34 protein-coding genes and 2 pseudogenes (1 of these 36 cut by a window edge) are annotated in these 57,671 nt (G+C 50.7%); 29 read left to right on the top strand and 7 right to left on the bottom strand.

The annotated features are described in order from the left end of the window. Positions 1-6 precede the first annotated feature (6 nt). Positions 7-210 (top strand): annotated as a pseudogene (locus tag ABC336_RS10050) (plasmid mobilization protein); the annotation flags it as partial. A gap of 139 nt (positions 211-349) precedes the next feature. Here ABC336_RS10050 and ABC336_RS10045 read toward each other — a convergent pair. Beyond that, positions 350-562, bottom strand: coding sequence for a helix-turn-helix domain-containing protein (locus ABC336_RS10045; RefSeq protein ID WP_108992676.1), 213 nt, complete (start codon positions 560-562; stop codon positions 350-352). A gap of 254 nt (positions 563-816) precedes the next feature. Here ABC336_RS10045 and ABC336_RS10040 point away from each other — a divergent pair, with 254 nt between their 5' ends. The 6 genes and pseudogenes from ABC336_RS10040 (at position 817) to ABC336_RS10015 (ending at position 4,422) form a co-directional block, all read left to right on the top strand. Next, positions 817-1,146 carry a hypothetical protein gene (locus ABC336_RS10040; RefSeq protein WP_413238539.1) on the top strand — a complete coding sequence of 110 codons (330 nt, stop codon included), beginning with the start codon at positions 817-819 and terminating at the stop codon, positions 1,144-1,146. 122 nt (positions 1,147-1,268) lie between these two features. After that, positions 1,269-1,457: a Spo0E family sporulation regulatory protein-aspartic acid phosphatase gene (locus tag ABC336_RS10035; protein WP_413238538.1), complete on the top strand. Its 189-nt coding sequence runs from the start codon at positions 1,269-1,271 to the stop codon at positions 1,455-1,457. A 119-nt stretch (positions 1,458-1,576) separates the two neighbouring features. Further along, positions 1,577-2,004, top strand: a pseudogene (locus ABC336_RS10030) (DUF6075 family protein). Further along, complete coding sequence (locus tag ABC336_RS10025) at positions 1,925-2,839, top strand: recombinase family protein (protein ID WP_413238537.1); 915 nt, start codon at positions 1,925-1,927, stop codon at positions 2,837-2,839. Before ABC336_RS10030 ends, ABC336_RS10025 begins: the two are co-directional and overlap by 80 nt. A 207-nt stretch (positions 2,840-3,046) precedes the next feature. After that, complete coding sequence (locus ABC336_RS10020) at positions 3,047-4,153, top strand: polymorphic toxin-type HINT domain-containing protein (protein ID WP_413238536.1); 1,107 nt, start codon at positions 3,047-3,049, stop codon at positions 4,151-4,153. Positions 4,154-4,173: 20 nt separating this feature from the next. After that, positions 4,174-4,422: a DUF1871 family protein gene (locus ABC336_RS10015; RefSeq protein WP_413238535.1), complete on the top strand. Its 249-nt coding sequence runs from the start codon at positions 4,174-4,176 to the stop codon at positions 4,420-4,422. Between the two features lie 74 nt (positions 4,423-4,496). On the opposite strand, the gene ABC336_RS10010 is transcribed toward ABC336_RS10015, so the two are convergent. Beyond that, the gene (locus tag ABC336_RS10010; protein ID WP_413238534.1) at positions 4,497-4,832 is read right to left on the bottom strand and encodes a DUF4277 domain-containing protein; all 336 of its coding nucleotides are present in this window, start codon (positions 4,830-4,832) and stop codon (positions 4,497-4,499) included. 166 nt (positions 4,833-4,998) lie between these two features. Here ABC336_RS10010 and ABC336_RS10005 point away from each other — a divergent pair, with 166 nt between their 5' ends. Further along, entirely contained in the window at positions 4,999-5,490 is a 492-nt protein-coding gene (locus ABC336_RS10005) for a polymorphic toxin-type HINT domain-containing protein (protein WP_413238533.1), read from the top strand. A 338-nt stretch (positions 5,491-5,828) separates the two neighbouring features. Here ABC336_RS10005 and ABC336_RS10000 read toward each other — a convergent pair whose 3' ends face one another. From ABC336_RS10000 to ABC336_RS09990, 3 genes are all read right to left on the bottom strand, one after another. Then, complete coding sequence (locus ABC336_RS10000; protein ID WP_413238532.1) at positions 5,829-7,235, bottom strand: MFS transporter; 1,407 nt, start codon at positions 7,233-7,235, stop codon at positions 5,829-5,831. A gap of 183 nt (positions 7,236-7,418) precedes the next feature. Continuing rightward, positions 7,419-8,192: a siderophore-interacting protein gene (locus ABC336_RS09995; RefSeq protein WP_413238531.1), complete on the bottom strand. Its 774-nt coding sequence runs from the start codon at positions 8,190-8,192 to the stop codon at positions 7,419-7,421. Positions 8,193-8,284: 92 nt separating this feature from the next. After that, complete coding sequence (locus tag ABC336_RS09990; RefSeq protein ID WP_413242479.1) at positions 8,285-8,797, bottom strand: TetR/AcrR family transcriptional regulator; 513 nt, start codon at positions 8,795-8,797, stop codon at positions 8,285-8,287. Positions 8,798-9,182: 385 nt separating this feature from the next. Between ABC336_RS09990 and ABC336_RS09985 the strand changes: the two genes are divergently transcribed. The 6 genes from ABC336_RS09985 (at position 9,183) to ABC336_RS09960 (ending at position 22,374) form a co-directional block, all read left to right on the top strand. After that, positions 9,183-14,222, top strand: coding sequence for a cadherin-like beta sandwich domain-containing protein (locus ABC336_RS09985; protein ID WP_413238530.1), 5,040 nt, complete (start codon positions 9,183-9,185; stop codon positions 14,220-14,222). A 68-nt stretch (positions 14,223-14,290) separates the two neighbouring features. After that, a complete protein-coding gene (locus ABC336_RS09980; protein WP_413238529.1) occupies positions 14,291-15,460 on the top strand; it encodes a response regulator in 1,170 nt (389 codons plus the stop codon). A 13-nt stretch (positions 15,461-15,473) separates the two neighbouring features. Next, positions 15,474-18,626, top strand: a complete 3,153-nt coding sequence (locus tag ABC336_RS09975; protein ID WP_413238528.1) for an ATP-binding protein — start codon at positions 15,474-15,476, stop codon at positions 18,624-18,626. A 315-nt stretch (positions 18,627-18,941) separates the two neighbouring features. Further along, the gene (locus ABC336_RS09970) at positions 18,942-20,501 is read left to right on the top strand and encodes an extracellular solute-binding protein (RefSeq protein ID WP_413238527.1); all 1,560 of its coding nucleotides are present in this window, start codon (positions 18,942-18,944) and stop codon (positions 20,499-20,501) included. A gap of 89 nt (positions 20,502-20,590) precedes the next feature. Next, positions 20,591-21,523, top strand: a complete 933-nt coding sequence (locus tag ABC336_RS09965; protein WP_413238526.1) for an ABC transporter permease — start codon at positions 20,591-20,593, stop codon at positions 21,521-21,523. Continuing rightward, positions 21,517-22,374, top strand: coding sequence for a carbohydrate ABC transporter permease (locus ABC336_RS09960; RefSeq protein WP_413238525.1), 858 nt, complete (start codon positions 21,517-21,519; stop codon positions 22,372-22,374). Before ABC336_RS09965 ends, ABC336_RS09960 begins: the two co-directional genes overlap by 7 nt. 33 nt (positions 22,375-22,407) lie before the next feature. Here the strand turns inward: ABC336_RS09960 and ABC336_RS09955 are convergent, their stop codons facing one another. Continuing rightward, positions 22,408-24,669: a helix-turn-helix transcriptional regulator gene (locus tag ABC336_RS09955; protein WP_413238524.1), complete on the bottom strand. Its 2,262-nt coding sequence runs from the start codon at positions 24,667-24,669 to the stop codon at positions 22,408-22,410. Between the two features lie 243 nt (positions 24,670-24,912). On the opposite strand from ABC336_RS09955, the gene ABC336_RS09950 reads away from it, so the two are divergent. Continuing rightward, complete coding sequence (locus ABC336_RS09950; protein ID WP_413238523.1) at positions 24,913-28,842, top strand: CBM96 family carbohydrate-binding protein; 3,930 nt, start codon at positions 24,913-24,915, stop codon at positions 28,840-28,842. 38 nt (positions 28,843-28,880) lie between these two features. Here the strand turns inward: ABC336_RS09950 and ABC336_RS09945 are convergent, their stop codons facing one another. After that, positions 28,881-29,162, bottom strand: a complete 282-nt coding sequence (locus tag ABC336_RS09945) for a hypothetical protein (RefSeq protein ID WP_413238522.1) — start codon at positions 29,160-29,162, stop codon at positions 28,881-28,883. Positions 29,163-29,415: 253 nt separating this feature from the next. Here ABC336_RS09945 and ABC336_RS09940 point away from each other — a divergent pair, with 253 nt between their 5' ends. The 14 genes from ABC336_RS09940 to ABC336_RS09875 all read left to right on the top strand — a co-directional run. Continuing rightward, the gene (locus ABC336_RS09940) at positions 29,416-31,695 is read left to right on the top strand and encodes a helix-turn-helix domain-containing protein (protein WP_413238521.1); all 2,280 of its coding nucleotides are present in this window, start codon (positions 29,416-29,418) and stop codon (positions 31,693-31,695) included. A 209-nt stretch (positions 31,696-31,904) separates the two neighbouring features. Further along, the gene (locus tag ABC336_RS09935; protein ID WP_413238520.1) at positions 31,905-32,882 is read left to right on the top strand and encodes an ABC transporter permease; all 978 of its coding nucleotides are present in this window, start codon (positions 31,905-31,907) and stop codon (positions 32,880-32,882) included. An 18-nt stretch (positions 32,883-32,900) separates the two neighbouring features. Next, positions 32,901-33,782 (top strand): carbohydrate ABC transporter permease, encoded by an 882-nt coding sequence (locus ABC336_RS09930; protein ID WP_413238519.1) that lies wholly within the window; start codon positions 32,901-32,903, stop codon positions 33,780-33,782. Positions 33,783-33,841: 59 nt separating this feature from the next. Continuing rightward, positions 33,842-35,470 (top strand): ABC transporter substrate-binding protein, encoded by a 1,629-nt coding sequence (locus tag ABC336_RS09925; protein ID WP_413238518.1) that lies wholly within the window; start codon positions 33,842-33,844, stop codon positions 35,468-35,470. A 112-nt stretch (positions 35,471-35,582) separates the two neighbouring features. Next, on the top strand, positions 35,583-42,974 hold the full coding sequence (locus ABC336_RS09920; protein ID WP_413238517.1) for a putative Ig domain-containing protein: 7,392 nt from the start codon (positions 35,583-35,585) through the stop codon (positions 42,972-42,974). Positions 42,975-42,988: 14 nt separating this feature from the next. Continuing rightward, the gene (locus tag ABC336_RS09915; RefSeq protein WP_413238516.1) at positions 42,989-45,346 is read left to right on the top strand and encodes a LamG domain-containing protein; all 2,358 of its coding nucleotides are present in this window, start codon (positions 42,989-42,991) and stop codon (positions 45,344-45,346) included. A 70-nt stretch (positions 45,347-45,416) separates the two neighbouring features. Next, positions 45,417-46,970, top strand: a complete 1,554-nt coding sequence (locus ABC336_RS09910; protein WP_413238515.1) for a glycoside hydrolase family 43 protein — start codon at positions 45,417-45,419, stop codon at positions 46,968-46,970. Between the two features lie 31 nt (positions 46,971-47,001). Further along, positions 47,002-47,916 (top strand): family 43 glycosylhydrolase, encoded by a 915-nt coding sequence (locus ABC336_RS09905; RefSeq protein WP_413238514.1) that lies wholly within the window; start codon positions 47,002-47,004, stop codon positions 47,914-47,916. Between the two features lie 18 nt (positions 47,917-47,934). Continuing rightward, positions 47,935-49,374 (top strand): glycosyl hydrolase family 28 protein, encoded by a 1,440-nt coding sequence (locus tag ABC336_RS09900; protein WP_413238513.1) that lies wholly within the window; start codon positions 47,935-47,937, stop codon positions 49,372-49,374. Positions 49,375-49,675: 301 nt separating this feature from the next. Continuing rightward, positions 49,676-51,238 (top strand): response regulator, encoded by a 1,563-nt coding sequence (locus ABC336_RS09895; protein ID WP_413238512.1) that lies wholly within the window; start codon positions 49,676-49,678, stop codon positions 51,236-51,238. A 16-nt stretch (positions 51,239-51,254) separates the two neighbouring features. Beyond that, positions 51,255-53,015 (top strand): sensor histidine kinase, encoded by a 1,761-nt coding sequence (locus ABC336_RS09890; protein ID WP_413238511.1) that lies wholly within the window; start codon positions 51,255-51,257, stop codon positions 53,013-53,015. 103 nt (positions 53,016-53,118) lie between these two features. Further along, on the top strand, positions 53,119-54,801 hold the full coding sequence (locus tag ABC336_RS09885) for an ABC transporter substrate-binding protein (protein ID WP_413238510.1): 1,683 nt from the start codon (positions 53,119-53,121) through the stop codon (positions 54,799-54,801). 295 nt (positions 54,802-55,096) lie between these two features. After that, complete coding sequence (locus tag ABC336_RS09880; protein ID WP_413238509.1) at positions 55,097-56,776, top strand: ABC transporter substrate-binding protein; 1,680 nt, start codon at positions 55,097-55,099, stop codon at positions 56,774-56,776. A gap of 302 nt (positions 56,777-57,078) precedes the next feature. After that, a protein-coding gene (locus ABC336_RS09875) for an ABC transporter permease (protein WP_413238508.1) crosses the window boundary here: on the top strand, positions 57,079-57,671 show its 5' portion. It continues 367 nt past the right edge of the window; 593 of the gene's 960 nt are visible here — the first part of the coding sequence; it begins with the start codon at positions 57,079-57,081; its stop codon lies beyond the right edge, outside the window.

Here is a 57,671-nt window from a genome sequence, read left to right as displayed (position 1 = left end):
GTTTCTATGAGTCTACGAAATATTAAAATCATGGTTCGCTTAAATGAGAAGGAGCGAAATCACTTGGATCGGCAGATGAAACAGTCCGGCCTTTCTCAGGAAGCTTTATTCCGATCCTTAATTATCGGCTTTAATCCAAAACCACTGCCTCCCCTCGACTATCACGCGCTGATCCATGAGCGTCATGCCATCGGAAATAACCTGAACCAGTTGGCGGTGAAGGCTCATGCAACCGGAAACGGTAGGAGCGAGACATCCCGGTCTTGCCAGTTCCTTAATTTTGTCAAAGGATTTACAGGTGCTGTGCTGTCGAGCATTGGAGCTATTCAAAGAAGCTGGATGGTGACGTTCAAGAGCGTTTTTTGGCGCGGGGAGGATAAGGCGTTTTTTGATCCGTGCGACCAAGCAAATAATCGATGCTCGTCTGATGAAAATCTGCCAATGCAATTAAGAGCGCTGTTGGAATATCCAACTTCCCTCGTTCGTAATCGCTGTAGGTTCGCTGCTTGATATTCAGATGCTCACACAGTTTCTCTTGTGATAAATCCTTGTCTTCACGCATGTTCCGTATTCGTTCATAGATCACAGGCACTCACCTCAAGATGAGTATAGTTCAGTGGATAATCCACTCTTTACTTTCAGTGTGTTATACACTAGAATTTCTTGTATGCGCCCTTTTTATACAGGAAAATCCTTTTAGAGTAAGAGCGAGTTGGGGTGAAACGCCTGCCTTTCGTGAAGCTGAGGACATCTGCCGCGTTACTCGCTAGGTTTTGAAGTTTCTTCAAAACGGTTTTTCGGAAAAGGACAAAGGAGATGGTTGCAACGCATTCTACGAAAATGGCAGTCCTGACTGTCCTTTATCAGAGGCGGGAAAGGTTAGGGCTGAGCTATGAAGATACGCTTGCCTTGGCGGACGAAATTGCGCGATACATCTCGAATTTTCGGCGAATCGAAGCGGAGGTCATTCTGGAAGCCAATACAACACTATGGAACAAGGGCGGACGCAGAGCGCTTAGCCAATTATCGGTGCAGCAATTGCTGGACATAATGGAGGCCGCTCAGCATGCGAGCGTAGACGAGCCTTTTGTGGATGAGCTATACAAGGAGCTGCGACGCAAGCTAGCGCAAGAACAGGGCAAATAGCAGGTAAGCCTGTAAATAACCAAGTGCGGCTCCTTGTTCGCTCTACCAGCTATGAATTTGACAAAGAGGCAACGTAACGAGGCGGCATGACCTGTAATCCGAAGGAGGACACTCATAGCATCATGAAAGGAGCAAACGAACTTCTAAAACATATTGAACGCGTCCGCAGAGAACTGAATGAGAAAGCACTGCACTTTGGCCTTCAAAGTCATGCGGTGCTTGAAAAATCAAGAGAATTGGATCAGCTCCTGAATGCTTATCAATCCGCCGAATCGGGAGAGAATATGGATTCAAGCCAGAGATCGCTATAAATAGTTGCGTGATTGCTACAGAGGTGCCCGATTCGGGTTCAAAAATGAAACGGTTAGTAGAAGGCTCCAATCAGGATGCCCTTCGACTAACCGTTTTATTTTGAGAGGAGAGCGATAACATGAAGCCGCCCGTTTTTCACGATTCCGAGCACGAAGCCTTCTACTACCGAATGTTAGCAGAGCGTCGTTGTACCGACAGCTACCATTGCGCATTGTTTTACACACTGGGCTTGTCGAAGGATACCCGCGCCCATATTCAGGAATTGTTCGACTTTTCCGATGGCGGCATCAAGCCGGAAGGGCTGTCTGCTTGGCAAACCGGAGGTTCCATCCGCATTTGTCGATTGGCGTTCAATATTTAACACCGTATGAACTGTTTGATTGCGAAGCCGCTCCTTACTTTATTGAAGCGATACGGCTACGCTATCCGGAATATAATCGTCAACTGGCCTCAAGCATCAAGCCTCATGCAGCGGGCGTTAAACGGCGATTACACGGGAGCCTTTGCCCCCTACGGCTACCGCAAGGACGAGCAGAACAAGCATAAGCTGATTCCCGATGAAAAGACCGCCGCGATTGTGCAACGCATTTTCCGATTAGCGGTGGAAGGTCACAGTCCCTTTAAAATTGGCAGACTGCTGCGGACAGATCGTGTTCTCACTCCTCGCGCTTACTTGGCGGAGCAGCATCAGCGATACCTGAAGGTCGTCAATGCCCGGCATCCGTACGATTGGGGCGCAACGACCGTCAAGGCCATTCTCCAGAACAAGGCGCATATGGGGCATATGGTGAGCCATAAGACAACCAAGCCCTCCTTCAAGAAAAAGCGGGTCGTCGCCGTGCCCGAGGACGAATGGATTGAGGTTCGGCATACGCATGAGCCGCTGATTGACGAGGAAACCTTTGCTTTGGCACAGAAGGTCATTCGGGTGAGGAAGCGTCCAACCAAAGAGGGCGAGCATCAGATCTTCGCCGGATTGCTGAAATGCTCGACCTGCGGCCAAGGCTTGTCCTTCGCTCACCGAGGCAGCAGCAAGACCAGCGGCGGTAAAGGCGGTCGCGGCAGCTTCGCTTGCAATCAGTCGCTGACGCGCGGCAAAGCGTATTGCAGCTTCCATTACATCAGCTATGTGGATATCTACGAGATTGTATTGGCCGACATCCGGCGACACGCGCAGACCGCCAAGGAGATGGAAAGCGCCTTTGCGGAGAAGCTTGCCACGTTGAGCCAGACCCAGCAGAAAAAGCAATGGCGAGCTGCCATGAAGGAGCGCGTCAGGTTGAACAGCCGGGAAAGTGAGTTGCAAACCATTCAGCGGAAGCTTTATGAGGACAATGCTTTAGGGAGGATCACAGACGAGCAGTATGCGGCGTTATCGTGAGATTTTACAGCAGAGCAAGATCAACTGAAGGAGCTGCTCAAGCTGCTGAAGGATCAGCTTAACCAGGCTGAGAGCAAGCGAGAAAACACGACTCGATTTTTAGAACGGGTACGTGAGTACACGGAATTGATATTTATTACCGATTCGTCGGTCTAATTTCGTAAACAGCAGAGGTTCTTACCTCGTTAAAAATAGATTAATCCTTTGATGTTTATTAATCCAACTGGTCATCTGGGGTGGCGACAAATTGATAATCTTGGTGTAGGGGTAAGCAAGGCTGTAGGTTCGGCGATCATGGATATTATAAAATCTCCTGTAGCGATGTATGAGTTAGGCAAGGCATTAATAAACGGGAGCCTTTCGTTAGTAGAGCTAGGCAAAGCCATTGGCGCTGCGGCTGCTGAGCCTATTGCCTACTTAATCAAGCATTCAAAGCTGGTGTGGACCGGTAAACCAACCGATGCGCAGGTAGAGGAGTATGGAAAGCAATTAGGTAATGTGCTTCTAATGGCTACGGGAAGCAGTACTGCCATCAAAATGATAACCAAAGTTGCGCCGAAACTGGGCAATTCATTATCCAAAGTGAAAAAATCCGGTTGCAATTGCTTTACAGCGGGCACGAAGATTCTCACAGACGAAGGGGAGAAACCTATCGAGGAAATTGAGATAGGGGATAAAGTCTTAGCCAAAGATGATGAGACAGGCGAGATGGCTTATAAGGAAGTCGAATGGCTCTTCCAACGTGATGTTGAGGAAACGTATAATATTACTGTCGGCGGCGAAGTCATTACGACAACTGATGAACATCCATTTTGGATTGTAGGCAAGGGTTGGGTGGAATCCAAGAACCTTGTGGTGGGCGATGTTTTGACAACCTCTGATGGTAAGGAATTAGCCATTGAGAAGATTGAGGTTAAGAAGGAACATACCACTGTTTACAATTTTATGGTTAAGGACTTCCATACCTACTTTGTTTCCAATCTCGGAATTTGGACACATAATGCTTGCAGTATTGGGACCGACTTTGGCAAACAAGGAATACTTGCAAATAACCCTGGAATAAAGGTTAATTGGGGTAATAAGACAAAACATGGATTTGATCGTATGTTGGAACGAGGTGTTACCACTGATATGGTTAATGATTGGGTTAGAACTGGCAAAGCACTGTCCCAAGATGGTGGCAAGAAGTTTCTCTTTGTAACAAAGGACGGTGCTGCTGTCGTTGCAAAGGATGGAACTTTGGTAACTGTAATGCACAAACACGATTTTGACGAAAAGATGCAATCTTTAGTCAATACCTTGTATCGGAAATAATTATTTTGAGAGGAGATTATATGAATAGCTTGTCTGAAAAAGTTGCGAAAATAATTAATGATTGGGACCCAATTAATTTATTGCCGTTATTTCCTCCGGATGAATATAGTAAAGAAATTGATTCGATTACCCAGTTTCTTGAAGCACCAAAGAACGTGAACCAATTAGCAGAATTTATTTATAGTCTCTTTCTTGAGAGCTTCGGAAAAACAGTATTTGATATGGACAAATCGGAATGTATTGAGATTGCCAATCAAATACTAGAATAGTTAACAGACCTTGGGGGCGTCAATCCTCAAGGTCTTTCTTTTACCCCCCCACCCAGTACCGAATCAATCGGGCGTTATACGGAGAATACCTTCCAGCTCTGGGCTTCAAACAGGCGATCAAGCGTACGCCCGAGCGCATCGTCGTTAAAGGCGGCCGCGTCACAACCTGCGCCAAATAACTGCTCCACATCCTGGGTCGCATAGAACTCCGAGATGCGATAGAGCGGCATCCGGGAACAGAGGATGTTGATGACCATGGCTTTGATGTGCGTGCCGGGCGAAAGTTTACAGTAAGCCGGACCCCACGCGAGCGAGTCATTGATGAGGTCTTCCAATCCGATTTCATCACAAAGCGCGGCGATTAATTGAGTCGGTCCCGCCGAGATCGATACCATATTCTCAAATTGCATGTAAATTCCCCGTTCTTCGACGTGTTTCTTACTATTTTCGAGGTGAACGGATAGATATCCTTCGTTATTAATTCCGATTTACCACTTTATTCATGCGGAATGTCGGCTACACCTAATGCTAAGACGATTTTGACTCTGCGAAAGTTGAGATTATAAGCCTCAAAAAATGACTAGGGAGTTCACATCTGCAATTGCTAATGGAACCCATCGATTTGCAAGAGGATGCAACTGTTTTGCTGCGGGAACCAAAGTGTTGACAGACGAAGGGGAGAAAAATATTGAAGACATTGAAGTCGGAGATAGGGTTCTTTCCAAGGATGAGGAGACTGGTGAGATTGCCTACAAGGAAGTCACGCATTTGTATCGAAATGATAAGGAAATCATCTACGAACTTACCGTAGGCGACCAAGTCATTGAGACAACCGACAATCATCCATTCTGGGTTGAAGGTAAGGGTTGGGTACTAGCGGCGGACTTGCAGGTGGGGGACAAGTTACAGCAGAGTAACGGGAATACCTTGACGATTGACAATATCAAGATTGCTAGGCATGAAGAGCCGGTTAAGGTATACAACTTTACGGTTGCTGATTTCCATACCTACTACGTTACTGATTTGGGGATTTGTGTTCATAAGCGTCAAAGCGAATACACTTTTTAGTGAGCCTACGCGTATGAGAACATACAGGTAATGAACGAAATGAGGAGGAACCTGTATGTCTTCAAGAGAACAACGTGCGCATGCCGTCAGCATTGATCAACTGAAATATTGGAAACGAAAGCACAAAGACTCGCGTGCCACAAACATCGCTTCGCCCACCACGCCCGGCCTGCTCCCTGTCTCCTTAACCGAAGCGCTCCCTCCCCCGAGCGTGGCGGGCTTTCCCTCTACGTGGGTGTGTTCAGTACCGCCAAGCAGCCCTTAAAAAAGCTGTCCGAATTAATGTTGACAATCCACAGAAACCACAGGATTGTCGTGAGCAACGGCTGGTAACACCGCTATCTGAGCGTTTTAGCTTCCGACACTCCTGTTTCGCTTTTCTTTCGAGTGCCGAGCAGCACGGTCAGCAAACCAAGTCCGAGTATGCCGGCACACACGAGAAGAGCCGGCACAATCTCTCTGCCATAATCAGCCGGTGTTGCTGTTGCGGGATCAATGCTGAAGAAGATCCCGACAATCGCAATACCGAACACACCGCCGAGCTCGCGGGTTGCATTACTCACACCACTTGCCTCGCCGGCCGATTGGTCCGGTACAGAAGTGAGGGCACCATGGGCGAGCGGAGTAAAGCTGAGCCCCATTCCCTTACCGGCTATCATGAATAGCGGTGCCTGATACAGGAACGGGAAACTGGTTCCCTGTTTAAGAATGAGCAAGCCGAATCCAACTAAAGCGATGGCTTGCATGAGCAAACCAACGGACAGGACGTTCCGTGTGCCGAATCGGGTAATAGCGATTCCGGCAAGCGGTGCTGCGATCATGGTGCAAGCGGTCCATGCCATGGTACGAATACCAGCTTCCAACGCGGAGTAACCTTGCCCCTGCTGGAGAAACAACGATAGCAAGAAAATGGCTCCGAATATCCCCGCAAGCATCCAAAAGCCACCGAGTACATACGCCGTGTACGATCTGCTGCGGAATAATTCGAATCGGATGTAGGGGATCGGCCGCTTACGTTCCCATAAGAAGAACAGGAGAAGCATTACCATCCCTGTGGTCAATGGCAGAATCGTGTCCAGAGACACCCAACCGGCCTGGTTGCTTTCTTCCAGACCGTACACAATGCCCAACAAACCGGCGGAAAGCAGCGCAACCCCAGGAAGGTTGAGCGGTTTTCGCTCGCCCTTCGATTCCGGCAACCAATATAGCCCGAGCACGAAAGCAACCAAGCCTATGGGGACATTGACCCAGAAAATAAATGTCCACGGCATCCCTTCAACGATGAAGCCCCCGATCAACGGTCCAACCGATAGCCCGAGGCCAGATATCCCGGACCATATGCCAAGAGCTGCCGCCCGCTTATCATCGGGGAATGCAACATTGACCAGCGTCAAGCTGAGAGGGACGATCGCAGCACCGCCAATCCCCTGAATGGCTCGTGACAGAATGAGCTGAACAGGACTGCTGCTCAGCGCGCACAGCGCCGAACCGACTGTAAATATGAGCAAACCAGTGAGGAACACTTTCTTCCTCCCGTATCGATCTCCTATCATACTGAACGGAATCAACAGGACGGCAAAAGTAAACATATACGCATTCATGAACCACTGCAGATCTGCAAGAGTGGCTTGCAAGGATTGCTGAATTGTAGGGAGAGCAACACTAAGGACAAGATTGTCAAGCATCGCCATGAACAGTGCAGAGCAAGTAATGACTAGCAATCGAATACGAACAGTAGTAAACATGAAACGTCACTCCTTTTATTAAAATACAAGAGTATATGATTCTCCTTATCTACTTGGCTTGTATTTCTCCGGAATGAAACGCGCTGCGCCGTGTGCTTACGAAGCCAGTTTTGCTTAGCAAAACTCTCAGGCGAAGCCGTTTCACCTTGAATTGAAGCCTTCAATACCTATTGCCTATGTTTTTTAATGCAGTCCGCGTTTGCCAGGGGTCCAGAACGGCTTAACCTTCACAGCATTTCGAGGCCAGCCTCTCTCGCGAATGAGATGCAGCATGATCAAACCACAGGTCTGTGCCTCGCCAGCAACATAAGCTGCGCCCGGAAGAGCGGGAAGATCAAGCTTCTCTATGGCCGTAAGCAGCTTGCGGGAGGAAACCGGGGAGTCGCCGTTCCGATATACGCGTTGCAAATGTTCAGCTCCCGGTATCGGCATTTCGTCACGCTCCGAAGCGAACTCCAATGCGCCGTATACTATTTCCGATGGCGCTAGCGATCGGATCATCGCACCAGTCGCTACCGAACCCGTCTCCTCGGCTGCGAACACATAATAGGGTGCAGGCTGTATAACGAAATCGCCCATTGGCCCCCAGAACGTAACGTGATCTCCTGGGCTGACATGACGCGCCCAGTTCAAGCCGATTCCATCGCCGTCGTAGAGATGAATTCTCAGCTCAAAAGAACAAGCTGGAACGGTATAATCCCAAATCGTGTAGGTTCGAAGTGTCTCCGAGGGACGTAGAATCCCATACAGAGATAATGGATCTCGAATTTGAATTCGAACGTGTTGACCTGGCTGATAAGACAGCTGATCCAGTTCCTCGGAGCGGATGCGGATCCGCCTCATATTGCCCTCGATCCTTTCAGCTTCAGTCACGATTCCTTCCGACTTATATTTGGCAAAAAACAGATCTAGTGGATTCCTTGATAAGCGACGATCAGATGAGGATTTTTTGCTCAATGTACCCACTCCTTAGAAATTTATTTATAGATAAATAAATAGATAGTCTTATGATAGGCAAAGCATGAATTCATTACTTTGCCAATCGGTGACTATTTCTTATTGTGATCGGACCAGGGAAGCAGCTTCGGGAGATTCAAGGTCTCCGACACTGCGATCGTTAAGCCCTGGCCGACGAACTGGCTCGCTTCAAAGTCGGCGTTTGGGATTCCCGCCTGCTCTAATTTACTCTTGACGTCCTCATAAATCTGGTCGAAAAAGCCGCGTGCCATTTCACGAATCGATGGCTCGGGAATGGTATAGGCCATCATCGTCAGCAGGATCTCATTGCGATCGGATTCAAGCAGCTTTTCGAACGTATTTCCCATCTCGATTTTAAGTATCTCAGGAGGGGCATCCACCCTAGAGAATGCGTGCCGGATGCGTTGCGCTGCTTGGTCCAGAATGGCGAGATACAATGCCTCTTTGGATTTGAAGAAATGGAAGATGTAAGGCTGCGTAACACCAACCGCGCGTGCTACATGAGCAGTGGTTGTTTTGTAGTACCCGAACTCCGAAAATAACTGTGCTGCGGCACTAAGTAATTGTTGTTTGCGGTTTTGAATAGCGGAATCATCCCTCGGAATCAGAATCAGCCCCTCACTTATTAATCAATAAATAAAATATATTGGAATCAGTATCGATTGTCAAGGCCCATTATCCGGCTGACAAGACTTCAATCGAGCCGCCGTGCGGTTAGTTCTGGGCAATGCATTCGTTACGCTTAAGACGAGGAGAAGCACACGCTGCAGCCGCTGCCCGTTACTGCGGACGAATGTGCCACCTGGAAAGTTGCCACCCGTCGAGAAGATGTATTGCATTGATAAATCTGCCAAGTGTGCGATGGATAAATCATGATGTCTTTAATGAGCACCTTGATTCAGCCATTTTTCAGTGGCCTGCGCTAGAATAGCGGAGAAAGCGGATCAGACCATAAATAGGGGGATGAACATGAGAATCGCAAGCGTTATGGGGCATCAGGTTGTCAAGAATGCGACTGCTTTGCTGTTATCACTAGTCTTGCTCCTGTGTATTTCGTCTCGGATGCAGGCAGAGGATAACGAATTGAGCTATGATCGGACCTTGGGCGATCAACTGCTCGCGGAGGAGCGGATGTCCAAGCCGACGGGGGTGGCTGTGGACAGCGCCGGGAATGTGTATGTTGCGGATACTTATCGTCATAGGATCGTTAAGTTCAGCAAGGAGGGGAGCTTCGAAGCCTGGGGCGGACCGGACAGCGGCAATGCTGATGGTCAGTTCTTCCGGCCGACAGGTGTCGCTGTGAGCCCGGATGGCCGGATCTACGCTGTGGACAGCGGGAACCACCGCATCCAGGTATTCGACCATGCTGGCGTACACCAGTTCAACATCGGAGGCTATGGCACCGAGGGTGGGAAATTGATTGATCCCCAAGGCATCGCCATCGACGCCACGGGCGCGTTGTTTGTGACGGAAGAAGGCAATCGGCGGGTGCAGAAGCTGCAGGCCGATGGCACGCCTGTCTGGCGAACTTCGGCAGATAGCCATTTGTTTAGCCACCCGATGGGGATCGCGGTCAGCCTTGAGGGCAACATCTATGTCTCGGATATCGTGAATAATTATATCAGCGTATTGGACAGCGACGGAAGTGTTCTGGATGCTGAAGGCTGGGGAGGCGCCGGAAGCGGGGACGGTCAGTTCAACATGCCTTACGGGCTGGCGTTCGATCACCACAACCAGCTCTATGTAGCAGATCGATCCAACAGCCGGTTGAAGCGCTTCTCCGCTTCAGGTACGTTCCTGCATGCATGGGATTCCACTGATGTGGGAGAGGGCGGCGAGGACTACTTCCGGCCGCAAGGACTGGCGGTAAGCAACGAAGGCGAGCTCTACGTGCTGGAGGACTACTATGGCGCACTTCATGTTTTCAAGCCGGTTCCGAGCGCAGCCAATCTGCAAGCTCTGCAAGTGGATGCAGGCAGCCTCAGTCCCGACTTCTCACCGGCGGTATTGTTGTATCACTTGAACGTCACCCATGACATCGATAGCATCAAGCTTACGCCTACACCGCTCGAGCAGGGTGCCACGATATCCGTTGGCGGACAAGCGGTTGAAAGCGGGCAGCCCTCGGAGCCGATCGGCTTGCCTGTGGGCGCCACCGTGGTGCAAGTGATGGTTACCTCAGAAGACGGACAGCATACCAGGACCTATACGATACAAGTTCATCGGCCGTCCTCCGACAACGCGAGGTTGCAAGCGGTAACGGCAGACAAAGGCCTATGGAATATGGAATTCCATCCGGATATTATCGCATATACCCTCACTGTCCCGCATGAAGAGACAGCGATCTCGCTGACGCCGGTCACAGACAATCCCTATGCCGTCATCCGGGTCGACGGGGATATACATGCCAGCGGAACACCGCTGGGGCCGGTCCCGCTGGAGGTCGGGGGCGACAATTATATCCATATAAATGTGACAGCGCAGAATCCAATCTATCAACGTCAGTACCGGTTTCAGATCCGGAGGCTGGGAACGCCGGACAATCAATTGTCAGCCTTGACAGTCTCCGCCGGGAGTCTCTCCCCTGCTTTCGATCCGGCGACGACAAGCTACACCGTAACGGTGCCTTATGAGACGGAGACCTTCTATGCCGCGGCCACGGCAGCAGAGCCTCATGCGAGGGTTGATGTTTTCTATGAAAATGCAGCCATGGACGATGTGATGATCGATGAGCTGAATCCGATGCCGCTCGCCATAGGGGATGACAATATCCTGTTCATAGGCGTGCATGCGCAGAACGGTATGTATCGGTTGCACAGCGTACGGGTCATCCGAGAGCCTTCCAGCCGGGCCGAGCTCACCTCGCTTCTTGTGGACGCGGGCTCGCTGAGCCCAGGCGTATTTGATCCTGCTACGACACAGTACAGCGTTGAAGTTGGGAATGACGTGGATAGCATTCGGATCACACCGGTGTTCGGCGAAGGAGTATCGGTGCAGGTCGCAGGGGAAGCGGCCGTAAGCGGGCAGGCGTCCGCTCCGTTACCGTTATCGGTGGGAGACAATGAATTCGAGGCGGTCGTGACCGCGATGGACGGCGAGACCACCCGGACTTATCGCATCACTGTCCACCGGGCACCTTCAAGCGATTCCAGTCTTATGGGACTTGAGCTGGATGCAGGCGAACTTACCCCTGCATTCCATGACACGGCTTTGACCTACACCGCACTGGTGGACCACGGGACGGAGCGTATCCGGATCACGCCCCGCCTCTCGGATGTCCATGCCGGGGTAACGGTAAGAGGGGAAGCGGCAGCAGATGGGATGGCTTCGGCACCGGTTGAGCTGGCCAGGGGCAGGAATCTAGTAGAACTTGTCGTGACCGCTCAGGATGACTCGATAACGACGTACACGATCATGGTGGTGCGGATGCCGCCGGGCATTAGCGACCAGGAGCAGGCGGGAACACCGTCCAATCCTTATGCGGTTGGCAACGAGACAGATCTTGATCTCATGCGATATGCGCTGGGCGGCTACTACCGTCTTACAGCCGATCTGGACATGTCAGGCATCGATTGGAGCCCGGTGGGCAGCAGGTCCCGTCCGTTCACGGGAGGACTGGACGGCAATGGGCACACCATCTCCGGCTTGACCGTGGAGCAGCCGGAAGCAGAGGCCGCCGGGTTATTCGCAGCAATCGATGGTACTGAACATGCCGTGCGTATTTACGACCTGACATTAAGCGATGTGCAGGTAACCGGCAAGGACCACACAGGCGCCATCGCTGGATGGATGAGCCATGCGGATCTGGAGCGTGTGCGAGTCGAGCAAGCTGTCATTCACGGAGGCAGCCTCGTGGGCGGATTTGCCGGGTACGCGAGTAACAGTACGGTACAAACCTCTTATGCTGCCGATGCCGGTATATCCGGGGAGAGCAAGGTCGGGGGCATGTTCGGAGAAATAGAGGGTGTGATGATCGATCAGAGCTTTACGTCCGGGAACGTGACGGCGACAGGTTTTTTTGCTGGCGGACTGTCAGGCACCACGCTGTCGCCCAATACGATCACGAACGTCTACTCCACAACCCGGGTAGACGGGATGGGCTGGTTAGGCGGTCTGATCGGATTCGCTGCGAACGACAGCGGCATCGAGCGGGTCGAAGTGGCAAACAGCTATGCGATCGGCGCTGTGACGAGCTCGGAGATGTTCGATACAGGAGGCTTGGCGGCGCAGACGATGTTCGTTGCAGCCGAGCATGCCTACTGGGTGGAAGAGCTGACAGGCCAGGAAGCGAGCGCGATCGGTGAGGCGAGGACGGTATCCGGGTTGAAGCGGCTTGATGAAGAAGGGAGATGGGACTTCGAGCAGGTGTGGATGTACACCCTTGCCGAGGCGCATCCGCAGCTGCGGATATTCTTATCCGGCAATCGGAAGCTAAGCGACCTTCGGATCAACAACGGCGACCAGCTGCTGGACCTGGCCTTTGACCCGGAGTTGCTGAATTATGAGCTTGCGGTGCCTCACCAGGTGGACAAGCTTTCATTGACGCCCATCATGGCAGATGAGAAAGCTCAAGTGACCGTGGCGGGCAACGTCCTGCCATCTGGAGCTTCGGTAACCGTAGGACTTGAGATCGGCGTCAATACGATCGAGCTGAAGGTTACGGCGGAGAACGGCTCGGAGTTCGTGTACGCAGTAATTGTCACCCGTGAGGGGAGGGCCGGAACCTCGGTATGGTTCCCGCTTCCGGGGACCCCTCCCTCGGATAAGGCTGATTTGGAGATTACCGTAAATGGAGAACCGCTTGAGCAACTGGCAAGCCATGTCCGGAAGCAAGAAGAGGGCAAGTCCGTGGTCCAATTCCAGTTGGACGGAGAGCGTCTGCGTGCCTTCATCCAAGAAACGGTTGGAGACATGCGGTTAGCTGTACGGGTCACGGATGAGGCGGACAAGACGGTCGGCGTATTTACCGGCAAGGAGATCGAGCAGCTAGAGCAAAGAGAGGCGATAGTGAAGATTATCACGGACAACGCCTCCTATACGTTGCCGGTCCGAGAGCTTCAGATCGCCGAGCTGGCGCGAAAGTGGGGAGACGCTGTAGAGCTGGAGGACATCCGGATTACGATCGAGCTTGAGACTGGCACGGAAGAAGACTGGCGAATCGGAGAGAATGGGTCAGAGGGGTATCGCATCCTAGTACCGCCGATCAGCTTCCGTATCCTGGCTTCGCATGAAGGCCGAGTGGTAGAAGTGAACCGATTCCAGCATCCGGTAGAACGCAGCATCCGTTTGCCGGAAGGCATCGATGCGCATGCTGTGACCACAGGCGTCCGGGTTGAACCTGACGGGACGATGCGGCATGTTCCGACGAAGGTGACCTTCATGGACGGGGGCTGGCATGCGCGGATCCGCAGTCTGGCTAACAGCCCCTATACCGTCATCTACAATGTGCGGGCATTCGCTGATATGACAGGGCATTGGGCTGAAGCGGAGGTTGGAGAGCTCGCATCGCGCATCGTTATCAACGGCACGGGCGCGGATGAGTATACGCCTGAGCGTGCTGTAACCCGTGCTGAGTTTGCCGCTGTCCTGCAGCGGGCGATGGGGCTGGCAGACACAGCGGCAAGTACGCCGTTTACGGATGTAAATGAGGAAGACTGGTTCTCCGGTGCGGCAGCGCGTATGCATGAGTACGGGATCATAACCGGTTATGAGGATGGCAGCTTCCAGCCGGAGCGGATGATCAGTCGCGAGGAAGCCATGGTCATGATAGCCAGAGTCATGCAGGTCATCGACCGGGAGCGGATGGACGTGGCGGGAGATGAAGCCGGTGTAAGGGCCTATGCCGATCATGCCAGGATCAGTCCCTATGCCCGGCAGGCCATCGCCTGGAATGTAGAACGGGGCATCATCCAGGGAGAGGGCGGTCTGCTCCGGCCGGATGCTCCAGTCACCCGGGCGCAGACAGCGGCTATCGTGCTGCGGTTGCTGCAGGCGATGGACCTGATCTGAACAAATCTGAGGCAAGAAGAAGGCAATGGGGTATTGCGTATCGAACCAATAATCAGGAAGGGAAGGTGATGAGTCCAGTGATCCGCGCTATCGTTGTGGACGATGAGATGCATGCGATCAATGCGTTGAAGGATCTTTTGATGGATTATCCGGATATCGAGCTGGTCGGCCAGTTCATGAATCCGAGCCAGGCTTTGGCCGGAATCGGCGGGCTTGCCTTCGATATCGCCTTCCTGGATATTGAGATGCCCGAGTTGAACGGTCTGGAGCTTGGGGAGAGATTGCTCGAAGCCCGTCCATCCACGGATATTATCTATATCACGGCCTTTGATGCCTATGCGGTAGAAGCCTTCGAGGTTCACGCGCTCGATTATTTGCTGAAGCCAGTCAGCCCGCGGAGGATGAAGAAGACGATCGAGCGTCTGAGGGTGAGGGTGGCGTCAGCTGAAGTGCCTCTGGAAGTGCTGCAAGAGAATCGTATGCCTGTGCGCATAGTATGCTTCGACCGGTTTGAGATTGCGCCACAGGGAGTACAGGGAGCAGAGGTATCATATATTAACTGGCGGACAGCCAAATTCCGGGAGCTTCTGGCTTACCTGATCCACTGCAAGGGAGAGATCGTACGCAAAACGATGATCCACGAAGCCTTGTGGCCGGAACTCGAGGCGGAGCGCGCCGCTGTCTACCTGCATACATGCATCTATCAGATCCGCAAGACGCTTAAGCACTACGGGATGGGGGATCAGATGAAGATCCAATTCATCCAGGACGGTTATCGACTGACGCTGCATGGCATTGTCAGCGATGCAGATGAGTTCTTGCAAAAAGCCGGAGGAGACTCGACGCCGGCAGCAGATACAGACTGGAATGCGCTTGAAGAAGCTGAGGATTTGTACGGGAGCGGCTACTATGCCCTGGACGATTTTCACTGGGCTCAAGGAAGGCAGCGGAAGCTTGAAGCGAAGTATATCCAAGTTGTGAACAGGCTTGCTGTTCGCGATTCGGCACAGGCCCGGGACGCGTCTGCGATCCGGCGATGGCGCAGATTGGTCGAATTGGATCCCTATAATGAACATTATCACGAAGAGCTGCTCCGGCTCTATGCGAGGCAGGGGGAGCGGGCGTCCGTCATCAAGCATTTCAAGCAGCTGAATGCGCTGATGCGGGAGGAGCTGAATATCGCGCCCCGGCCCGCAACGGTGGAGTTGTACCGTCATTTGCTATCGGCTATGGAATGAGGGGAATGCTGGAATGAAGCTAAAGAGAAAGATGCGGATAACCGGGATAATAGCCTTGCTGCTGGCCTGTGTGCTGGCGGCAGGGCTGTTGCCTTTTCCGGCACAAGGGTCTTCGTTCTCACAGTCGCACACGCCCTTTGCAGCGGCCGGAGAGATCGACCTCGCCGACTGGGACTTTGCGAAGCATGGAACCGTGAAGCTGCAAGGGGAGTGGACTTTCTATTGGGAGCGGCTGGTGAGCGGACCGGGTCTTCAGCTGGACGATGGGGGGCAATGGGTCACTATTCCGCATGTATGGACCGATGTCCAGATGGACGGGGCTGACTTGCCTGGCGCAGGCTATGGGACATATCACCTCCGGGTCAGGCTCCCCTCGGATGTGGATCAGCTTGCGCTGCGCATCCCGACGCTGTCTACAGCCTGCCGCATCTTGGTTGACGGCCGGGAGGTGGCCAGCTGCGGTCATGTCTCCGCGGATCCGGAATCCGCGATAGCAGCTTATCGCCCCCAGGTGGCGCAGTTCGCAGTCGAGGGGGATACGCTGGAGGTTGCCGTTCAAATCTCCAATTATATGTACGATCGCGGCGGGATGTGGTATGCCCTCGATCTGGGGCTGCCGGATCAGGTGCAACGACTGCGGGAAAATGTTCTGGCGATGGATCTTGTCCTGATCGGGATCTTCTTCTTCATGGGGCTCTACCACTTGTGCCTCTACCTGCTCCGGCCATTTACGCGGGTAGCGCTTTTATTTGCCATCGGCTGCTTGATCGGCGCCTTGCGCTTGCTTGTTATCGATGAAGTCGTACTTCTGAACTGGTTCCCTGCGATATCCCTGCGCTGGATTGTGATGCTGGAGTATCTGACCTATTACGGCGGCGTAGCGGCCATCACTCATTATTTATACGAGCTGTACCCCGGTGAAGTGAGCAAGCGCGTCACGCATGCAGTTACCTACATCAGTGGCTTATTTATTTTAACGGTGCTGCTGATGCCTGTATCCTTCTTTACTTCTCTGGTGGGTTACTCGCATCTTGCACTGCTGCCATTAATTATCTACCTGCTCCATAGCGTATACCGGGCCATTCGCAGGAGGCGCGACGGTGCCAGACTGCAATTTTGGGGGATATTGTTTTTCTTTCTAACGATTGTTCATGACATGCTGTTCAATATGTTCTATATCTATTCCTGGATGTACGAGCTCCAAACGATCCGCATTTTCAAGAGGCAGATTATGGTGCTCGGGTTGTTCGTTCTTGTGTTTGTGCAAGCGATCGTGCTGGCCCGCAGATTTTCCAAGAGCTTCACGGAAGTTGAGCAGATGTCGGAGCGGCTGGTAGCGCTGAACAAGATGAAGGATGAGTTCCTGTTCAATACCTCCCATGAGCTGAAGACACCTCTGCATGGGGTGATTAATCTGACGGAGGCAATGCGGGATGGTGCGGTTGGAGAGCTGAATGCGACGCAGCGGAATCACTTGACTTCTATTATCTCTGTCACCCGCCGCCTCTCCAACCTGATCCATGATATCCTTGATCTGTACAAGCTGAAGCATGGGGAGCTGCAGCTCGATCGTCGGCAGGTGTCGCTGCAGGCGGTGCTTAAAGCCAATCAAGCGATATTTCAGCATTTTATCGCCAACCGGCCGATCCGGCTCCAGATGCATGTGCCGAAGGACCTGCCGCCAGTGTATGTCGATGAGAACCGGCTTCTGCAGATTCTCTACAATCTGATAGGCAATGCGGTAAAATTCACCGAACGGGGCGAGGTCAACGTGACTGCGGAGCAGCGCGGGGAGGAAGTGATCGTCGCGGTATCGGATACGGGTGTAGGGATCCCGCCGGACAAGCAGGCGCATATCTTCCAGTCTTTCGAGCATATTGGCGCGTCGGTCGCCAGAGAATACGGGGGAACCGGGCTGGGGCTGTCGATTACAAAACGATTAGTTGAGCTGAACGGCGGGACGCTATCGGTGACCTCGGCTGTGAATCAGGGATCAACCTTCCGGTTTACGCTGCCGGCAAGCGCAGAAGCGGCAGCGGGCACCGCAGTTGCAGAGGAGGAGCCGTCGCTGCTCACGCATATTGAGTCAGTACAGGATGTCGGCAGGCACGAACCGGGCGGATCCGCAGGGGGCGGTGAGAGGTATACGATCCTTGCTGTCGACGACGATCCGACCAACCTCCAGGTCATCGTCAACATCTTTGCCCAGGAATCCGTCCGCATCCTGCTCGCAAGTAACGGGGCGGAGACCTTGGAGTTGTTGGAAACACGAAGTGACATTGATCTGATCATCCTGGATGTCATGATGCCAGGGCTTTCCGGGTATGAAGTCTGTCAGAGACTACGGGAGCGCTTTACGCTGTTCGAGCTGCCGGTGCTGCTTGTGACAGTGAAGAATGAGCCCGAGGATCTGCTGCAGGGGTTTGATGCAGGTGCCAACGATTTTCTGGTCAAACCGTTTTACTCGCATGAACTGAAAGGGAGAGTGCGGACGCTGCTGGAGCTGAAGCGCTCCGTCGAGGAGATGCTGCACTCGGAGATGGCTTTTCTGCAGGCGCAGATCAAGCCTCACTTTCTGTTCAATGCGCTGAATACGATCGTCTCCATCTGTCCGAGAGATCCCCGGCTCGCTGTCGAGCTGTTGACGGAGCTGGGGGATTTCCTGCGGGGGAGCTTTGACTTCGAGAACAAGGCCAAGTGGGTAAGTCTCGACAAAGAGCTGCAACTGATGGAATCTTACCTTATGATCGAGCAAGCCCGTTTCGGGGAGCGGTTGAATGTAGTAATCGAGGTTGAGGAAGGGCTGGATTGTCAACTGCCTCCTCTGACGATCCAGCCGCTGGTGGAAAACGCGGTCCGGCACGGCATTATGAGCAGGGAGCAAGGCGGCACTGTACGGTTGCAAGTACAGACAGTCGAAACCGGCGTGAAGATCTGCGTAGAGGATGACGGCGCAGGCATCCCGCCAGGTAAATTCCGCGATTTGCTCCGGCCTGCGGGAGAAGGCGCGAGGAAGCGAACGGGCGGTGTAGGACTCATGAATGTGGATACACGCTTGAAGCGGATGTACGGCCAAGGGCTGGACATCCGCAGCGAGCCGGGCAAGGGGACGCAGGTGTCGTTTACGATACCGGCAAGAGCCAAGGCGATGCAGGTAACCACCTAGCACCGCCTTTTCTTTATTGCCTTAATTGTTTGCGCTTCCAAAACTATGCGATCTTAAAAAAGGGATCTTTTTTTGGATGATCTCCTTTTCTTTGAATCGTCCAAAAAAGTAGTAAAAACGAAGGAATTACATGTTGTAAGGAGAATAAAGGGGATCTACAATGAGTCCATGCCCAGTTGAATGTGTAAGCAAACCTAACGCATGGAGATGCGGAACGGCAGGTTGCTCCAAAGCGGCAATTCTGGCATTCGACTTCTGAGATTCCTGGCGGATCAGGCAAGGGGCATGAAAGAGAAATGAAGAGGAGAGGGTTGTATGAGGTTAAAACGATGGTCGATTCTTGTTTCAATGGTACTGATGCTCTGTATACTTACTGTTGCCTGCTCGAATGCGGGGGATCCACCAGCCACACCACCTAGCAATTCCTTGAACCAGAACAATCCCGACAACGTGCCGGAAGACGATACTGGAGATACAGAGTCGTCTTTCAGGCTGGATGAGCCTGCGACGGTAACGCTGATTACCAATGCCGCGGAATTTAACAATAATCTGATGGTTTATCAGAATATATTCGAGGCGACCAACATCCGCATTGATGGCCAGTTTCCGGCAGGCAACTACACCGACGCTGTTGCACTCGCAATGGCAGGCGGTGATATCCCTGACGTTCTCATGCTGAATAATAATACGCTGCCCAAACGATACGGGAGCCAGGGCGCGCTGCTGGACTTCAATGAATATTTGGATCAAATGCCGAATCTAAAAAGCTTCTGGGAGGAAAGACCGGATCTGAAAGCCCGCGCGACTACACATGATGGTAAAACCTATCAGGTCATTAATGAAGGTTTGGCTTACACCAATCATATTGTATGGATGTACCGCAAGGATGTTTTTGAAGAGCATGGCATCGAGGTGCCTGCTACCTGGGATGAGTTGTATGCGGTAATGCAGCAATTAAAAGAATTATATCCCAACAGCTACCCTCTGACGTTCAGGAATAACTTTGAGACGATCGATTCGAGAATGCTTCCGTCATTCGGCATCAATCAAGGAATTCATCCTCACCTGGATACCCGCGAGATGATCTATGGTCAAACCCAAGACGAATACCGGGATATGCTTGGGTATCTGAATTCCTTCTACACGGAAAGACTGATGAATCAAGACTTTCTATCCATAACTGTAGAGCAATGGATCGAAATGATGACAACGGGCAGAGCCTTTATTACGGTGGATTACATCGGGCGGATCCAGACGATGAACGAGGCGATGAGCGAGGAAGGCGCGGAGCTGGCGATGATGCCTCCGCCGTCAGGGAACGATGGTCCGGCCTACCTCCAGAATATGACGTATATGCTTGGCGGTCTGTCGGTGTATAGGAACACCCCGAATCTGGATGCAGCACTGCACTATATTGATTTTCTTTACTCTGACGAAGGTTCAGAGCTGGTAAGCTGGGGCAAGGAAGGCGAGACTTACGAGGTAGTTGACGGCCAGCGCAGGCTGACGGTCGGTGAAGACTTAATTTCACTGCGCAATGCTACCGGGATTGGCGGTTTCGGCGCTTATGGAAAGTTTGATTCCGAAGCAACGATGACGCTCCTGCCTGAGCAATATCGTCCTTACTATGACGAGGTTCTGGACTATATCTATCCGGAAGATCATGTTCCGTCTTTCACGGATCAAGAGGAAGAGCAGCTGATCATTACGATGGATCAGATTAACAAGCACAAGGAAACAGTCGTATCCCGGTTCATTTTGGGGGATCGACCATTGTCAGAGTGGGAGCAGTACTTGCAGGAAATGGAACGGCTTGGTCTGCCCGGCGTGCTCGAATTGTACAAGACTGCATATGATCGGATGGGAATCCAATAACCGCTGTGTGTCCGTTGTTTTGACGAATGGATGCCGGGAGCAGATCCGTCTGCTCCCGGCATGAATACTGGATGACAGGAGACACGCCTATGCGCTCTTTGCCGAGAATCAAGTCTGAACCTGGGTTGCTCAAACGAATAAAAGCCGATCGTTACCTGTTAATTATGCTGCTGCCCGGTGTTCTCTATTTTTTGCTTTTTAAGTATCTGCCTATGTTCGGGGTGTTGATCGCATTCAAGAACTATAATGTGTTTGCCGGCTTCATGGAAAGTGATTGGGTAGGGATGCGGTATTTTCGCATGTTCTTCGACAATCCCGATGCCTGGCCGATTATCCGCAACACACTGTTACTGGGCATTTATCGGATTATCTGGGGGTTTCCGGCGCCGATTATCCTTGCTCTGCTGCTCAATGAAATTCGAATTTATCGATTTAAGCGTTTTGTGCAAACGGTCAGTTATATGCCTCATTTTATATCGACGGTTGTCGTAACAGGCATGGTTGCCATGTTTTTGTCCCCGACAAACGGCATTGTCAACTTGTTCCTTGAGAACTTCGGGGTGCAGCCGACGGCCTTTCTTCAGAATCCAAACTGGTTCCGAACGATCTATATTGCCTCTGACATCTGGCAGGAGGTCGGGTGGGGATCTATTATCTATCTTGCTGCCCTGACGACGATCGACCCCAGCCAATATGAGGCTGCCGCAATTGACGGAGCCAGCCGTTGGCGGCAGATGATCAGTGTCACGCTGCCAGGCATTATGCCGGCCATCATCATCCTGTTCATTCTGAGGGTAGGCAATGTGCTCGAGACGGGATTCGAGAAGGTCTATCTGCTCTATAATCCAGCGACTTACGACAAGGCGGATATTCTTGCCACCTATGTATACCGGATCGGCTTGACGCAAGGCAACTACTCCTATGGCACAGCGATTGATTTGTTCACGGGCGTGATCGGACTTCTCTTTGTCATCAGCGCCAATTATATGGGGAGAAGAGCAGGTGAGACAAGCTTATGGTAAATCGCAAAATGACCTTCTTTGACTATGCCAATGTCGTTTTTTTATCCCTGATCAGTCTTTCGATGCTCTATCCGTTTGTCTATATGCTTGCGATCTCGCTGAGCGACAATGTCTATGTATTGAGAAATGAAGTGACCATCATTCCGAAAGGATTCACTCTGTCAAGCTATAAGGCGGTGCTAAGCGATCCCCAGGTGTTGCGCGGGTATGCCAACACGATCCTGTATGTGATCCTTGGCACGGGAATCGCGTTGCTGTTGACGGTTCTGACCGCTTACCCCCTCTCTCGCAAAGGACTCGTCTTCAGCAAGACGGTGACGTTGATGATTGTATTCACCATGCTGTTCAGCGGCGGCATGATTCCAACCTTTCTGGTCGTTCGTTCCTTGGGATTAATGAATACGATCTGGGCCATGGTATTGCCTGGCGCTTTGAGCGCATGGTTTCTGTTCGTAATGCGAACCTTTTTTCAGGGCATCCCCAATGAGTTGATTGAATCCGGCAAAATGGATGGACTGAATGACTTCGGTGTACTATGGAGAATCGTCCTGCCCCTCTCCAAGCCAGCTTTGGCTACTATCGGACTGTTCGTCGCAGTGGGAATCTGGAATAATTTTATGTTTGCCTTGCTGTACCTTCGCTCTGAGCATCTGTACCCGCTGCAGGTCATCATACGCAGGTTGCTTGAAACCGGACGGTTGTCCAGCGATGTTGGGATGGATGAGGACACAGTTGACCAGGCGTTGAAGTTTACAACCATCCTGGTAGGAACAATCCCGATCCTGATTGTATATCCGTTCTTGCAAAAATACTTTGTCAAAGGTGTGCTGATCGGCTCCGTCAAGGGCTAAGAGAGTTGGACGCGAAAGTTAATCATAAAAAAGTTAATCATAAAATTGTTTCCGGTAAGCTCCCGGCGGCATGCCTGCATGCTTGCGGAACATCCGAATAAATGGATTCGTGTTCTGATACCCTACCTGGAGCGCGATGTCCTGGATCTTCAGATCGGTCTTCTCCAGCAGTTCCTTCGCTTTATTCATCCGCAGCATATTCAAGTAATCTTTGAAGTTGATGCCTGTCTTGTCTTTGAAGTAAGTGGACAGGTAACTGGAGGTGATCTTCAGCCGATCGGCGACCATCTCCAGTGAGATCCCCTCGTGATAGTTGGTATCCAAGTAACGGGTGACGTACAGGATCAGCTCGTCTTCTTCGTCTTTGCGCGAGCGGATTTGTTCGATGAGGTTATGGATGGCACTGTTCAACAAGTTCTGAAAAGCCTCATACGTATGGCAATGATCGATCTGCTTGCCCGCCAACGCTGTATTGCGGCTGTCCAATTTCAAGGAATGACTGATTTGCATAATCTTGTCGATGACCATCTGGGCCAGCCGCCTGACCTGGACCCGCGTGGCTTGTTTGTTGCTGAAGCTGCGCAAGCTGATCTCGATCCACTGCTGAGCGCTGTTCAGGTCGCCGGAGAGAAGATAACCATGCAACACCTGCTCTTTCTGCGAGGAGAGGTACATCATATCCTGTGTTGGCGCTTGCTTAATGACCTGAAGCGATTCATTCAAGGCCCGATGCTTGATGATCCGGCAGGCATCATCATAGGCGGTGGTCAGCTGGGATGAATTGCTGTAGACCTTGCTCAAGCCGACGGTAAAGATACAACTGTCTTCATCAAGTTTCAGAACGTTGATAATCGGCTCAATCAGGGCTTTTAGCTCTTCTTCCGTCTTATTCTCCGTGTCTCGACTCGTAAGGAAGAGGATCGAAGAGATCTGGTTTCTCATCATTTGGAACGTTAGCGACTCCGGCGAGGACTCCTGCAGGCTCTGCCGAATAAGCTCGCAGATCAATGAAACGGTCTGCTCTTCATCGGTCGGCTTGTCCGTCTCTTCATGCTGCTTGAGATACACGTCCACCACCATGCATACGAAGGGGCGGTCGTCGAAGTCGGTTTTGAAGGCGCCGGGAAGATTGGTTTTGATCGCTTTCAATTTATTGATAAAGGCATAATTTTTCAACAGCGAGCTGCTCGCTTTCAGTTCATGGTCTGCATGTTGATGTTTGAGGCTCATCTCGACGAAATACTGGCTGATCGAACGGAATTCCTTGATTGAGCTGGGGATCGTGGTTGTCTTATCCTGATAGCTGTGCAGGGAATTCAGAATCTGCTTCACCGGGTTGCTGATATGACGGCTCAGAAAGACGGAGGCAAAGATACTGACAGCAATCGCCGTCAGGAGAACCGGTATGAGCAGGAGATAGAGCTGAGACGTTTCCTCATCAATATAATCGCTTGGGATTTGATCGGTATACAGCAGGCCGGAGAAGTGCCCCCGTTGATTGAAATAGTAGCTGTCTGCAATCAAGGATGGTTGCTGCGCAATCATGTCGTCCAACGGTTTGGCAAGTTCGGCGGTTCCGCTAAGCAAGTTATGACTCGTGTCATGTATCCAGAAGTTTCTGCTGAAGGCATGGTGATATCTTGCAAAGATGGCCTCTTTATCAATGAAAGCCATCATATAGAAGTTCTTCATGTAAGGATTTTTCATCACTAGGGCAAACGTGTCGGTTTTCTTATCTCCAGCCAATGTCGTATGCGTGGCCGAGAAAATAGTGAAGAGCTGATCTTGCTCATAAAGTGTTGTCCAATATTCATCTTGCAGATGGCTTGGCCCGACAATATATCGGTCGAACAGCAGAGAGGAATCAGAGATGCCGTTCTTGGAGATGACAGAGTCAGGATTCTGCATGACAACATAGATATTCTCAAGCATAAGATGTGGATTGCTGTGGATGGTCTCATACAACTCATGATAGATGGACTGCACATTGAGCTGATTGATCTCGGGGGAGTCGGTTTGAAGCTCGGCATTCAGGAATACAAAGGGATTCTTGTTATACAAGTTCAGCAAGACGTTGCGCGTGGCCGAAAAGGTGTATTCATACTGTTCCACAGTTCGTTCGAGATTCATCTCATTATACGCAATGATCCGTTCATGGTATTTATCCTTGAGCATCTGGAAGGACACGAAGAAGAAGGACAAGAGCAGTGCAATAATGAAGATGAAGCTGAGAAGCAGCCGGATAAAAAGAGGATTCGTCAATTCTCTGATTCGGAGCCATGCCTGCTGATGCATGATGTGACCGCCTTTCGCGTGGAGGTGATAATTATTCAGATGATCATCTTTTCTTTTTCTTTTGTAAAAAAGGTCCGGGAATCAATGAATTATCACTTGAACGATCAGGGAGCAAAACCTAAGATAGAGCTACTCAACGATGATTAAAGCTGGGATAAGTCCATATTAAAATGGAAAGATGGGAATTTGTCAAGAAGGATAACACAGAAATGACAAAAGCTTGACTTCGAGGAGGTTATTAAAATGATAATGACACGAAAGAGTAAGATCAGAACAAGGCTGGCAGCATGGCTGAGCGCCATACTTTTGCTAACTTCCCTTGCGTATCCTGCAGATGTCAACGCCTATTCCCAGGACGCATATGATCAGCTGCGCGAGAAGTGGAAGACCGTGCTGACAGGCGGGATTGGCTATGATCCTTTGGATCCTGATATTGCCGGCGTGCTGGCAACGCTCGAGGACAATACGGAGACGTATTGGAATACACTAGACACGGCTTCATCACGTACATACTTGTGGAGTGACTGGGACGACGGCTCCATTTCTGCAGCGGAAACCTCTTATAACCGACTCCGAACGATGGCGATCGCGTATTCGACACCAGCCTCGGCCTTCTACCAGCATACCGGATTACGTGATGATATTCTGTCCGGTATCGCGTTTATATCCGACCATTGGTACCACCCGGCAGTTCCCCAGACCAACCAGTGGTACAAGTTTGAGATCGGTGTTCCCAAAGCTATCGTGGATTTGAATGTGTTGATGTATGATGACCTGATAGCTTTAAACAAGCAAGCCTTGATTGCCACCCAAATGGATACCATCGCCTACTATTCCCCCGACCCTGAGCGGCATCGCATGACAACAACCAATCCGGGTTATATGTCTGGCGCGAATCTGGTGGAGAAGTGCCTGATTTGGGCTTTGCGCGGTATCCTATTGAAGGACGGCAGCCTCATCAGCGAAGCGCAGGCGAAGGTCACAGCCACGTTGGACTATGTGGAGGAGGGCAATGGTTTCTATAAGGATGGTTCGTTCGTCTTTCATGATACGGTACCTTACACCGGAAGCTACGGACTGGTATTGATTGGCGCGTTTCCCGAGCTGATCAGTCTTCTTGACGATTCTGCATGGGAGATTGTCGATCCGAGGATAGAACACTTGTATCAATGGATCTATGAGGCCTTCGAGCCTGTGATGTTCCGGGGAATGATGATGGATATGGTAAGAGGTCGTGCGATCTCCAGGATCCATATTCAGGATTTGGATGCTGGCCGCAGCTTCATGGTAGGGCTTTCCTCGATTTCTCAATTCGCCCCGCCCCCGCACGATGAGGCCTTCAAGGGAATGGTGAAGAAATGGGGCAATTCGGACTTGTTTGCCAATATCTATACGAATTTATCCATTCACTCAATCTTGTTGCTGAAATCCATTGTTGAAGATGCTTCGATTGTGGAAAGGGAGGCGCCTGTCTACAACAAGACCTTCCCGATGATGGACCGAGTCGTGCATCACAGGCCGGATTTCACTTTTGCGATCAGTATGTCCTCGAACCGGATCGGAGCCTACGAGTACGCTGCTCCCAATCAGGAAGAAAATCGCAGAGGGTATTATACAGGAGAGGGCATGACTTATTTATACAATAATGATATGGATCAATTCCATGATGCCTTCTGGCCAACTGTCGATCCCAAGCGGCTGCCGGGCATTACAGTCGATTATGACATGCCGCGTGCTGACGGTTCCGGCAATCGGTACCGCAGTCCCGAGGACTGGGTTGGCGCTGTTGAGATTGGCGGAGTCTACGGCGCGGCAGGCATGCGGCTGAATGCATGGAACAACACGCTGACTGCAAACAAATCATGGTTTATGTTCGACAATGAGGTGGTTGCCCTGGGAGCGGGGATTACCAGCTCAGACAACCGAATGATTGAAACGGTGGTCGAGAACCGACGTCTGAGGGAGCATGAGCTTCATGCCCTGACGGTGGATGGTGTGACCATGCCTGATTCCAGCCAGTGGTCGGCGATGATGACGGATATCGAATGGGCGCATCTGACGGGCAGCGAGAGTGGAGCAGACATTGGTTATGTATTTCCGGAAGGGGCATCGGTCCAGGGCCTGAGGGAGACCCGCAGCGGGGCCTGGAGCGATATCAATCCCTATGTGACCAGACCGGGTTCGGACCTTGTGCAGGACCGTCATTACTTATCACTGGTCATGCAACATGGCCTGAATGCGACTGATGAGCAGTATGCCTATATCATCTTGCCAGGTGCCGGACCTGGCGACGTCAGTCAATATAATAGCAACCCTGATATTGAAATTATCGAGAATTCCTCTTCCGTGCAAGCAGTGAAGGAGAACGAACTTCAGATTGTGGCCGCTAACTTCTGGCAGGATCGTCTGCAGACGGCGGACATGATCACGACCAACAAGAAATCGGCCATTATGACTCGGATTGTTGACGATGAGTTGGAATTGTCTGTAGCCGACCCCACACAAACCAATACCGGTGTGATCGAAATTGCGCTTGATCAGCGGGCATCCGGAATTCTCGCCGCCGATCCGCGGGTTACGGTGACGCAGCTTAGCCCGAGTATCCGTGTGAGCATCGATATGAATGGAGCGAAGGGGCAATCTGTCAAGGCTTCCTTCCGCCTCCAAAGTGAGCATGATGACCTGCTGCTGCCGCCGATTGCGGATGCTGCTGTTCGGAATGGAAATTATGCGGATGAGAATTACGGCAATGAGCAGTATCTGCAGGTCAAAGGAAATTCCCAGCTAAGCCAACAGGATCTGCGAAAGGCCTACCTGAAGTTCGATCTTCGCAGCGTTTCGGACATTGAATCTGCGGGGCTGCAGCTCTTCGGCAGTTCGGATCTGCCAGGAGGTGTTGTGCGCGTGTATGCTTCCGGCAACAGCTGGCAGGAATCAGAACTCACCTGGAATGGATCGCCAGTCCGCAGCTCTGTCGAGCTGGACGGTGCACCGGTTGGTACAGAGTCGCAACGGGTATCGCTTGACATTACGGATGCGGCAGTGGATGCGCTTGAGGGAGACGGGTTTCTCACGCTGGTGCTGGAAGGCCTCGATGAAGAGGCGTTGCTGCAGTTCAACAGCAGAGAGCATAGCGTGCTGCAGCCGCTGCTCTATATAGAAGGGACAGAGGCTGTATTTGCTCCGGAGGAACGGGTCACAGTAGCAGCTGATGCCTATGTGCGCGGCGGGTCCTTCTCTGGCACCAATTACGGGACCTCGGGGACGCTTCGGCTGCATCAGTCCAGCAACGTCAACACGCTGAGAAAGTCGTATCTTGCATTCGACCTGACTGACTATGCCTCGGTATCGGATGTGAAGATGAGTCTGTTTGCTCAATCTGATGCGGCTGCGACTGTTAAAGTGTTCGGGGTCGCAGATGACAATTGGTCGGAAACAGGTATCACATGGGACAATGCGCCTGAAGCAGACGGGGCGCCAATCGCCGAGTTTTCTGTAGCCGCGGGCTCCCATCTCTATTCGGTGGATATCACCGACTGGGCACAGAGCAGGGTAGCTGGAGGAGGCAAGGTATCGCTGTTGCTAGACGTGGATACGCCGCTGGTAATCGTTGACTTCCAAAGCAAGGAGAGTGCGGGTCCTCCTCCGGAATTGACGGTGTCGGGCGTCAAGTCGCCTCTCCCGCCGCTTTCCTTGATTCCTTCGGGTGATGCCTATGTGCGAGGCGGAAGCTTCGGCGACGACAACTACGGACACGCGAATCGAATCCGGCTATACGAAGCTTCGAGTGCCAGTACGCAAAGAAAAGGCTATGTGAAGTTTCAGTTGCCAGCTCTGCAGGACGCCGGTCATGCCGTCTTGCGTCTGTACGGGGCAACGGACGGCGGGGATACTAGCATGAACATTCATATGTTGACCGACAACACCTGGGATGAGACTTCGATTACCTGGAATAACCGGCCGGTGAACAGTACGCTCATCGGAACGCTGCAGATGACGGAGACCGCTCGTTACGTGGAGTTGGAAATTACAGATGAAGTACAAAGCCGCCTCGCCGCAGGAGAGATCTCATTCCTCCTGGAGGCCGTTGATTCAGGAATCTTCATCGATCTGCACAGCAAGGAGAATGACTATCGGCCTCAGCTTGTATTGCGAAATTATAAGTTGCCGTGAGAATCATCGAGGCTACGAATCCCACCGGATAGCCCATGCTATAGACTTTTCTTCATCGCAGCGATCTTCTCCGTCATGATGCGGTAGCTCTGCTCGATCTGCTCCTCCTTGCATGGGGCCCGCAGCTCATACACCTTGATCGGCGCGCTGTCGATGACCTCCAGGAACGCGTCGAATGTCTTGTCGTCCCCGCTGTGCACATAGGGGCACCAGTGGTCGACAAGACCGACCGTTTCGTGGATATGCACCCCGAGCACCTTGTCCTTCAGCTTCTGGATCTCGGCAGCGTTGTCGTACAAGCCCATCCGCTCCATCATCATGTCACACCTCTCCCGGATGCACCACCACCCCCTTCGCCCCGTAACGGTGAGCAGAATCGATCGAAAGGTGAAAATTATAAAAAAACAAGTCCATATTTTGCTAGTATGAGAGCGGGATATTGATTTATAATATTGTGAAAGCGTTTGAGAGGGTCCAAGAAGGCCGGGCCCGGCTGATGACGACGCCGAACATCAACCGGCTCTAACTGCTTTACAGGGAGGGTAGGACAGGTATACCAAGGGGGATCGCTATATGAAAGTAGATGGTGCAGGGAGCAGGATAAAACGACTTTTTAAAAGGAATGCGCTACTAATTAAAATCTTATCCTCCTATTTAGTTGTCGTCATCATTCTGTTATCCTTTTTTTCTTTTGTCTTATTTCACACCTATAGCAAAAAAAGTATAGAACAAGTAAGTCAGACCTCTGAGAATTTTATATCGCAATCCTATTATATCGCAGATCTCATGCTCATTAATGTGTATTACTATTTTTATCATTTATTTGTCAACGATTCGGATCGTGATCTTAGTTACGGGTTATATGCACATGAAACGGACATATTCGCTGACCAAGATGTATTAAAGAAACTCAGACAATATGTGATGTCCAATCCGCTTACGCATTCCATCTATCTGTATAATGGCAAGGCGGACCGGGTGATCTTCAATATATCAGAGACAGGGCAAGGGATTCAGAAGACGGCTGATTTTTTGGACCAGGATATACTTCATAGACTCAGAGATCCCGAGCATGTCGTCTCGGATCAATACTTTACCAGAAAAGTGGAGTACGTCATCAATCATCGAACGTTAAGCGAAAACTTCTTGACCTTAGTCCTTACTCATACGTCCAATCAAGGTAAAGTGGAATCGGCGTTAGTCATTAATTTGAATCAGAGCATCTTGCAGCAGATGGTGACCAGCGGGAATACCGGAGATCTGAATCAAGTGTTGATCATGTATAAAAATGGGGATGTACTCTCTCATGATGACACGGCCATGATCAATCAAAATCTTGCTCATGAGAGCTTTACCAAACAAGTGATGCAGTCGAGCAATGAGCGAGGAAGCTTCATCACGAAGATTCATGACAAGGAATCACTTGTTAGCTATGTAAAAGCCAAACATCTAGGTTTGATATTTATCGGCATTGGCGATTATAACCGATTGTTGTCCTCTGCGTATTCCATGCAAAAAACATTATTGATCCTAACCTTTATTTTTATCCTTATCGGCATCATCTTATCTGTGTTCTTTACGTCAAGTATATACAACCCCTTTAGAAAAATGCTCCAAAAATATAAACTGGATTCAAACAAATTATTGGTTGATAAGAAAAAAGTATTGCTGGGCAAGTTAGTGGACGGGGAATGGGGAGCTAAGGAAGAAGATAAGGCATATATGAAGGAGTCCGGGATTCCATTTCATTGGCCATTCTTTTTGGTTATTGTGTTTAAAATGGATTCGCTTGAAAAGGTTTTTTCGGGTCGATGGTCCAAAGACGCAAAATTAGTCAAGTTTGCAATGCTTAACATTGCAGGCGAGCTTTTTCATGAAAAAAGCTTCACGACAGAGGGCATTGATAACGGAAATGATTATGTGAGTATCATTGTAAATATAGAAGAGATGAGCGACGAGATCGAGAAGCATCTATTTGAAATTACGAAGGAAATACAATATGAAGTCGATAAATATCTGAAGATTCCGGTGTCCGCTGGAATCGGCAATATTGTCGAAGGAGCAGGAGGCATCAGTAAGTCCTTCCAGCATGCGCTGGCTGCTCTAAATTACCAAATCATATTCGGCAGAAAAGCAGTCATCGCGTATGATGACATAGCGAAACGAAATGATGATGATCTCAATGAGTATCCATATGATATGGAGAAGCGAATGATCGAAGCGATCAAGGAACGCAATTTGAAAAAGGCAGAAGCAAGCCTGAATGAATTTTTTGAATCCCTTGCACGTTACAGGGCCGATGAAATACGGATCACCGTGCTGCAGCTAGCCGTGTCGCTGACAAGGGTACTAAGCAATATAACCAGGACCAGTATCGAGAATGGGGAGTACAGCATCAAGGTGCTCGTATCCGAGATTCAATCCTGCGAGACGCTGGATGAGATAAAAGCGTATCTGCAATCCCTCTTCTTCCAAGCGATAGATACCAAAGTCGAGACTGCCAAAGAAAATACCCGAACGATCATTGTCAATAAAATTAAGGATTACGTTGATAAGAATTATACAAGTATGCATTTATCAACGGATACCATAGCAGAGCATGTGGAGCTGTCATCCAATTACGCAAGGTCTATTTTCAAAGAGATCATGGGGATGTCCTTATCAGACTATGTTACCCAGTGCAGAATGACAGAAGCGCAGAGACTCCTGATGGAAACGAATTATCCCGTGGGCAAGATTGCTGAGTTGGTTGGTTATCCGGAGAGCAGCAAGCACTTCTTTACCGTATTTAAAAAACATGTTGGCAAAACACCGGAGAGCTATCGGATGAGTGTTCAGCATGATGAAGATTGAAATAGGAGCAACCTGACGAACCGACAGTGGAATGGACCATTCATTCCCCTGTCGGTTTTCTGTATATGCAGGTTCAAATCCCAACAAAATACGTCAGTGTGTGTTTTCGAACCGGTTCAAATCCCACTAAAAGGGGGTTTTGATCAAACGAGAACTTGATGACAGATGGACTTCGTTTTAAAGTCATGCATATGAGGAGGATGAAAAATGTGAATGTAGCTTTGGGCAACAATAAGCCGGACCGCATCGGCAGTAAGAAGAAAAAAGGGTTCTTGGCCAATGTAAAACAAAATTTCTATTTGTATGTCTTGGTTTTTCCGGGTCTTATCTATTTTGTTGTTTTCAAGTATTTGCCCATGATCGGCTTGGTCATTGCTTTTCAGGACTTTAACACGGTGAAAGGTTTTTTTAGAAGCAAGTTTGTCGGTCTGAAAAATTTCGAGTATTTCTTTACTTCAAAAGATTGGCTCATTGTAACCTGGAACACGTTATATTTGAATCTATTATTTCTTTTCACCGGGTTGTTTTTTTCCATCCTTATTGCTCTTGTTTTATCAGAGATTGGGTCCAGGTATTTTAAGAAAGTGACCCAATCGGTGGTCATTTTACCGAATTTTATTTCCTGGACATTAGTGTCGATGTTTGTTTTTGCTTTGCTTTCGACGGATGTAGGGTTCATCAATTCCATCTTGAAGAGCCTGGGCTATATTCAAGATGGAGAAGAAATCAATTTCTATGCCAATCCGGATCTCTGGGCCGGAATACTCGTTGTGCTAAAAATATGGAAAACCGCAGGCTTCGGTTCCGTTATCTATCTGGCTGCTATAGCAGGCATGGACCAGGAAATCTATGAAGCGGCCAAAATAGACGGGGCCAGCCGGATGCAGTGTATAACGAAGATTACTTTGCCTCAGCTGAGATCGACAGCTGTGCTCCTGACCCTGTTTGGCATCGGAGGGATATTCCATGGAGATTTAGGGATGATTTATGCCATTGTAGGCGACAACCCTTATTTGTATGATTCTACTGATGTCATTGACACCTATGTATTCCGAATGCTTAGACAAATGAATGAGATGAGCATGTCCACAGCGATTGGACTTTATCAGTCCGTTGTAGGTTTTGCTATCGTCTATATCACCAATTATTTTGCCAAGAAATACGATTCGGATTCAGCCATTTTTTAAAGGGAAGAGAGATCTAACATGAAAAATAGCTTGGAGAACAAAGGGATTGACGCTTTCTCGTATCTATTTATGATTTTATTCTCTATCTTTTGTATTGTGCCATTTATCCTCATTATTTCAAGCTCCTTATCAGATGAGAAAGCTGTGCAAGAGACAGGGTTTGTTCTTTTTCCAAAAGAATTCTCGTTGTTTGCGTACAAGGTCATCTTTCAGGACAGCGCAATATTCAGTGCGTATCAAACAACGATCATTTTTACGGTACTAGGGACGGCGCTGTGTCTTATCCTGACCAGCGCGATGGCATATGCCCTTTCTGTGAGAACGTTTGCACATCGGAACAAGATTGCTTTTTTCGTCTACTTTACGATGCTGTTTAATGGCGGGCTGATCCCCACCTATCTCCTTACGGCAAAATATTTGGGACTGAGTGATAATATCCTCGTCTATATTCTGCCGGCATTGGTTAACCCGTTTAATATGTTTCTATTAAGAAATTTCTTCAAGCAAATACCGGAATCGTTGGCTGAGTCCGCCAAGATCGACGGCGCTAACGACATCTATATTCTGTTTAAAATCATCCTTCCACTGGCAAAGCCGGCACTGGCAACGATCGGACTTTTTTATGGGCTTGGCTTCTGGAACGAATGGTTTACAGCGACCCTTTATATATCCGATAAAAATCTGTATTCCTTGCAATATTTGATCATGAAGGTACTGCGAGAAGTGGACTTTATGAATCAAATGAATCAAATGGAAGGCGTGGCGGTCAATTATGTTGTTCCGACCAATACGGCCAAAATGGCTACGGCCGTCGTGACTGTAGGCCCCATCATCTTTGTCTATCCATTCCTGCAAAAGTACTTTGTAAAAGGCCTGGTAGTGGGAGCCGTCAAGGGCTAACTCCGCGATCAAAACGCGGTTTAGTATATAGCTTGAACTATCAAAAGGGAGGAAAAAAAATGAGAGTCAAGAATCGTCTGGTACAGCTTGCTGCAATCCTGCTTTCGGTTTCAGTTGTGGGGTGCAGCAATACGTCAAATGTACCGGCAGAACCGAAAACACCAACAGACAGTACGACACCTACAGAGAATAATCGGTCGGAAGAAAAGAGGGAACCGGTCACGCTTAATATTAATTTGTTCGGTTCGGAGAACACGCATTACCGCGATGTCGATCCCGCTATCCAAGAATTCGAGAAACGAACGATGGATACGCTGAACACGTCCCTGAATATCAAATGGACCCCGCCGGCGGACTATGGAACGCTGCACCAATTGTGGATGACATCGGGTGAGGACATCGACCTGTTCAACCCGTGGGAGAAGGATAAGTTCGCCCGAGACGGTGTGTTGGCAGATTTGAGCGAATACTTTAATAATCCCGACTATCCTGGACTGCAAAAGGCTTTCTCTGAAGAGTACATCAATGATAATAAGCTTTATGGCAAGACTTATGTCATTCCGATTACGAACTCATTCATGGATATGGAAGGGGTTTGGTATAGGAAGGACCTGCTAGACAAGTATGGTATGGAAGACATTCAGAGTTATGATGATCTCTATAATTTCTTGGAGAAAGTAAGCGAAAACGAAAAAGATATGATCCCGTTCGCGAACTACGGGAACGCTGCTTTCTTTAAACTATTTACGGATATCAACGCGCAGCAGCTGGAAGGAAAAGTCTTTCCGTTTACGGGGAGCGGGAATCCGAGAAGGAATTTCATCTATGCCCAAATTGCGGAGGACGGCAAATCGGTAGCGGGTGTGGCAGCGTACGGAGATCCTGAATCGGAATGGGCGAACATCAACCCCGAATACGGTTTGGATTATTTGAAGAACCAGTTTAATCAAGCGAAGCGATTCAACAAGTTTATTCCGGCTGATTCCCTGACAAACACGACTGGGACGGGCAAGGCTACCTCCGCAGGCTTCGTGACGATCAGCAACTTCAAAAATGAGGAAGCGAAAGCCAAGGCGCTGGATCCGAATGTGGAACTCGGGTTCTGGCCGATCTTCAAAAACAATCAGGACATGACGCCTGGCACGCAAGCGACAGACGGCAAGGCATGGAATTTCATTGCTGTACCTGCTGCTTCCAAAAAAATCGACCGCACCATGGAATTCCTGGATTGGGTGTTCGCCAATCAGGAAAATAACGACTTGTTTACCTACGGGATCGAGGGTACAAACTGGGAGCCGGTTGGAAGCAATCAGTGGGAAATTCCAGAAGGTGTCGACCCGGCTAAAAATTATGTTTTTCCCGGGTACCAGTTGACTTGGAATCCGACCCTGTACAGGATTCCTGCAGGACTGCCGGATCAGATTCAACAATATTACGAATATCAATTTAAGCCGGATACGTATCAGAAGCATGTGCTGGCAGGATTTACTTTTGATCAGGAGCCAGTCAAAAATGAGCTGGCCAAATGTAACACCGTGATGGATAAGTATCTACCCTTGCTCTTATCCGGCTTTGGCGAGGTTGACGATAATCTGGCGAAGATGAATGCCGATCTGAAGGCTTCCGGTGTAGAGCTCATTAAAGAAGAGTTGAAAAATCAAATCAATGCGTTCCTCGCACAAAAATAAACGGGATGGCACTCAGGAACATCTATAGATTTAGGGTGATGGAATCTACAGATGTTCCTGTTTTTAAGTGAAGGATTAGCAAAACTATAATCTAAGTATGGGAGGAAATATTGTGGGTAGTTATAATAAAAAAACAACCTGGACGGTGCGTTCACTTGCCATGGTATTAGCAGCAGTCATGATACTGCAATGGGCCGTGCCTGTGCAGGATACTCGGGTGTATGCCGCTAATGAAGTTCAGCAGCCTGATGCTGGAACGGGGATTTTGGACAAGATTGATTTTGGTCATGCCGAATCTGAAAACGCTCACAACTTTACGGGTGATTCCACAAGCGTGATCACCGGATTCTTGGGAGAGAAGGCTCGGGTATCCGAACCGCTTAGTCCAGCTTCAGACACAGGTGGTTTTTTAACCTTTTCGATGCAGGTAGATCCGTACCTTCAGAATTACTTTACGGTGAAGTTTGCAGGAGACGAGACGATGCCATCCGGTGCTAGAGCGCAAATTGTAATCAACGGCGAACAGGTCGGGTATTTCAGAGGAGGGGATTATGGTGCTCTGTTAGGCGGCGAACGTGCGCCGAATCAATTTATATACAGCACCATTGCGCTTCCTCTGGAGTCCACGAGAGGAAAGGAAATCGTTGAAATCACGATTAATACTACAAATCCCTTTGGCAAGGTAGAACAACCATCAAGGGGGTACTATATCGGTTATACGCATACCCAGGCCTATATAGATGTAGATGATGAAGTGCAGGGGTATAAATTCAAGGAAGATCAGGGACCGGAAACAGTCGTGCGGCCTGAAGAAACGGCTGACCAGATTGAAGCAAGAATTGCACAGTTGGAACAAGAACCGATTAACACTTTTATGAATCATTACAACCATCTTGGCCAAAATCCGAATAACACGTTAAATATCGCGAAATACACAAATGCGCTTCGGTATTATGCCATGGTTTTGAAATCGGACATTTCTCCCATGCAAACCCCGGAAGCGAAACGCGAAGCGTTGATGCGTATGTTTCAAGCCATTGATGTGCATACGAAAAACTATTATGGCAATACACGATTAGTGCTTCGTGGCGGACACCAAGGGGATTGGGGCGGCTTTTACGGCGAATTGGGAGAGGCATTGTATCTTGCGGAAACCCTGATCTTTGATGAAAGCGTGTTAGGGGAAGACGGATATAATGCCTTTCTGGATCAAACTTTTGATACGGGAACGGTGGAAGGCGAATTCTCCCTTGCCAGCGCAGGATGGGATGGCGAACCTTTAACCCGCCGCATGGCATGGGAACGGGTACTGAAGGCCAACTTTGATTTTGCCCGTTCCAGACAATCGTATATTACGAATCAGGTGTTCTATACGTACGAAGGCGCATGGAAAGCTCATGAAGGGCTCAGGATGGTAGGGTCCGAATTTTATGAAGGGAGAGAGCGCAGTCATCGCATTTTATTGGAAATGTTCGGCGGGGTTCCTTGGTTAGGCGAAGAAGTATTGGTCGGTCCCAACGGGGAAGAATTAGATCTCTATCATTCTTTGTTTTCTCATGACAACGCAGCTGTCTTTACCGACGACTATGTACACATTGTCGGAAAAGGACTTGCAAAAAGCAAGTTGGACGAAGAAGGTGAGGTTGTACGGCGCAAGCCTTATGGAGAACAGTATACCAATCTAACCAAAGCCGGGTTGACAAGAGAAAATCACTATGTGGGGATTTATGGGGAAGTAGCCAATTATATATTGGATTACTTCTATAAAACCTTGGATCAGCCTGGGGAAGAAGAAATCAATGATGAACTTCTGAAGCTTGCCCTTAACAACTTTTATGCACGTTTGTGGACGCGGATCAATGACCTGGATGATGAAGGCAAACGATTGCTGGCGATGAATGCCACCATAGATGAACGAAACGGGGGTATGCCCTCCAGAACTCCTGCCTATGGCGCCAGATTACTCGGATATAGCACGTCTTATGCTTATTTAGAAAAGTATATGGCGGATCATGAAGAGCGTTACAGCGGTCCGGAATGGGAAAGGTACTGGGAGTATGCCAAATATGCCGTAGGGGCCGTACAGCAGTTGAAGATGGATAATCGTTTGCTGATGGATTTGTCTTCGAAGGATTTCCATGTGCGTGATACCTATGACTATATATTTAATACCAGGAAGGACTATGCCAGATTTAATGATGTAAAAGCCGGGGTTGTCCTTCCTCAGACCGATTTTGATTATTATACGGAAGAAGAGATTGCCGCATTAGGCGTGAACCCGGAGGCATATGAACAGTTTGCATGGATGGATATAGATAATGCATTTATCTCCATGCGGGATGGAGACTTTAGAATGTTCGGGGCTTTGGCGTGGCTGAATATGGGGGTTCCGGCTACCGGCAAGCTTCATATTGTCACGCCTGAGAATGTGCGGGTGGTACAGGTTGCTCACAACAATCAGTTTCAATATGAGGATTACCATATCAGACAACAAGACGTGGATCTCTATTATCAGCGCAATGATCCTGCAACCAAAGGCTTTGCGCCTCAATCCCTGGCAGGCGAAATATTGCCCGTTGCGTATCAGCCGGGCGTCGGCAAGGTGGTGCGGGACAATTTCGAAGTCGATCACCCCTATGGGGCGTTGACGGATTTAATGGCTGCAAGATATGGGGAGTATTTCATCCTCATGAATACAACCCGTACCGAATACGAGAATGAAAAATCATTTGAGGTTGATCTGCCTTCCGATTATACAGGAAATGAAATCTTCGATTTGGTTACAAAATCCAATATTCCGGTAATCGATGGAAAAGTAACCATTGGACCCGAGAGAGGAATGGTTTTAAAATTATCATCCCATTTTGATCCGGCTCCAAAACCAAATCATGTCGATTTTGTCAAGGCGCTTGAAGGCAATGGATCTGTAGATGTGATATGGAAAACGACTGCGGGAGGACAAACGTATACCCTCAAGCGTTCCGAAACCGAGCAGGGTCCGTATGCCGTGATCGCGGAGGGGTTAACGGGCAATCACTATAAAGATACCGATGTGGCGGGTGGAAAAGCCTATTACTATAAGGTAGCGGCCGTGAATGAACATGGAGCAGGCTGGGAGTCATGGCGCGCAAAAGCAGATCTGAGCGATGCCGATGCCCAAAATCTGGCCTCCCCATGGCAGCAGGACTTCATTGGGACCACGCAAGGCAGCGCAACGGTTAATGGCGATGTAGTTGCAATCCAGAACGTAGATGGAAAAGGGCTGGGAGAAGGGGACGATTTTAATATCTATAGAAGAGATATTCATGACTCCTTCCACTATGTCCATCAGACAGCCGTTGGCAATAGCTCTATTAGTGCCAGGATTGATCAGAATAGCGGCGCTCTGAGCGGTATTATGTTAAGGGAATTCCTCTCCGAAAATTCCCGTTATCTTTATTTTGGCGCGGATGATCAAGGGAATCTGGTATTGCAGCATCGCAATCGGGTGTCCTTTGGTGTGTGGAATGGTGGCATACCTGTAAGTCCGTGGAATTATAAATTAAAAGGCTATCATGTCGATGACTATCCTTATGTCAAGCTGTTGTGGCATCATAACTCGCAGCTCGGCCATGCCTTTGCATCGAAAGATGGCGTCGATTGGGAATACATTACCGAGATAGACAGTTTATTCCCCTATGCCTATTATACGGGACTCATATCGTCCCAAGAGGCGGCATTCAGCGAAGTAACCGTATCGGATATGCCGAGAGAGAGTCTGATGCCGTTTATCGATAAAGATAAAGATCAAATTACTTTGCGCTGGAATAAACCAAAGCAGGCCTCCTGGTTTAACATCTATCGTACCCAGAATGAAGAGGCGAGCCTGACTGATCCCGTATTCAAAGAAGGGGCGGCCGAGCTGGAAGATGGCTCGCCTTGGGAGGAAGTAATCACGGGGACAAGAGCGAGACCGATTCGGGATGTCTTAAGATTCGGGAGTGCGTATTACAAAGTAATGCCCGTACACGAAGACGGCTCTCCGCAACCATTCTCGGAAACCGTGAGCGTGCATGCAGATGATATTTCGGTCGTTCTGGAGAATGCGTTGAGCCTGCCGGCTAATGAGTATACGAAGGCGAGCTTCTACTTGTTCCGCCAGGAATTAGCACGCATTCAAACAGAAATGATGGAACCTGAATATGACGAAGCGCAGCTGATCGACGACATCTATCAAGCTGAGAGCTTGCTCGTTTCTTTCCGCACACTGCTGACGAAGGTTCCAATGCAGCCATCCATGGCAAAAGCGTCAGAGAAGTTTTGGCAGAATGATAACATCTCCGAGGAACAGAACGCCTGGTACTTATTCGATGAAAATCCCGACACGATAGCTCATACCAGGTCGGCTGTAAGCTGGGTTGACGTGGACTTTGGCGAAGGGAATGAAAAAGTAGTGGATACGTTCCGCTACCTGCCGAGAAGAACCCATGTAAATCGTGTCAACGGGACGATGTTTAAGGGCTCTAATGACGGGGAGACTTGGACGGATCTGTACAAAATTCCCAATACATCGGTTTACCAGTGGTACGCTGCCCTTAACCCGGATCAGACGCCATATCGGTATATCCGCATCTATGACGACCATAATGGCTTCGTGAACTTTGAAGAAATCGAGTTTCTTGAAATCCCGAGTGACAAAACGCTGCTTACGTTGCTGCTGGATGAAGCGGCTGATCGGGTAGCCGAATATTACACAATTGAAAGCTTCGAAGCGCTCCAAACGGCACGTGCACTTGCAGAATCGGTGGCAGGTCAAGCGGAAGCAGATCAGGGAGAGATCGACGCGGCTGCGGAGAGCCTGAGGGAGGCATTGGAAGGACTTGAAACGATCGATGGGCTGCCAGTGCTTGCTCCGATCGGCGACAAATCTGTCATTGCGGAGCAGCAGCTTACGTTCACAGTTACAGAAATGAACGGCATCGAAGACGTTCAGTACGAGGCAAGCGACCTGCCCGAAGGCGCTTCCTTCAACGCGGAAACGCGCACGTTCCAATGGACCCCGGCCCAAGAGCAGGGCGGCGTCTATCCGTTGACCTTTAGCGTCAGTTCAGGATCACTGTCTACATCCAGAACTGCTAAGATCACGGTGGTAGGATTGCCTGTGCTCACTGTTGAGCCAGTGCTGGAACTGACGGCAAAGGAGCCATTCACTTATCAGGTGGAGGCAACTGATCCTTCCGGGGCGAAGCTTGGATATCGTGCGGACAATCTGCCAGCCGGGGCGACCTTGGACGGAGCGACCGGCATGCTCTCCTGGACACCAGGTCAAGCGGATTATGGCACACATCCGATCCTGCTGACGGTCAGCAACGGCAGCTTCGAGACCGCCCAGACGATAGAGCTTCATGTCAGCCTGCATGTGATTGCACCTGAAGGGTATACGCAAGGCAGTTATTATCTGTACCGGAAAGAAGTAGCGCATATCGAAGCGGAGATGGTCATGCCGGAAGCAGACAAGGTCCAGCTTGCAGCAGAGCTTCTTGCAGCAGAAGAATCGTTGGTTCCGTTATCCGAGCTTGCAGCGGAGAAAGTGGAGATTACACCAGCCATGGTTATCGCCTCCTCCGTTTCCTGGGATAACAAGTTCGATGCTGCTCAGAACGGATGGCATGCTTTTGATGGTGATCCGACGACTTCTCCTGATACGAAAACGGGCGCCGGCTGGGTTCGCGTCGATTTGGGAGCAGAGCAGGCGCAGAAGATCGGCAGCGTCAAGTTCATTCCGAGAGCATCGAATATAAACCGGATGAATAATGCCCTCATCCAGGGCTCCAATGACGGAACGAACTTCGACACGCTCTACACGATCAGCGGTCTCACCGAGTTGAAGTGGTATTCGGCAGCGATCAACAACGATACGGCCTATCGTTATCTGCGGTATTATACGCCTAACGGATTTGCCAATGTGGGAGAGCTCGAATTTTACAACATTTTATATGATAAGACCTTGCTTGAGGTGCTGCTGGATGAAGCGGCCTCCGTTAACCCCGAGCATTATGAAGAAGACAGCATAGCCATGCTTCATCAGGCTGTTACGGAAGCGAATAGGGTGTACGGAGGCAGCGAAGCTGTCACCCAGGAGGAGATTGATGCGGCAGCTGCGAGTCTGCTGGAAGCGCTGGAAGCGCTGGAGATGAAGATCGCGGCGTCGCTTGAACCCGCCGAGCCGAACGGTCTGAATGGATGGTACACGGTGCCGGTCACGGTGGCATTGTCGGCGCAAGGGAGGATGCAGTACAGTGTGGACGGCGGCAGCAGCTGGTTCGCCTATGACCAGCCGGTTACCTTGAGCCAGGAAGGCCTGAACCAACTGCTGTATCGTCCGGCAACTGGAGCCGGCGCGGGCTCGCCAAGCGATGTGGAGGTGAAGATCGATCTGACCGCGCCCGTCATCACGATAGCTGGAGACCTATCCTATACGATTGATCAGACGATCCATATCCTGTGTGAAGCCGAGGACCTGATATCCGGAGTGACCTCTTCGCCATGCGACGAACCACTCGCAGAGAGCAAGGCGTACTTGCTTGAGCCGGGTGTGCATACCGTGACGGCGGAAGCGGAGGATGCCGCAGGTCACCGCGGGTCGGCCGAACATTCATATAGCGTGGTTGCGACGTTCGATAGTCTGTCTGCACTGACCGGTACCTTCGCGGAAGAAACCGGCGCCCCGGGCTGGCAAGGCATCGCGACTTCGCTTCAACAGAAGCTGGCAGCCGCCAAAGCGAAAGCGGCCGACGGCAAAGGACAAGAAGCTAGGAGTCAATTGCAGGCCTTTATTCAAGAAGTGAACGCTCAGAGTGGGAAAAAGCTGACCGTTGAACAGGCAGTGGTCCTGGCTCGCTGGGCGCAGTGGCTCCATCAGGAGACGCCGCTGGCAGGCGGGGCGCCAGGAAAGCCGGTGCTTGCAGCCAATCACGGTCACGCTACGGGACTAAAGGACGGCAATTATACGGTGACGATGAACCTGTGGTGGGGGCACAACGGTACGTCATTCAAGCTGTATGAGAATGGCACGCTGGTCCATACGCAGGAGCTGACGGACCAGTCGCCGAAGGCGCAAATCGCACAAGCCGATATCGCAGGCAAAAGCAACGGCACGTATACGTATACCTGTGAGTTGACGAATGTCTTCGGCACGGCAGCCTGCGACCCGTTGATCGTCACGGTCACGGATGCCGAACCGGGCAAGCCGGTCTTGTCCCATGACAATTGGGATGGGGACGGCAATTACGTGGTGACGATGAATATGTGGTGGGGAACCAACGGCTCGGATTACCGCCTGTACGAGAATGGGGTATTGATCGATTCCCAGACCCTTGCAGAAAGGAAGCCAAACGCCCAGACAGCGTCTACAAGCCTCTCCGGCAGAGCTCCTGGTACCTATGAGTACCGCGCCGTGTTGATCAATGCGGCTGGGGAGACATCCAGCGAGTTCATTACAATTACGGTCAAAACGCAAGAATAATAGGAGGGAAAAGAATGAATGACAATACGATGAGAAATCGGTACCAACGTTCTTTGATCCGTATTCTTTGTTTGGCAGTAGCCCTAACTTTTACAGGCATCCAAGGCTTCGAGCCCGCCCATGCAGCTGTATCGCCGCTTATTACTTCTTACAAACCGCAGGCGGTAAGCGCCGATGCGAACCTCTCCTACACGGATGCCAACGGGAATACGATAACGGCGACCATCCATCACCCGGGCATTGCCATGTCGCTGCCTGATCTGGACAATATGCGCGATCATGTAAGGGCGGGCGATGAACCTTGGAATACGGCGTTTCAAGCGTTTGCCAACGATCGCAGATCCAGCAAAACACCACGCATCTTCTACGAGCAAGGCAAAGACTTATATATCAATATCCGCGGTCCCTGGGCTGCCACCATCGATGGCATCTACTACGCCAATCCCAGCGAACATGTGGGAAACCGTGCAAATTGGGATTCCGAAACGGCTTTTCACCAAGCTGTGATGTGGTACATTACCGGAGATGAAACGTATCGTTCCAATGCGATGTACATTATTAGAGGGTATGCCGGCATTCAGTCTGTCGTTCCTCATACGAATTTTCGTTTTGGGACGATGACGTATCTGCTCGGAGCTGCCGCAGAAATTTTGCGTTATTCCGATACCCCGACGACAAGCTTGAAGTGGACAACGGCCGATACTCAGAATTTGAGTCAGATGATGGGGCTTGTCTGGAATGCCTACGAAGAACGTCATCCGAATTTCTTTATGAACCAGCACCAGTTTGCCGTGATGGGCATCATGGCGCGGGCGATCTTTACCAACGATCTGGAGCTATACGCGGAGGCTGTAGAAGCCACCACAGTGAATGCACAAGGCGAAAATGGGGGAAGAAACGGTTCAATCAAGCATCAAATGCGCTGGATGACCCAAAATGATCTGACTGGGGCACCGCTCAATCCTTCGGATTATCATGTGCAGTTAATGGAAATGGGCCGCGATGCGGGGCATGCCTACGCCAATATCGCCGGACTGTCTACGTTGGCGCAGACCATCTACGCCCAGGGAACGAAGGTTGACCCGGTGAATGGTACGATGTCCACCGCTGCCAATGCCGTTAATGTATTCAACTTCCTTGATGACCGTCTGTTGGCGGGGACGACGTATGCGCTCAAATATAACTTGGGTTATGATGTGCCGTGGACACCGGCAGTGGCGAACCAAAGCTACACCGGCCAGATTTTCGACAAGAATAACTCTGCGGGCGAAAGAGGGCGCATCGATGCTTTCTACAGTGTGCTATACAACTATTACAAATATATTGAAGGGCAGGACATGACTCAGGAAAAATTCAAATATCTGGCGTATGCCTACGAGACAAGAATGCCGGAAGTAGCAGGGAAGGATTATCCGCTCGCCATGTTATTGTACACGCCCGATGCTGCTAAAACCGTTGGACTCAGCAATCGCATCACGCTTGGGAATCTGACCGGTCTGACAGCAACGGCAGCCGGCCCGGATGCCATTCATGTAAGTTGGACGGCCGTATCCGGTACGCTGGGATACAATGTGTTCAGATCTACCGAAGAGAACGGAACCTATGTACAGATCAATAGTGTGCCGGTCACAACCACCTCTTACAATGACACTGGCTTGGATCCAAATACGAGGTATTACTATAAGGTTCGCGTATCTGGAGGGGCCATGTCGGCGGCAGTATCAGCAGACACCACAGCAGACAGCCGTTTACAGGCGTGGTATAAACTTGACGAGACTAGCGGGACTTCGGCTGCGGACGCTTCGGGATACGGCAATATCGGTACTGTCCATGGCGGAGCAGTCTGGACGACAGGCCGAGTCGGCCATGCAGTGGATCTCAACGGAACCAATGGTTATATTGCCCTTCCTGCCGGTCTGGTCTCTGGTTCTCACACGAGCACCATCGCAGCTTGGGTGAATCTGGATAGCGTAAGCAGCTGGACACGTGTGTTTGACTTCGGCTCAGGCACATCCACCAACATGTTTCTTACCCCAAGAAACGGTGCCAATGGAAAGGTACGCTTCGCCATTAAAAATAATGGCTCAAGTGAACAAATCATCGACGGGCAATCGGCGTTGCCCGCCGGAGGCTGGCATCATGTAGCGGTTACATTAAACGGCGCAGTCGGCAAGCTGTACGTCGACGGTCTTGAAGTGGGGAGCAATGCGTCGATAACTATAAAACCGTCCGATCTGGGTGCAACGACTCAAAATTGGATCGGCCGTTCCCAGTACGCTTCCGATCCCTATCTCGATGGGCGCGTGGATGATTTCAGGGTCTATAATCAAGCTCTTACAGCCAGCGAAATCGCTGCTCTGGCAGGATTGTAAACAGTCGGAACTTGAATCGCCGATACAGATTTGATCGCAACAACTGACCTTTGGAAAGGATGACCCAGGCATGGAGGATAGCTATCAACAATTATCAAAGAAGGGAGCTTGGGGTGATCAGGGAGACGGTACCTATGTCAATCCTGTCTTGCCTGGGGACTATAGCGATCCGGATGTTATTCGGGTTGGTGAGGATTATTACGGGATCACTTCTACCTTGCATTGCTCTCCGGGAATGGCCGTGCTGCATTCCAAGGATCTTGTCAATTGGAGCATCATCGGACATGTTGTAAGTGACCTGACAAGCATCGGCCCGGAATACAATTACGATCACATGAATCGTTATGGAAGAGGCGTCTGGGCCGGTGCTATCCGATTCCATAAGAATCAATATTGGGTATATTTTTTCACGCCCGATGAAGGCTTGTTTATGAGTACGGCGTCCGATCCGGCAGGGCCATGGGAGCCACTTCACCAGGTATGGGCAGTGACAGGCTGGGACGATTGCTGCCCTTTCTGGGATGATGACGGACAAGGCTATCTGGTTGCGACGAACTTTGCTGGGAATTACAACATTCATTTATTCAAGCTCAGTGAAGACGGCAAGGCGCTAGTGCACGACAGCGATACGATCATCCATCAATACAAAGGAAGCGAAGCCAATAAGATCTACAAAATAAACAACACCTACTATTTTTTTCACAGTGAGGTTCGTCTGGAGGAAGGCGTGGAAGTCCGGGTCGTCATGATGTTACGGTCGAAGCATATTTATGGCCCTTATGAAGAAAAGGAGATTATCCATACGCACGGCCAGGAAATCGACCGGGAGCCCAATCAAGGCGGACTTGTCCAGACGGTGTCCGGGGAGTGGTACTTCATCAGCCATCAGGGCTATAGCGAATACGAAGGCAGGCCGCTTCACTTGCTGCCCGTGACGTGGATCGACGGATGGCCCATCATCGGAGAAGATATAGACGGCGACGGAATCGGAGAGATGGTATGGGGCGGGAGGAAACCGATTCATGGCGCCCCCGCAACGGTCCTTTCCACGTATGACGATTTTGAAAGTGGCCGGCTTGAGCCGTATTGGGAATGGAACCATCAGCCAAGAGCCGATAAATGGTCGCTGGCGGAGCGATCTGGCCATTTGCGGCTGCATGCATGCGTACCGTTGGAACAGGACAATTTTTTTACCGTATGCAATATTCTTTCACGAAGAGCATTTAAAACGGTCCGCAACGAGGCTACTGTACAAATAGATGTTACTGGCATGGCGGACGGACAAGAAGCGGGGCTATGCCATTTCGGAAAAACCTTTTGCACGGTTGGCGTACAGCAATTAAATGGGACCAGACTTCTGAAGTTCAATCGTTCGGGGATGATCGCATGGGGCCCGAAACTAACAGGCAGCATCATCTGGTTAAGGTCGGCGTGGAATATAGACGGCATTAATCGGTTCCAATACAGCTTCGATGGGGTGAGGTTCGCCTATATTGGAGATGCGTATCAGCTCGAATGGGGGCATTACAGGGGAGATCGAATCGGACTCTACAGCTACAACTGCCTGAGAGAGCAGGGCTATATTGATGTAGACCGATTCTCTTATGAGGTTGGAGCGAAATAATCGATTAAAAGATTAAAGGAGCGGATCGCCAATGAAATCACCCATGTTCCGTGATCCCATCTATGACGGAGCAGCTGATCCTGTAGTGATCTGGAATCGGCAGTCCGCAGAGTGGTGGTTGATCTATACGAATCGTCGTGCGACGCAGGAAGGTCCGCAGTTCGGATGGGTGCATGGCACCGATCTCGGTGTTGCATCTTCATCGGATGGAGGGTCAACCTGGTTATACCGGGGAACCCTGGAAGGTCTCGAAACAGGATGGGGCAGAAATACGTTCTGGGCACCTGAGATCATCTGGCACGATGGTCTGTATCACATGTATGTTACTTATGTTGAAGGCGTACCGAAAGATTGGACGGGCAAGGCCCGAATCAGACATTATACAAGCCCCGACCTTATTCGGTGGGAGTTCCGGTCCACGCTGGGCTTAAGTGGGGAGAACGTCATCGATGCCTGTGTATTTCCGCTGCCGGACGGCAGGTTTCGAATGTGGTATAAGCAGCGGAATCACACCTACGCTGCAGAGAGCGAGGATCTATATGTGTGGCAGCCGATTGGTCCGGTGATAACAGGTAGATTCCACGAAGGACCGAATGTGTTTCGCTTAAACGGATACTATTGGCTTATCGTAGACGAATGGAGAGGACAAGGGGTGTACCGTTCCGGAGATCTGCTGTCATGGGAACGAAACGGCATCATACTCGATCAACCTGGCAAGCGGGAGGATGACGGGACGATCGGTCTCCACGCGGATGTGGTCGTGCAAGGAGAAGAAGGGTACATTTTCTATTTTACTCATCCTGGCCGGGTGAACGGACATCATCAGGCTTCGAACGACTATGAATGGCGCCGCTCTTCCATTCAAGTGGCCAAGCTGGAGGTCGTGGACGGCCTGCTGACTTGCAACCGCGACGAGGAGTTCGAGTTGAATCTGGGAACGGAATAAAGATAGAGGAGAGCATCAATGAGCTATTACAAGATATGGGAAGCGCCCGAAGGAGCAGTTCAACGCGATGATTTTAAGGTAAGTGTTCGTAATCCAGGCGGAGCCTGGGAGCCGCTATTCGTGTATGAGGCAAAGGTGGATATGCATAATGTCAGAGCGGCCTCGATGTGTTATTTTGACATGGAGGGCGTCGTGGAGGTGCGTGTCGAGAGCCGGAAGGACATGGTGCGGGACGTCATCATCCGCCCGCTCTCAAAGCACATCCCATTCAAGGTGGAAGGAGCGGCGATTACCTTTTGTCTGCATGAGCCGTGCAAGCTGTCTATTGAGGTGAATGGGGAGCGGTTTAGCAATTTGCATCTTTTCGCCAATGGCCTGGAGGAGAATCCGCCGCTGCCGGACGATTCGAACGTCCTGTTCCTGAAGCCTGCCATCCATCGGAAGGAGGATATTTATCAGGCGTTAAGCAGTCCGAATGAGCCTGGGGGAGTAGAACCGGAAGTGATCTATTTTGGACCGGGCACGCACTATCTGGAAGAGACGATCTTCCGCATTCCGTCCGGCAAAACCGTCTATATCGCAGGCGGCGCCATGGTGGTCGGCTCCCTCGTCTGCGATCATGTTCAGCATGTTACGATTCGGGGCAGGGGAATATTGTATTTGGCTGATTTTCACCGGTTCTCTGCATTCCGGGGCATCCGAATCCGCTTCTCGCAGCATATTACCGTGGAAGGATTAGTGCTGCTCGATCCGCCGCATTATAGCATTTATATCGGCAAGTCCGAGCACATCCGGATTCGCAACTTCAAATCCTTCAGCACCCGGGGATGGTGTGATGGGATCGATATGATGTCCAGCTCGCATGTGGAGATTGACGATGTGTTCCTGCGGACATCCGACGATTGCATCGCGGTCTACGGAAGCCGCTGGGATTATTATGGAGATGCACGCTGCATTACTGTCAAGAACTCCATTCTATGGGCTGACGTAGCGCATGCGATGAATGTCGGCGGACATGGGGACTACCGCCGGGGAGGCGACTTGATCGAGGATATCCAGTTCAGCAATATCGATATTCTGGAGCATCATGAGCCGCAGCCCGGTTATTGGGGGGCCATGAATATTAATGCCGGCGATAATAACACGGTGCGGAACGTTACCTTTGAGAACATCCGAGTGGAGGATTTTGAACTGGGCCAGCTGGTAGACATCCGTGTCGTGTGGAACGAGAAATATAACCCGGTAGCCGGCAAACGGATTGAGAACATACATTTCCGGAATGTGACCTATAGCGGGAAAAATGAAAACAAAAACCGGATCTACGGGTTTGACCGTGAACGGAGTATCGAAGGGGTCACCTTCACTAATTTGCGTATCAATGGCAAGCTGATTTTGGATGCGGAGCAGGACTTCGACATCAATGAACATGCCCATGGCATTAGGTTCCTCATAGAATAATAAGTCGGATCGGAGAGCGGCAGTATCAGCTTGCCCTCAAAAGCGCCGATGGGTGCGGAATCGATTATCGGAAGAACGATCCGTTACCTTGAGGCCCTGTTTTGAGGGCAGTCTGTGTATGATGCTGGTTCCCATCATAAAGAAAAAGCCTGTAGACCCTGTGCCGCTCGGCGCGGTGGATTCTACAGGCTTCATCTGCGTGCGTTAAGAATCATGCTTTGTATGCAAGCCCAAAAGCCGTATATAATCAAAGTATGACAAGTCTGCCGATGATGGGGCTAGACTTTGAGGAGGAATCTTCATGTACAAAGTGCTGATCGTGGACGATGAGATGTATGTGCGCAAGGGTCTGATCAATCTGATGGATTGGTCATCGCTGCAATATGAGATCTGTGGTGAGGCGGAGAACGGCCAGCAGGCGCTGGAGCTGATCGGCGAGCTCCTGCCGGATCTGGTCATTATCGATATACGTATGCCTGTTATGGACGGTCTGGAGCTGATCCGGCAAGTGAAGGCGGAGGGTGAGCATCAGCCGATGTTCATCATCCTGAGCGGACATCCGGATTTCTCTTATGCGCAGCAGGCGTTCCGCTACAACGTGTCGGATTATATCCTGAAGCCGGTCGATGAGCAGGAGCTCGCTGCGACGCTCCGTAAGGTGGCGGGTTCGCTGAATCAACAGCAGCTCTTGTCCATCACCCGAGAGAAGCCGCTTGTCGAGACCGTCATCGAGAGCCTGCTGCAGACGGAGCCGGGAGAACAGGTGATGAAGCAGATCGCCCAGGCGCTGGAGCTGCCGCTTGCCTCCGCCTATACGTATGTCATTGTCGAGATGCAGGATGAGCTGCCGCACCGGCAGGTCGATTATTTGCCGGCGCTGCAGACGACGCTGCAGCAGGAATTTCAACACGAGGGCTCGCTGCTGCTCGTGCATGTACGCGCGTACAATCAGTACGGACTGATCGTGCCGGAGCAGTGGATGACAGGAGACCATGGGGCCAAGCGCACCAGTCTCGCTCGGATCCTTGACCGTCTGCGGAAGGAGCTTGGCATAGCGGTGGCTTTGTTTGCAGGCATGACGGTGGATGATTTGAAGCAGATCGCTCAATCTGCATCCAGCGCCGAAGAGACCTTGAGCTACCGGTTTGCAGCGAGCGAGGATGGGGTGTACCGGGCATCAGAGCTGCTGGGTAAGCCGTTGTATTACTTTGACGTCGACGAAGAGCTGCATACCCGGTTGATCTATGGGGTCGAGTCCAATCAGACAGAGGCCTTCGAGTCCGCTGCCGATGAGGTGTTTCGTCTGTTCAGGGAACGGCAGTTTGCCCCGGGCGCGGTGGTCAATACGATCCGCCGCATCCAGATCGCCATCATCAATATTATCCGGCAGCTCGAAGGCGATGAGAAAGAGCTGCGCAGCTTTGACGATCTGTTCCACTGGCAGGATAAATACCGCAATGGCGAGCAACTGCGGCATGTCTTCCTCCGGTTCATCACCGAAGCCGCCGCATACATCGCGGATCAGCGGGGCGAGAAGAGCGAAGGCAATATCGAGAAAGTGAAGAAGTATATCGACTCCCATTACAAAGAGAATATATACCTGAAGGGGATTGCTGCAGATTTCTATATGAATCCCGTCTACCTCGGCCAGTTGTTCCGCAAGCAGTACGGCGTCTATTTCAACGAGTATCTGCTCTCTCTCCGGATCGAGGAGGCGAAGCGGCTGCTGCGTCAAACGAAGAAGCGGATGTATGAAATTGCCGAGCTGGTCGGTTTTCAAAATGCGGATTACTTTGCCACGCAGTTCGAAAAGCTGGAGAATATGACGCCAACCGATTACCGCAACAAGATGATCGGCAAATGAGAAAGGAGGAGCAGCCATGTTCAATCTTCGCTTGCACAATCTGAAGCTCCGCAACAAGCTGATCTTCATCTACATCCTGTGCGTATTCGCGCCGATCGTGCTGACGAATGTCATGTTCTACAATGTCACGACCAACAATATCAAAAATCAGAAAACTGCGGATGCGCAGCAATCCATCCATCAGCTGAAATCAGAGCTGGGGGCGGTGATCGACGATGCTGCAGGCATCTCATATCTGTACTCCATCGACAGGCTGCTGGGCAATCACCTGGACACGGATCATGTGACTTACGACCGGTATGTAGCGTCGCTTAACGACATTACGCATCTGTTCAACCGTTCCGACAAGGAATACCGGACGATCAGCTCGGTCCTCATCATGAGCGATAATCCGTCGATTCTCGATTCGGGTCACATCATCCGGTTCGACGAGGCGATGCGGGAGAGCGACTGGTATCAGCAGATCGAGTCGCATAATAATACTTTTCCGCATCTGTATGTCACTCATGACAGCATCAGCGTCATACAGAAGCTGTCCGACTCCCGCGTCCAGCCGTATGAGCATGTGCTGAAGATCGATCTCAATATGAACTATATCCGGCAGCTGCTCGATCTGTCGAGCTTTGAAGGCGATATCTATCTGCTGGACCCGAGGGGAGAGGCGCGGTACGGACGGCTGGTGGGAGGCCAGTCCAGCAACCTGATCACTGCGGACCAGACGCTGATGCGGGAGGGGATCCCGCTGCCGAGCAAAGCGATCGTGATCGGACAGCAGTATCAGAACAACCGCTATCTCAGCGATTGGATGTTATACGGCGTATTGGACGAGGAGAAGATCCTGTATGACGTCAGGCGCTCCGGTCAGTTCATCCTGTGGTTCGCCGGGATCAACTTCCTCGTGCCGACACTGGTGATCGCGGTGATCTCCAGCTCCATCCACACCCGGATCCAGAACATCCTGAGGCACATGAAGTCGGTCAAGGGTAAAAATTTCGAGCGTATTCCTTATCACCGTGAACGGGACGAAGTCGGCGAGCTGGCAGTGGAGTTCAACCGGATGAGCGATCGGATCGAGAATCTGATCAATGACGTGTATGAGGCAGAGATTCAGAAAAAGGAACTGGAGCTGCGCCAGCGGCAAGCCCAGCTGCATGCCTTGCACAGTCAGATCAATCCGCACTTCCTGTTCAACTCGCTGGAGACGATCCGAATGCGAAGTCTGATGAAAGGCGAATCGCAGACGGCCCGGACGATTCAGAATATGGCCAAAATATTCCGGAAGTCGATCCTATGGAAGCGCAGCTTCGTGACGATCCGGGAAGAGCTGGAGCTTATGGAGAGCTTTCTGGAGATTCAGAAATACCGCTTCGACAGCAAGCTGGAGTATCACATCGAGGTGGACCAGTCTCTGCTGGACATCGAGATCCCGAAGATGACCTTCCTGCCGTTCGTGGAAAATGCCAGCATCCACGGCATCGAGAACATCCCCGGTATCGGCTATATTACGATCCAGATCGCCCAGGAGCGGGGGCAGATCGTCTTCGTCATCGCCGACAACGGCGTCGGCATGGATCCCGAGCAGATCCGGGAGCTCGAGCATTACTTTGACGAGGGAACGGCGATGGGAGATTCGATCGGGATGAAGAACGTCCTGACGCGGCTCAAGATCTGCTATGGCGATTCTTTCACATTTACGATATCGAGCAACCCCGGCAACGGTACCCGTATCCTGCTGAGACTGCCGATGGAGAAGCAGGAGGAGGAAGCAAAACCTTAAATTTTCAAAGACTAAACTAAGGTTTATGATATAAAACTATCAACCTCTTTAATTTACAATAAAAGTGCTTTCAAATGCTTTGTAACAGAAAGGGGTTTAATCAATGCGCAAAAAATGGCTACAACCCGCAATGGCTGCCATGTTGGCCGGGACGCTCTTGCTTGCAGGCTGCTCGAACAATGGTTCAGAAGGAAGCGGCGCACAGTCGGAAGGAACGAATGGAGAAGTCAGTACAGATCCGGTAACGTTCACGTTTTTCAGCTTTGGCTCGAACAAGGACGTTCTTGCAAGCGATACCACGATTGGCAAGATTCTGCAGGAGCAGACCGGTGTGGATTGGAAGATGGAATTCGTGGTTGGAGATGCCAACACGAAGGCTGGTGTGATGATCGCCGGGGGCCAATATCCTGATGTCATCAACGATGTTGGTCAATTGCCCAAGCTGCTGGATGCGGGAGCGCTCATCCCGCTCAATGACCTGATTGAAGAGTATGGTCCCAACATCAAACGGGTGTACGGAGAACACTTTGACAAATTCACAGAGGAAGACGGAAATATTTACATCCTTCCATTTTCTGCTAATGTAAACGATTATATAACCGAACCCGATATCGGGGGCGGCGCATTCTGGATGCAGCGCCGCGTGTTAAAGGAATTCGGTTATCCGGAAGTGAAAACGCTTGATCAGTATTTTGACCTGATTGAGCAATACCAAGCCAAATATCCGAGTGTCGATGGTAAAAACACGATTGGATTCGTTACTTCGGCCGGCGCTCCGGGCGAGTTTTTCTCCATCGCCAACGTACCGAGTCATTTGGCCGGATATCCGAACGAAGGCAATGTAATCGTCGATATGGAGACGCATGAGGCCAAAGTATATGCCGCATCGGAGCATGAGAAGCGATGGCTGGCCGCTTTAAATGAAATGAACCGGAAGCAGCTGCTCGATCCCGAGACCTTTACGGCCAACAAGGATCAGTATCTCGCCAAGCTGACATCCGGGCGGGTGCTTGGCTATTTCAACTATGGCTGGCAAGTGGGAGACGCTACGAACAACCTGAAAGCAGCGGGCAATGATGATCTCCGCTATGTAGCGCTGCCTGTCGTGTTCGATGAGGATATAAGAGATGCGTACATCGATCCGCCTTCCTTTGTCAACAATCGCGGGGTAGGCATAACGGTCAGCGCCGAGGATCCGGCCCGCATCGTCCAATATTGGGACAACTTGCTCACCGATGACAATCAGAAGCTTGTTCAGTGGGGGGAAGAAGGCGTCACTTATTCCGTTAATGAAGAAGGCCGGTTCGTGATGACGGAAGAGCAGGTTGCCAACCGCAATGATAATGAATTCAGACGGTCGTACGGATTTGCCTACTTTGATGTGGATTGGCCCAAATATGGTGCGAACTCGACCTTTGAAGACGGCAACGCCTACTCGCCGATCAGTCAGCCTGAAGTGGCGGCTGTCAATTATACGGAAGGAGACAAGACGTTGCTTGAGGCTTATGGCATCGACACGTTCTCGGGGCTGTTCGCAGAGCCGCAAGAGCGTCCTTGGTACCCGGCATGGAGCATCAAGAAAGAGCAAGGGTCGCCGGAACAGATCTTCAATCAGAGAGTGGGAGATTTGCAGTTGAAATTTTATCCGCGGCTTGTCTTTGCTCCAGCAGATGGATTTGATTCGATCTGGGAAGAATATTTATCCGAGTTCAACAAGCTGGATGTTGCCGGCTATGAGGCGTTTGTCACAGCGAAGGTGAAGGATCGCGTCGCAGGCAACTGGTAAAACTTTAGAAGATTGGTGAAAAAGTGCCGGAAGTGGGGCGGAATTGTCCTGGAGAAGCGGAGCGCTCGCCTTGGTTCCCGGAATTCAACCTCAACCAGAGGTTATGATTCAAGAATTCTGGGAACCACAGCGATCGGAAGGACGATCCGCACAACGTAGGCCTAATTTTCACCACGCTTCTAGAAGAGCTTAATTATTCAAAGACCGATCTAAACTTTGTCATATAACACCGGGAAGCGTTTTCTTTTATACTGAGGATGTCTTTACAACTGGTCTATAGAAAGGGGAAACGGCAATGCGCAAGAAAAAATGGCTGACCACCGGCCTGACAGTGCTGACAGCGGCGACGGTCCTGCTGGCAGCCTGCTCGAACGATTCGGGAGGCAGCACTTCGCAAACCGGGAGCGTAAATGGTGAGGTAAGTACAGATCCGGTCACCTTCACTTACTTTGGATTCGGCACCAACAAAGATGTCCTGGCAAGCAATACGACGATCGGCAAGATTCTCCAGGAGCAGACGGGCGTCGACTGGCAGATCGAATTCGTCGTAGGGGATGCGAGCACCAAATCCGGCGTCATGATCGCGGGCGGCGACTATCCCGATGTCATCTCACCGGTAGGCGAGCTGCCCAAGCTGCTGGATGCCGGCGCCTTCATCCCGCTCAATGATCTGATTGAGGAGCATGGCCCGAACATCAAGCGTGTGTATGGCGATTATATGGACAAGATTACGCATGAAGACGGCAATATCTATATCCTGCCGTATACGGCCAATGTGAACGGCTATCTCAGTGATCCGGATGCGATGAGTACATTCTGGATTCAGCGCCGGGTGCTCAAAGAGTTCGGTTATCCGGAAGTGAAAACGCTTGACCAATACTTCGACCTGATCGAGCAGTACGAAGCCAAATACCCGACGGTAGACGGCAGAGATACGATCGGCTTCCTAACCTTCGCAGGCACGGCCGGCGAATTCTTCACCATCACCAACCAGCCGATGCATCTGGCCGGTTACCCGAACGACGGGAATGTGCTGGTTGACCTGGATACACACGAAGCCAGTCTGTACATGGGAACGGACTACGAGAAGCAATGGCTGGCTGCACTGAACAAGATGAACAGTAAAGGTCTGATCGACCCCGAGACGTTCACAGCCAACAAGGACCAGTATTTGGCCAAGCTGACTTCCGGCCGCGTCCTGGGCTATGTCAACTACGCCTGGCAGATCGGGGATGCGACGAACAACCTGAAAGCAGCGGGCAACGATGATCTGCGCTACGTCTCCTTGCCGATCACCTTTGATGAGAACACTACAGATGCCTACATCGATCCGCCGTCCTTTGTTAATAACCGGGGCTTGGGCATTACCGTAAATGCTGAGGATCCTGTACGCATCATCAAGTACTGGGACAACCTGCTGACCGATGAGAACCAGAAGCTCGTGATGTGGGGGCAGGAAGGCGAGACTTATTCGGTGAACGAAGAAGGCCGGATGGTCATGAGCGAGGAGCAGCTGGCAAACCGCAACGACAATGAGTTCAAGCGTCAGTACGGCTGGATGTACTTCGACTATGAATGGCCTCGTTATGGCGACAACTCGGTCTATGAGGACGGCAACGCGCACCGTGTCTTCAATCAGCCGGAGGTCGCTGCGGTCAACTACACGGAAGGCGACAAGGTATTGCTTGAAGCATATGGCGCGGAAACCTTCTCCGATTTCTTCGCAGATCCGATCGAGCGTCCGTGGTACCCGGCATGGAGTATCGAGAAGGAGCAGGGTTCTCCTGAGCAGTTGTTTGGCCAGAGATCGGGCGACCTGCAGCAAAAATACTATCCGCGTATGGTATTTGCCAAAGAAGCAGAGTTTGAATCCGTCTGGAACGAATATATTGCCGAGTTCAACAAGCTCGATTCGGCAGGCTTCGAAGCCTTCGTCACCAAGCGCGTAAAAGAGCGCGTCGACGGCAAGTGGTAAGCACCCGTTCCATAAGCAGGAACAAATAAAGGTATATGTTCAAAAGGGGAAAAGTGAGCTCGTTTCACTTTTCCCTTCTATACCCATGCAATAGAAGATTGGTGAAAAAGTGCCGGAAGTGGGGCGGAATTGTCCTGGAGAAGCGGAGCGTTCGCCTTGGTTCCCGTAATTCAACCTCAACCAGAGGTTTTATTCAAGAATTCTGGGAACCACAGCGATCGGAAGGACGATCCGCACAACGTAGGCCTAATTTTCACCACGCTTCTAGAGAGAGACTGAAAGCCGGAAGGGAGACGGAGCGGGTGGAGAAACAAACAGTGCCGATTACACAATCGACCTCTGGCGATTCGCGCCTAAGAGCCTTAATCAAAACGTTATCCAAGCAAAAAATGCTGATGTTAATGTCATTGCCATTCCTCCTTTGGGTGATTATATTCAAATACATTCCGCTGTGGGGATGGACCATTGCTTTTCAAAAATTCAGATTGGCCCGGGATCTGTTTGATCAGACCTGGATTGGACTTGAGAACTTCCGCTTCCTGTTCTCGGAGCCGCAGTTTTACCTGGTGTTGCGCAACACGCTCGTCATGAGCGGGATTAATCTGGTGCTTGGGTTTGGTACAGCCATTGTGCTGGCCCTCCTCCTCAATGAACTGCGCCGGATGTACTTCAAGCGCACGGTCCAGACGATCAGTTACTTGCCGCACTTTATCTCCTGGGTTGTCGCGGCCAATATTGTCCAAACCGCGCTTGCCCCCGAAGGCATCGTCAATGTCATGCTGATGCGCTTGTCGCTGATTGAGCAGCCGATTCTATGGTTGGGGATCGGCGAGTATTTTTGGGGCATCCTTGGCGTGACGGAAGTGTGGAAGAACGTCGGCTGGAATACGATTAT

This window comes from Paenibacillus jepli (assembly GCF_047238105.1).
GTDB lineage: Bacteria > Bacillota > Bacilli > Paenibacillales > Paenibacillaceae > Paenibacillus_D.
The sequence above is the reverse complement of the archived record's forward strand: the minus strand, read 5'-3'. Positions and strand labels throughout refer to the sequence as shown.

What these genes read in the sequence shown, in the direction of transcription:
- ABC336_RS10045 (WP_108992676.1), bottom strand. Translation starts at nt 562, where the DNA reads ATGCGTGAAGACAAGGATTTATCACAAGAGAAACTGTGTGAGCATCTG.
- ABC336_RS10040 (WP_413238539.1), top strand. Translation starts at nt 817, where the DNA reads ATGGTTGCAACGCATTCTACGAAAATGGCAGTCCTGACTGTCCTTTAT.
- ABC336_RS10035 (WP_413238538.1), top strand. Translation starts at nt 1,269, where the DNA reads ATGAAAGGAGCAAACGAACTTCTAAAACATATTGAACGCGTCCGCAGA.
- ABC336_RS10025 (WP_413238537.1), top strand. Translation starts at nt 1,925, where the DNA reads ATGCAGCGGGCGTTAAACGGCGATTACACGGGAGCCTTTGCCCCCTAC.
- ABC336_RS10020 (WP_413238536.1), top strand. Translation starts at nt 3,047, where the DNA reads ATGTTTATTAATCCAACTGGTCATCTGGGGTGGCGACAAATTGATAAT.
- ABC336_RS10015 (WP_413238535.1), top strand. Translation starts at nt 4,174, where the DNA reads ATGAATAGCTTGTCTGAAAAAGTTGCGAAAATAATTAATGATTGGGAC.
- ABC336_RS10010 (WP_413238534.1), bottom strand. Translation starts at nt 4,832, where the DNA reads ATGCAATTTGAGAATATGGTATCGATCTCGGCGGGACCGACTCAATTA.
- ABC336_RS10005 (WP_413238533.1), top strand. Translation starts at nt 4,999, where the DNA reads ATGACTAGGGAGTTCACATCTGCAATTGCTAATGGAACCCATCGATTT.
- ABC336_RS10000 (WP_413238532.1), bottom strand. Translation starts at nt 7,235, where the DNA reads ATGTTTACTACTGTTCGTATTCGATTGCTAGTCATTACTTGCTCTGCA.
- ABC336_RS09985 (WP_413238530.1), top strand. Translation starts at nt 9,183, where the DNA reads ATGAGAATCGCAAGCGTTATGGGGCATCAGGTTGTCAAGAATGCGACT.
- ABC336_RS09980 (WP_413238529.1), top strand. Translation starts at nt 14,291, where the DNA reads ATGAGTCCAGTGATCCGCGCTATCGTTGTGGACGATGAGATGCATGCG.
- ABC336_RS09975 (WP_413238528.1), top strand. Translation starts at nt 15,474, where the DNA reads ATGAAGCTAAAGAGAAAGATGCGGATAACCGGGATAATAGCCTTGCTG.
- ABC336_RS09970 (WP_413238527.1), top strand. Translation starts at nt 18,942, where the DNA reads ATGAGGTTAAAACGATGGTCGATTCTTGTTTCAATGGTACTGATGCTC.
- ABC336_RS09965 (WP_413238526.1), top strand. Translation starts at nt 20,591, where the DNA reads ATGCGCTCTTTGCCGAGAATCAAGTCTGAACCTGGGTTGCTCAAACGA.
- ABC336_RS09960 (WP_413238525.1), top strand. Translation starts at nt 21,517, where the DNA reads ATGGTAAATCGCAAAATGACCTTCTTTGACTATGCCAATGTCGTTTTT.
- ABC336_RS09955 (WP_413238524.1), bottom strand. Translation starts at nt 24,669, where the DNA reads ATGCATCAGCAGGCATGGCTCCGAATCAGAGAATTGACGAATCCTCTT.
- ABC336_RS09950 (WP_413238523.1), top strand. Translation starts at nt 24,913, where the DNA reads ATGATAATGACACGAAAGAGTAAGATCAGAACAAGGCTGGCAGCATGG.
- ABC336_RS09945 (WP_413238522.1), bottom strand. Translation starts at nt 29,162, where the DNA reads ATGATGATGGAGCGGATGGGCTTGTACGACAACGCTGCCGAGATCCAG.
- ABC336_RS09940 (WP_413238521.1), top strand. Translation starts at nt 29,416, where the DNA reads ATGAAAGTAGATGGTGCAGGGAGCAGGATAAAACGACTTTTTAAAAGG.
- ABC336_RS09930 (WP_413238519.1), top strand. Translation starts at nt 32,901, where the DNA reads ATGAAAAATAGCTTGGAGAACAAAGGGATTGACGCTTTCTCGTATCTA.
- ABC336_RS09925 (WP_413238518.1), top strand. Translation starts at nt 33,842, where the DNA reads ATGAGAGTCAAGAATCGTCTGGTACAGCTTGCTGCAATCCTGCTTTCG.
- ABC336_RS09915 (WP_413238516.1), top strand. Translation starts at nt 42,989, where the DNA reads ATGAATGACAATACGATGAGAAATCGGTACCAACGTTCTTTGATCCGT.
- ABC336_RS09910 (WP_413238515.1), top strand. Translation starts at nt 45,417, where the DNA reads ATGGAGGATAGCTATCAACAATTATCAAAGAAGGGAGCTTGGGGTGAT.
- ABC336_RS09905 (WP_413238514.1), top strand. Translation starts at nt 47,002, where the DNA reads ATGAAATCACCCATGTTCCGTGATCCCATCTATGACGGAGCAGCTGAT.
- ABC336_RS09900 (WP_413238513.1), top strand. Translation starts at nt 47,935, where the DNA reads ATGAGCTATTACAAGATATGGGAAGCGCCCGAAGGAGCAGTTCAACGC.
- ABC336_RS09895 (WP_413238512.1), top strand. Translation starts at nt 49,676, where the DNA reads ATGTACAAAGTGCTGATCGTGGACGATGAGATGTATGTGCGCAAGGGT.
- ABC336_RS09890 (WP_413238511.1), top strand. Translation starts at nt 51,255, where the DNA reads ATGTTCAATCTTCGCTTGCACAATCTGAAGCTCCGCAACAAGCTGATC.
- ABC336_RS09885 (WP_413238510.1), top strand. Translation starts at nt 53,119, where the DNA reads ATGCGCAAAAAATGGCTACAACCCGCAATGGCTGCCATGTTGGCCGGG.
- ABC336_RS09880 (WP_413238509.1), top strand. Translation starts at nt 55,097, where the DNA reads ATGCGCAAGAAAAAATGGCTGACCACCGGCCTGACAGTGCTGACAGCG.